The organism is Polaromonas sp. P5_D5 (assembly GCF_054049435.1).
Map to the genome: position 1 here is coordinate 57460 of NZ_JBFUMJ010000005.1, position 55232 is coordinate 112691.

60 protein-coding genes and 3 tRNA genes (2 of these 63 only partly in view) are annotated in these 55232 nt (G+C 58.1%); 38 read left to right on the plus strand and 25 right to left on the minus strand.

Translation table 11 applies throughout. The annotated features are described in order from the left end of the window. Positions 1–900 carry the 5' portion of a DedA family protein/thiosulfate sulfurtransferase GlpE gene (locus tag ACXJKE_RS18860; RefSeq protein ID WP_457282135.1) on the minus strand. It extends 39 nt beyond the left edge of the window, so only the first 900 of its 939 coding nucleotides appear in the window; its start codon is at positions 898–900; its stop codon lies off the left edge, out of view. 250 nt (positions 901–1150) lie between these two features. Between ACXJKE_RS18860 and ACXJKE_RS18865 the strand changes: the two genes are divergently transcribed. Next, positions 1151–3529 carry an ATP-dependent DNA helicase gene (locus ACXJKE_RS18865; RefSeq protein ID WP_457282136.1) on the plus strand — a complete coding sequence of 793 codons (2379 nt, stop codon included), beginning with the start codon at positions 1151–1153 and terminating at the stop codon, positions 3527–3529. A gap of 483 nt (positions 3530–4012) precedes the next feature. Here the strand turns inward: ACXJKE_RS18865 and ACXJKE_RS18870 are convergent, their stop codons facing one another. The 6 genes from ACXJKE_RS18870 to ACXJKE_RS18895 all read right to left on the minus strand — a co-directional run bounded on the left by ACXJKE_RS18870 (position 4013) and on the right by ACXJKE_RS18895 (position 7242). After that, positions 4013–4735 carry a hypothetical protein gene (locus tag ACXJKE_RS18870; protein ID WP_457282137.1) on the minus strand — a complete coding sequence of 241 codons (723 nt, stop codon included), beginning with the start codon at positions 4733–4735 and terminating at the stop codon, positions 4013–4015. Between the two features lie 354 nt (positions 4736–5089). Next, entirely contained in the window at positions 5090–5902 is an 813-nt protein-coding gene (locus ACXJKE_RS18875) for a hypothetical protein (RefSeq protein WP_457282138.1), read from the minus strand. Positions 5903–6018: 116 nt separating this feature from the next. Further along, complete coding sequence (locus ACXJKE_RS18880; RefSeq protein ID WP_457282139.1) at positions 6019–6258, minus strand: hypothetical protein; 240 nt, start codon at positions 6256–6258, stop codon at positions 6019–6021. 281 nt (positions 6259–6539) lie between these two features. Beyond that, positions 6540–6713 carry a hypothetical protein gene (locus tag ACXJKE_RS18885; protein WP_457282140.1) on the minus strand — a complete coding sequence of 58 codons (174 nt, stop codon included), beginning with the start codon at positions 6711–6713 and terminating at the stop codon, positions 6540–6542. Then, on the minus strand, positions 6710–7081 hold the full coding sequence (locus ACXJKE_RS18890) for a hypothetical protein (protein WP_457282141.1): 372 nt from the start codon (positions 7079–7081) through the stop codon (positions 6710–6712). Before ACXJKE_RS18890 ends, ACXJKE_RS18885 begins: the two co-directional genes overlap by 4 nt. Continuing rightward, positions 7078–7242 carry a hypothetical protein gene (locus ACXJKE_RS18895; RefSeq protein ID WP_457282142.1) on the minus strand — a complete coding sequence of 55 codons (165 nt, stop codon included), beginning with the start codon at positions 7240–7242 and terminating at the stop codon, positions 7078–7080. Before ACXJKE_RS18895 ends, ACXJKE_RS18890 begins: the two co-directional genes overlap by 4 nt. 269 nt (positions 7243–7511) lie before the next feature. Between ACXJKE_RS18895 and ACXJKE_RS18900 the strand changes: the two genes are divergently transcribed. Together ACXJKE_RS18900 and ACXJKE_RS18905 are read left to right on the plus strand one after the other, a co-directional pair. Further along, positions 7512–8129, plus strand: a complete 618-nt coding sequence (locus ACXJKE_RS18900; protein WP_457282143.1) for a DUF502 domain-containing protein — start codon at positions 7512–7514, stop codon at positions 8127–8129. A 120-nt stretch (positions 8130–8249) separates the two neighbouring features. Beyond that, positions 8250–9605, plus strand: coding sequence for a dicarboxylate/amino acid:cation symporter (locus ACXJKE_RS18905; RefSeq protein WP_457282144.1), 1356 nt, complete (start codon positions 8250–8252; stop codon positions 9603–9605). Positions 9606–9705: 100 nt separating this feature from the next. On the opposite strand, the gene infA is transcribed toward ACXJKE_RS18905, so the two are convergent. The 4 genes from infA to ACXJKE_RS18925 form a co-directional block, all read right to left on the minus strand. Further along, positions 9706–9963, minus strand: coding sequence for a translation initiation factor IF-1 (gene infA, locus ACXJKE_RS18910; protein ID WP_092132708.1), 258 nt, complete (start codon positions 9961–9963; stop codon positions 9706–9708). A 62-nt stretch (positions 9964–10025) separates the two neighbouring features. Beyond that, positions 10026–10262, minus strand: coding sequence for a hypothetical protein (locus ACXJKE_RS18915; RefSeq protein WP_457282145.1), 237 nt, complete (start codon positions 10260–10262; stop codon positions 10026–10028). Positions 10263–10731: 469 nt separating this feature from the next. After that, a complete protein-coding gene (locus tag ACXJKE_RS18920; RefSeq protein WP_457282146.1) occupies positions 10732–11763 on the minus strand; it encodes a response regulator in 1032 nt (343 codons plus the stop codon). Beyond that, positions 11747–15277 carry a hybrid sensor histidine kinase/response regulator gene (locus ACXJKE_RS18925; protein ID WP_457282272.1) on the minus strand — a complete coding sequence of 1177 codons (3531 nt, stop codon included), beginning with the start codon at positions 15275–15277 and terminating at the stop codon, positions 11747–11749. The genes ACXJKE_RS18920 and ACXJKE_RS18925 overlap by 17 nt, the downstream gene beginning before the upstream one ends. 166 nt (positions 15278–15443) lie before the next feature. On the opposite strand from ACXJKE_RS18925, the gene ACXJKE_RS18930 reads away from it, so the two are divergent. The 7 genes from ACXJKE_RS18930 to ureG are packed head-to-tail and all read left to right on the plus strand — an operon-like array spanning position 15444 to position 20458. Continuing rightward, complete coding sequence (locus ACXJKE_RS18930; protein WP_007874763.1) at positions 15444–15746, plus strand: urease subunit gamma; 303 nt, start codon at positions 15444–15446, stop codon at positions 15744–15746. Between the two features lie 21 nt (positions 15747–15767). Then, positions 15768–16385 carry a HupE/UreJ family protein gene (locus tag ACXJKE_RS18935; protein ID WP_457282147.1) on the plus strand — a complete coding sequence of 206 codons (618 nt, stop codon included), beginning with the start codon at positions 15768–15770 and terminating at the stop codon, positions 16383–16385. 8 nt (positions 16386–16393) lie between these two features. Beyond that, entirely contained in the window at positions 16394–16699 is a 306-nt protein-coding gene (locus ACXJKE_RS18940; RefSeq protein ID WP_457282148.1) for an urease subunit beta, read from the plus strand. Next, entirely contained in the window at positions 16699–18417 is a 1719-nt protein-coding gene (gene ureC, locus ACXJKE_RS18945; RefSeq protein ID WP_457282149.1) for an urease subunit alpha, read from the plus strand. Before ACXJKE_RS18940 ends, ureC begins: the two co-directional genes overlap by 1 nt. A 6-nt stretch (positions 18418–18423) precedes the next feature. Continuing rightward, the gene (ureE, locus tag ACXJKE_RS18950; RefSeq protein WP_457282150.1) at positions 18424–19044 is read left to right on the plus strand and encodes an urease accessory protein UreE; all 621 of its coding nucleotides are present in this window, start codon (positions 18424–18426) and stop codon (positions 19042–19044) included. A 13-nt stretch (positions 19045–19057) separates the two neighbouring features. After that, positions 19058–19759, plus strand: coding sequence for an urease accessory protein UreF (locus ACXJKE_RS18955; protein ID WP_457282273.1), 702 nt, complete (start codon positions 19058–19060; stop codon positions 19757–19759). Between the two features lie 30 nt (positions 19760–19789). Continuing rightward, positions 19790–20458: an urease accessory protein UreG gene (ureG, locus tag ACXJKE_RS18960; protein WP_457282151.1), complete on the plus strand. Its 669-nt coding sequence runs from the start codon at positions 19790–19792 to the stop codon at positions 20456–20458. A gap of 234 nt (positions 20459–20692) precedes the next feature. Here the strand turns inward: ureG and ACXJKE_RS18965 are convergent, their stop codons facing one another. Continuing rightward, a complete protein-coding gene (locus tag ACXJKE_RS18965) occupies positions 20693–21001 on the minus strand; it encodes a hypothetical protein (protein ID WP_457282152.1) in 309 nt (102 codons plus the stop codon). A gap of 353 nt (positions 21002–21354) precedes the next feature. Here ACXJKE_RS18965 and ACXJKE_RS18970 point away from each other — a divergent pair. Continuing rightward, positions 21355–21444 (plus strand) — tRNA-Ser (locus tag ACXJKE_RS18970). A gap of 322 nt (positions 21445–21766) precedes the next feature. On the opposite strand, the gene ACXJKE_RS18975 is transcribed toward ACXJKE_RS18970, so the two are convergent. Next, entirely contained in the window at positions 21767–22165 is a 399-nt protein-coding gene (locus ACXJKE_RS18975) for a hypothetical protein (protein ID WP_457282153.1), read from the minus strand. 25 nt (positions 22166–22190) lie between these two features. Further along, complete coding sequence (locus ACXJKE_RS18980; protein WP_457282154.1) at positions 22191–22460, minus strand: hypothetical protein; 270 nt, start codon at positions 22458–22460, stop codon at positions 22191–22193. A gap of 326 nt (positions 22461–22786) precedes the next feature. On the opposite strand from ACXJKE_RS18980, the gene ACXJKE_RS18985 reads away from it, so the two are divergent. The 21 genes from ACXJKE_RS18985 to ACXJKE_RS19085 all read left to right on the plus strand — a co-directional run bounded on the left by ACXJKE_RS18985 (position 22787) and on the right by ACXJKE_RS19085 (position 41274). After that, the gene (locus ACXJKE_RS18985; RefSeq protein WP_457282155.1) at positions 22787–23812 is read left to right on the plus strand and encodes a hypothetical protein; all 1026 of its coding nucleotides are present in this window, start codon (positions 22787–22789) and stop codon (positions 23810–23812) included. A 153-nt stretch (positions 23813–23965) separates the two neighbouring features. Beyond that, positions 23966–24670, plus strand: coding sequence for a hypothetical protein (locus ACXJKE_RS18990; protein WP_457282156.1), 705 nt, complete (start codon positions 23966–23968; stop codon positions 24668–24670). A gap of 132 nt (positions 24671–24802) precedes the next feature. Further along, entirely contained in the window at positions 24803–25186 is a 384-nt protein-coding gene (locus tag ACXJKE_RS18995) for an immunity protein Imm33 domain-containing protein (protein WP_457282274.1), read from the plus strand. Beyond that, positions 25183–25713 carry a hypothetical protein gene (locus tag ACXJKE_RS19000; protein ID WP_457282157.1) on the plus strand — a complete coding sequence of 177 codons (531 nt, stop codon included), beginning with the start codon at positions 25183–25185 and terminating at the stop codon, positions 25711–25713. Before ACXJKE_RS18995 ends, ACXJKE_RS19000 begins: the two co-directional genes overlap by 4 nt. Before the next feature lie 75 nt (positions 25714–25788). Further along, a complete protein-coding gene (locus ACXJKE_RS19005) occupies positions 25789–26094 on the plus strand; it encodes a hypothetical protein (RefSeq protein ID WP_457282158.1) in 306 nt (101 codons plus the stop codon). Positions 26095–28207: 2113 nt separating this feature from the next. Then, complete coding sequence (locus ACXJKE_RS19010) at positions 28208–28885, plus strand: hypothetical protein (RefSeq protein ID WP_457282159.1); 678 nt, start codon at positions 28208–28210, stop codon at positions 28883–28885. A gap of 211 nt (positions 28886–29096) precedes the next feature. Then, the gene (locus tag ACXJKE_RS19015; protein WP_457282160.1) at positions 29097–29315 is read left to right on the plus strand and encodes a hypothetical protein; all 219 of its coding nucleotides are present in this window, start codon (positions 29097–29099) and stop codon (positions 29313–29315) included. 620 nt (positions 29316–29935) lie between these two features. Next, positions 29936–30259, plus strand: a complete 324-nt coding sequence (locus ACXJKE_RS19020; RefSeq protein ID WP_457282161.1) for a hypothetical protein — start codon at positions 29936–29938, stop codon at positions 30257–30259. 364 nt (positions 30260–30623) lie between these two features. Then, positions 30624–30959: a hypothetical protein gene (locus ACXJKE_RS19025; RefSeq protein ID WP_457282162.1), complete on the plus strand. Its 336-nt coding sequence runs from the start codon at positions 30624–30626 to the stop codon at positions 30957–30959. A gap of 547 nt (positions 30960–31506) precedes the next feature. Then, positions 31507–31926 (plus strand): LIC_13387 family protein, encoded by a 420-nt coding sequence (locus ACXJKE_RS19030; protein ID WP_457282163.1) that lies wholly within the window; start codon positions 31507–31509, stop codon positions 31924–31926. 81 nt (positions 31927–32007) lie between these two features. Further along, positions 32008–32376 (plus strand): hypothetical protein, encoded by a 369-nt coding sequence (locus tag ACXJKE_RS19035; RefSeq protein ID WP_457282164.1) that lies wholly within the window; start codon positions 32008–32010, stop codon positions 32374–32376. A gap of 110 nt (positions 32377–32486) precedes the next feature. Beyond that, complete coding sequence (locus ACXJKE_RS19040; protein ID WP_457282165.1) at positions 32487–32837, plus strand: hypothetical protein; 351 nt, start codon at positions 32487–32489, stop codon at positions 32835–32837. Between the two features lie 97 nt (positions 32838–32934). Then, entirely contained in the window at positions 32935–33321 is a 387-nt protein-coding gene (locus ACXJKE_RS19045) for a hypothetical protein (protein ID WP_457282166.1), read from the plus strand. Between the two features lie 512 nt (positions 33322–33833). Then, complete coding sequence (locus ACXJKE_RS19050; RefSeq protein WP_457282167.1) at positions 33834–34208, plus strand: hypothetical protein; 375 nt, start codon at positions 33834–33836, stop codon at positions 34206–34208. 530 nt (positions 34209–34738) lie between these two features. Beyond that, the gene (locus tag ACXJKE_RS19055; RefSeq protein WP_457282168.1) at positions 34739–35026 is read left to right on the plus strand and encodes a hypothetical protein; all 288 of its coding nucleotides are present in this window, start codon (positions 34739–34741) and stop codon (positions 35024–35026) included. 1260 nt (positions 35027–36286) lie between these two features. Then, complete coding sequence (locus tag ACXJKE_RS19060) at positions 36287–36508, plus strand: AAA family ATPase (protein ID WP_457282169.1); 222 nt, start codon at positions 36287–36289, stop codon at positions 36506–36508. A 121-nt stretch (positions 36509–36629) separates the two neighbouring features. Then, entirely contained in the window at positions 36630–37478 is an 849-nt protein-coding gene (locus tag ACXJKE_RS19065; RefSeq protein ID WP_457282170.1) for an AAA family ATPase, read from the plus strand. Then, complete coding sequence (locus ACXJKE_RS19070) at positions 37475–38404, plus strand: hypothetical protein (RefSeq protein WP_457282171.1); 930 nt, start codon at positions 37475–37477, stop codon at positions 38402–38404. Before ACXJKE_RS19065 ends, ACXJKE_RS19070 begins: the two co-directional genes overlap by 4 nt. A 55-nt stretch (positions 38405–38459) precedes the next feature. Then, positions 38460–38768, plus strand: coding sequence for an I78 family peptidase inhibitor (locus tag ACXJKE_RS19075; RefSeq protein WP_457282172.1), 309 nt, complete (start codon positions 38460–38462; stop codon positions 38766–38768). Between the two features lie 269 nt (positions 38769–39037). Further along, positions 39038–40180: a DUF4034 domain-containing protein gene (locus tag ACXJKE_RS19080; protein ID WP_457282173.1), complete on the plus strand. Its 1143-nt coding sequence runs from the start codon at positions 39038–39040 to the stop codon at positions 40178–40180. Between the two features lie 11 nt (positions 40181–40191). Beyond that, complete coding sequence (locus ACXJKE_RS19085) at positions 40192–41274, plus strand: hypothetical protein (protein WP_457282174.1); 1083 nt, start codon at positions 40192–40194, stop codon at positions 41272–41274. Positions 41275–41343: 69 nt separating this feature from the next. Here ACXJKE_RS19085 and ACXJKE_RS19090 read toward each other — a convergent pair whose 3' ends face one another. From ACXJKE_RS19090 to ACXJKE_RS19115, 6 genes are all read right to left on the minus strand, one after another. Further along, a complete protein-coding gene (locus tag ACXJKE_RS19090; RefSeq protein WP_457282175.1) occupies positions 41344–41571 on the minus strand; it encodes a hypothetical protein in 228 nt (75 codons plus the stop codon). 55 nt (positions 41572–41626) lie between these two features. Next, positions 41627–42811, minus strand: a complete 1185-nt coding sequence (gene hemW, locus ACXJKE_RS19095) for a radical SAM family heme chaperone HemW (protein ID WP_457282176.1) — start codon at positions 42809–42811, stop codon at positions 41627–41629. 157 nt (positions 42812–42968) lie between these two features. Continuing rightward, on the minus strand, positions 42969–43580 hold the full coding sequence (gene rdgB / locus ACXJKE_RS19100) for an RdgB/HAM1 family non-canonical purine NTP pyrophosphatase (protein WP_457282177.1): 612 nt from the start codon (positions 43578–43580) through the stop codon (positions 42969–42971). Positions 43581–43625: 45 nt separating this feature from the next. Beyond that, the gene (rph, locus tag ACXJKE_RS19105; RefSeq protein WP_457282178.1) at positions 43626–44354 is read right to left on the minus strand and encodes a ribonuclease PH; all 729 of its coding nucleotides are present in this window, start codon (positions 44352–44354) and stop codon (positions 43626–43628) included. Between the two features lie 129 nt (positions 44355–44483). Further along, positions 44484–45386: a PP2C family protein-serine/threonine phosphatase gene (locus tag ACXJKE_RS19110; RefSeq protein WP_457282179.1), complete on the minus strand. Its 903-nt coding sequence runs from the start codon at positions 45384–45386 to the stop codon at positions 44484–44486. Continuing rightward, complete coding sequence (locus tag ACXJKE_RS19115; RefSeq protein ID WP_457282180.1) at positions 45383–46390, minus strand: serine/threonine protein kinase; 1008 nt, start codon at positions 46388–46390, stop codon at positions 45383–45385. Before ACXJKE_RS19115 ends, ACXJKE_RS19110 begins: the two co-directional genes overlap by 4 nt. 70 nt (positions 46391–46460) lie before the next feature. Between ACXJKE_RS19115 and ACXJKE_RS19120 the strand changes: the two genes are divergently transcribed. The 4 genes from ACXJKE_RS19120 (at position 46461) to ACXJKE_RS19135 (ending at position 50644) form a co-directional block, all read left to right on the plus strand. Then, positions 46461–47378: a YicC/YloC family endoribonuclease gene (locus tag ACXJKE_RS19120; RefSeq protein WP_457282181.1), complete on the plus strand. Its 918-nt coding sequence runs from the start codon at positions 46461–46463 to the stop codon at positions 47376–47378. A 43-nt stretch (positions 47379–47421) separates the two neighbouring features. Continuing rightward, the gene (gene gmk, locus ACXJKE_RS19125; RefSeq protein WP_457282182.1) at positions 47422–48042 is read left to right on the plus strand and encodes a guanylate kinase; all 621 of its coding nucleotides are present in this window, start codon (positions 47422–47424) and stop codon (positions 48040–48042) included. Positions 48043–48084: 42 nt separating this feature from the next. Continuing rightward, positions 48085–48288 (plus strand): DNA-directed RNA polymerase subunit omega, encoded by a 204-nt coding sequence (rpoZ, locus tag ACXJKE_RS19130; RefSeq protein ID WP_011482283.1) that lies wholly within the window; start codon positions 48085–48087, stop codon positions 48286–48288. A gap of 109 nt (positions 48289–48397) precedes the next feature. After that, positions 48398–50644: a RelA/SpoT family protein gene (locus tag ACXJKE_RS19135; protein ID WP_457282183.1), complete on the plus strand. Its 2247-nt coding sequence runs from the start codon at positions 48398–48400 to the stop codon at positions 50642–50644. Here the strand turns inward: ACXJKE_RS19135 and greB are convergent. From greB to hrcA, 5 genes are all read right to left on the minus strand, one after another. Then, a complete protein-coding gene (gene greB / locus ACXJKE_RS19140) occupies positions 50641–51207 on the minus strand; it encodes a transcription elongation factor GreB (protein ID WP_457282184.1) in 567 nt (188 codons plus the stop codon). The genes ACXJKE_RS19135 and greB overlap by 4 nt on opposite strands. Positions 51208–51251: 44 nt before the next feature. Beyond that, the gene (locus tag ACXJKE_RS19145; RefSeq protein ID WP_457282185.1) at positions 51252–51506 is read right to left on the minus strand and encodes a hypothetical protein; all 255 of its coding nucleotides are present in this window, start codon (positions 51504–51506) and stop codon (positions 51252–51254) included. Between the two features lie 192 nt (positions 51507–51698). Further along, positions 51699–51775: transfer RNA gene (locus ACXJKE_RS19150), tRNA-Arg, on the minus strand. A gap of 27 nt (positions 51776–51802) precedes the next feature. Continuing rightward, positions 51803–51879, minus strand: a tRNA-Ile gene (locus ACXJKE_RS19155). A gap of 24 nt (positions 51880–51903) precedes the next feature. Next, positions 51904–52923, minus strand: coding sequence for a heat-inducible transcriptional repressor HrcA (hrcA, locus tag ACXJKE_RS19160; protein ID WP_457282186.1), 1020 nt, complete (start codon positions 52921–52923; stop codon positions 51904–51906). Between the two features lie 49 nt (positions 52924–52972). Between hrcA and ACXJKE_RS19165 the strand changes: the two genes are divergently transcribed. Together ACXJKE_RS19165 and recN are read left to right on the plus strand one after the other, a co-directional pair. Next, positions 52973–53848 (plus strand): NAD kinase, encoded by an 876-nt coding sequence (locus ACXJKE_RS19165; protein ID WP_457282187.1) that lies wholly within the window; start codon positions 52973–52975, stop codon positions 53846–53848. 17 nt (positions 53849–53865) lie between these two features. After that, on the plus strand, positions 53866–55232 hold the 5' portion of the coding sequence (gene recN, locus ACXJKE_RS19170; RefSeq protein ID WP_457282188.1) for a DNA repair protein RecN. The gene runs 277 nt beyond the window's last position; only the first 1367 of its 1644 coding nucleotides appear in the window; the start codon lies at positions 53866–53868; the stop codon falls past the right edge of the window.

Consider the following 55232-nt stretch of genomic DNA (forward strand, 5'->3'; position numbering starts at 1 on the left):
CTGCCAGGCATCAATCCCGCCGTGCAACGGCCTGACATTGCTGAACCCGGCCGCCATCAGGCGCTTGGCCACCAGGGCTGCAGAAGCATCGTTGGGACAAGCGCAATAAACGACCACGGCGACATCGTGCGGGATGTCAAGCGATGCCCGGGTTCGGTCCAGGTCCGACCAGACCAGCGCGCCGGGAATGATGCCGCCGCCGGCGCGCGCCAGTTCCGTGCGCACGTCCAGGATGACGGCAGGCTTGTTCTGCTGTGTGAGCTGCAGCAGCTCCTGCGGTGAAATGCGGGCCATGCGCAGCTGCCGGTAAAAGCGCTGCCGCTGCCACCATTTGTGCGCCAGGAAGAGCGCAAACGCAGCCAGCAGCACCATCAGCCCGATGCGTCCCATCTGCTCGAAAATGGCCAGCACGTCGGCCACCGCGTCATGAAAAATCATGCCGATCCCCACACCGGCACCGGCGTAAAGCGTTGCACCCAGCGCATCAAAAACCAGAAAGCGGCCGAAGGGAATGCCGGTGCGTCCGGCCAGCGCTGTGGCGAGCGAAGCAAACCCGGGAATGAACTTTGCCAGGATGAGCGACTTGACACCCCAGCGCGTGAAGATGGATTCGGTTTGCCGCACGCAGGAGTCGGGCGACAGCGAAATGCGGCACAGCGTTTTCAGCACACGGCTGCCGTAGCGGTGGCCGGCCCAGTACCAGACGCTGTCCGCGGCCAGGCAAGCCAGCACGGCGGTGAAGATAAGGCCTGCTGCGGAGTATTGGCCGTTAAAGCTCAACGCGCCGGTGAGGATCAGCACCGGATAGGCCGGAATCGGCAAGCCGAGCTGTTCCAGCCCGACATTCAGGAAAACGGCGGCGAGCCCGTAGTGCTCGAGCCACACAATGATCTGTTCCATGGAGTCGCGTTACTTTCTGCGGGGGTCGTTGCGGGCTGCAAAGCCGTTCAGCTCCGCTTTTGTTGCCCATTGATGCAATGTAGACGGCTACAGCGCAGCAGTAAATGGTGGCCCGGTGAATGTTCTTTTTCCATGGGGAGAACAATTCGGGCAATTCGGGTTATTTGGGCTGATTTTGGGAGGCGGCGCCCGGCGCCTGCGCTACCATGAACCCTTCCCCTGTTCATGTGACTCAGAGAGCGACTACCGATTGAAATACCTTGTGGCTGTCCGGGCCCTGTGCGAGTTCACCGCCAAGCATGGCGACCTGGACCTGCGCTTTACGCCATCACCTTCCGCACAGGAAGGCATGGCCGGGCACGCCATGGTGGCGTCGCGCCGTGCAGAGTCTTCAGAGTCCTATCAGGCCGAAGTCAGCCTGGAGGGCGAGTACAAGACCCTGAAGGTGCGCGGCCGTGCCGATGGCTACGACCCTGAACGCAACCAGCTTGAAGAGGTCAAGACTTTCCGGGGCGACCTGCACGCCATGGCCGACAACCGCCGGCACCTGCACTGGGCACAGCTGAAGATTTACGGCTGGCTGCTTTGCGAAGCCAAAAAGCTGCAGGACGTCAACCTGACACTGGTGTACCTTGACGTGGCCAGCACGCAGGAAACACCGCTGACCGAACATTTTTCCGCCGCGTCGCTCAAGGAATACTTTGAAACGCAGTGCGAGCGCTTTCTGGCCTGGGCCAACCAGGAACTGGCACACCGCCAGGCGCGTGATGCTGCGCTGGCCACGCTGGCATTTCCGCACCCTGCATTCAGGCCGGGTCAGCGTGAACTGGCCGAAGCGGTTTACAAGACAGCCCAGGCCGGCACCTGCCTGATGGCACAGGCGCCCACGGGCATCGGCAAAACCATTGGCACGGTGTTTCCGCTGCTCAAGGCTGTGCCGAAAAAGCAACTCGACAAGCTGTTTTTCCTGGCGGCCAAAACGCCGGGCCGCAGGCTGGCGCTCGATGCGCTGGACCGCATCAAAGGCAGCACGGCGGCCCTGCCGCTACGCGTGCTGGAGCTGGTGGCGCGTGACAAGGCGTGTGAACACCCGGACAAGGCCTGCCACGGCGACGCCTGTCCGCTGGCCAAGGGCTTTTACGACCGGCTACCCCAGGCGCGCAGCGCTGCGGTGCAGCATGCCGCCGCACAAGGCCCGCTCGATAAAGCAGCACTGCGTGAACTGGCGCTGGCCCATCATGTGTGCCCTTACTACCTGAGCCAGGAACTGGTCACCTGGGCAGACGTGGTGGTGGGCGACTACAACTATTACTTCGACACCAGCGCGCTGCTGCACGGCCAGGCCGTGGGCAACCAGTGGCGCGTAGGCGTGCTGGTGGACGAAGCGCACAACCTGGTGGAGCGCGCGCGCAAGATGTACTCAGCCACGCTGAGTCAGGCGCAGCTGCAACAGGTGCACGCTACCGCGCCCCGCGCCGTTCGCGGCGCACTGGAGCGGCTCAACCGCAGCCTGCTGGAATTGCAGGAGGCGCAGCAGGCGCGGGGCGAGGCCTACCAGGTCCATCCCGAGCTACCCGTACCTTTTCTGAAAACCCTGGCGCAGGCGCTGACCCAGATCACCGACTTCCTGCTGGCCAACCCGACCCGCATGGACGGCGAACTGCAGGATTTTTATTTCGAGGCACTGCACTTTTCGCGTATGGCTGAAGACTTTGGCGAACACTCGCTGTTTGACGTGACGCTGCAGCAGGAAGCCGGCCGCGACGCGCTGGGCCAGGTACTCGGCCAGCAGCTCGCGGTGCTCAACATCCGCAACGTGGTGCCTGCGCCCTTCCTGGCGCCGCGTTTTGCCGCCGCGCAGTCGACGGCACTCTTCTCCGCCACGCTGAGCCCGCAAAACTACTACGCCGACACGCTGGGCCTGCCGGCCGGCACGGTCTGGACAGAGGTGGAGTCGCCCTTCCTGGCCGAGCAATTGCAGGTCTCGGTGGTAAGCGACGTCTCCACACGCTTTCAACACCGTGACGATTCGCTTTCGCCCATCGTCGACCTGATGGCTCGGCAGTATGAGGGCCGGCCCGGCAATTACCTGACGTTCCTTAGCAGCTATGACTACCTGCAAAAGCTGGTCACGCTGTTCCGGCGGCGCTACCCGCATATTCCCGTGTGGGAACAGACGCGCGGCATGGAAGAAGCCGCGCGCGACGCCTTTTTGGCACGCTTCACGCCAGCCTCGCAAGGCATCGGCTTTGCGGTGCTGGGCGGCTCGTTCGCCGAAGGCATAGACCTGCCGGGCGACCGGCTGATAGGCGCGTTCATCGCCACACTGGGTTTGCCGCAGGTCAATGCAGTGAACGAGCAGATCCGCGAACGCATGGGCATCAACTTCGGCGCGGCCCAGAGCTACGACTACACCTATCTCTATCCCGGCCTGCAGAAAGTCGTGCAGGCGGCCGGACGGGTCATACGCACCACCTCGGACCGCGGCGTGGTCTATCTCATGGACGACCGCTTCACCCGGCCCGAAGTACAAAGCCTGCTGCCGGGCTGGTGGAAGGTGGCGCGGCTACGCGCCAGGCGGCGGGAACCGGCCGCGGCGTTGTCGGAGCCCCACCCACTGAATCACTAAAGCAAAAGCCCGCGTCCGCGGGCTTTTGCCTGCACGGCCATGAAGGCCGCTCACCATGCGGGGCCTAAAACACGCCCAGCAGCATGAGGATAAGAACCACACTAAGGGGGACACCCAGTAACCAGGCAATGAGAGGCATTTGATTCTCCTGAAAGTTGTCAAATTGAAGACAACTTCAATGTAGATTGCGTCCGGGGGCGGCCATGCCAGCCTGAAGGCTTGCTGCAAGTAAGGAATCGCTGACGCGCGTGTAGTTGTGCGGCTCGGCCGCCTGAAGTCCAGCAGGGAAACACCCGGAACTCAAGGAAAATCGGCCTGCAGGTCAATCGGGACGGGCGCAAGAAGCTCCGAAAATGATAGCAACCCTACCACCTCAATCAGCAAGGAATACGGTCCGCCATTTTGGCGGTTGCCACAACTCACAGGCCAGGTGCCAGCAGCATCCACGCGCGCAGAGGCGTCAGCGAAGCTGTTTATAAGGATTTAGCGCTGGCTGAATTGCAGCGCGCCCAGCATGCGCTGCACGGGCTGGGTTTCAGGCAGGACATACACCACGCCATGGCTTTTTCCCAGCACGGGATTCACGACGGTTTCGTAGAAATTGACGGGCACTACGACACATCCCAGCGAAATGCGGTTGTCGTCAGGTGTTTCAGAAGCCAGCCGCTCGGCGCGGCGTTCTGCCGGAGCCGCAGGGCGAAGACGGTGGATTGCCAGCTTGGCCGTGTAGTCGATCCACACAATAGCCTCGCCGTGAAGGTTGTGGCCGGGTTCGGAAACAAACCGGCCTGCCGGCGTGGTGCGTTCGTCTGCGCGCAGGCTGGCAACGTTGCGCTGCTCCATGCCCGGCACCGTGTGGTCGCCGGCTGTCAGGCCGGTCAATGCCGGCGATGCACCGCGCAATTGCCCCGTGGCGTCAAACACAAAAATGCGCCCACCCTTTTTATCGACCACCACAAATGGCAGGCCCTGGTTATCGCGCGCGTTCATGATCCAGCGCAGGGCGTAGCGTGCATCGGCCGATGCCGCGACCAGTGTCATGTCGGCGGAACTGCCGGCGCCCGGCACCGCCATCACGGGTTCCGGGCCGCGTACCAAGGGCGGATCTACGGGAATGGCAGATGCCCACAGAGGGATCGCAGCGAGAAAGGCAAGGGCCGCCGTGCAGACGGTTTTTGCGCGCAGTGCCTTTCCTTTGAACAACATCCTGATCCTGGGTTGAATTCATTGCCATGTGCGGAGCACATGAAAAAGCCGGCCTCGAACCTTTGGGGTAGGAGCCCGGCTGTGGTTGCACCATGTTAGCGATGCAAGCAAATGTTCACAACGGAAAAACCCTGAAATCCTCTGGATTTTTGCTATGCTTTTAATAGCAATAAATCGTTTGCCGTATTGTCATTCATGCTTTTTTTGCATCCAGATTTAGCTACTCAGGAATTTGGTAACAGCGGCCACATGCGGGCATTTTTCGCATTGAAGATGCGAGCGCGCAACAGTACGCAGGGGGTTGTTACAACTCACTCTTCGCGAGAGGTGATCGAAGGAGCGAACAGGCGGGTGTCAGGCGGCGGGGCGAAGCCCCTGTTTTGCGGCAAGCGCATGGGCGGCAGGAAAAACCTCAGCCAGTGGTTTGATTTCCGGCAAAACGTAAATCACGCCATAGCTCGCATTGAACGCGGGCTTGAGTACATCTTCGAAAAATGCCACCGGCATGTTGATGCACCCGTAGGAAATACGGTTGTCCTCGGTACCGGGAGACGCAAGCCTTTCCAGCCGGCGCTCTTTGGGCTCCAGTGTTCGCACGCGGTGCATGGAAACAGCTGCTTCGTAATCCACCCAGACAACATCTTCGCCCAAGGTGTTGCGGCCAGGCTCCCCCATAAACCGGCCCGCCGGTGTGGTGCGTTCGTGGGGCTGCACCTGCGCAATGGGCCGCCCGCCGATACCGGTCACGGAATCATCGCCGACCGCCGCACCGATCAGCACGGGCGTGGCGCTGCGCAACTTGCCGGAGGGTTCGAAAACAAAAACCTTGGTATTTATCTTGTCGAGGATGACAAAGAAAAGCCTGCGGTTGTCCCCCGAGGCAACCACCCAATTGGCAACCTGCCGCGCCTCATCCGACGCAGGCTCTTCACCAAAATCGGCAAAGCGCAAAGACGGCGCCAGCTGCAAGGCGCTGGAAGGGATGGGGTTCAGGGCCGGAGAAGAAACCGGACGGGCATGAAAAAGCGGCAATGTCAGGACAAGCAGTGCCGAGCCCAGCAAGATGCCTTGCTTGATGCCGTCAAGAACGTCTGCGCGGCTGGTGCCGGGCCCATCGCCGGCCGAGGGCGTGGGCGACGCAAACATGTTCATGAAAATACGACGCATGGCCTGCGCTAAAACAATGACGATCCGGCAGCCATGTGAAAACGCTCCGGAAGCCGCGCCTTAAAAGACATGGCAAACCGGAGCGGTGTCACACCAAGGTGCATGACGGTCTGGGTTTAGTTGCGGTCAGCTTGTGCTGGGCGCTCGGTCTGGAAGCCAGCCGTGTTGCTTTCAGTCGTGGTGGCAGGTGCCGCACTGCTAGGGGTGGTGGTGTCCTGGTTTTGCATGGTCTGGCCGGACGACTCTGCAGGCGCAGCTGGTGCCGTTGGGGTTTCGGTCTGGGCGTATGCCAGGCCAATGGTGCTCACAACAGCGGCGGCGGCTACGGCAGAGGCCAGGGATTTGGAAAACTTCATGTCTTGCTCCTTAAGTCATGCCCATCACAGGCAATCAGGGTTGGTAAATGGCTGGCCGTATTGCCAGCTAATTCCAATTTACGAGGGGAGACTGGGACACGGCGTCGGTCCGGTACGGCCTGTCGTGTAGGACAAGCGAGGTCACAAAATGCTACGCACCGAACCAATATAAACACCTGGGCCTGATTCAGAATCGCCCATGCTCCCTGCGCGTTCTGCGCTGAGTGGGGCCGCACTTGCCATGCTGCGGTGCTGCCGTTCCTGCATATCTATCCGGCGGACTATTCGTTGGGATTGTTGCCCTTGAGGCCGTGTTCGGCCTTGATGGCCAGCTGAATTTTCTCAAGCTCATCGATGAGCTGATCCATGCGTGGAAAATCTTTTACCGGCGCCGCCTCCAGGGCCTCAAGCTGTGCGCGGAGCCCCACGTACTCCGCTTGCAGATCGGGTTTCACGCAGGTACCGCACCCGGTTTGATGCCGGTGTCTCTCGCCGCACGGATTTCCGGGCTGCCCGCCGCCGTATTTTTCTTCGCAGAACTGGCAGCACCGAAAAGATCGACCTGCTGAGGCTCATCGCTGCGCGGGCCGTATTGCAGGTCGGGACCGATCAGGCGCTGCAACTCGCCGTAACCGGTGGCCAATGCAGTGTCATATGCGGCAAAACTGATATCGGAGCAGGACACCGATTCAAACACCCGAGGATCCGCGTGGCTCTCCAGGATGCGCCAGCAAAATTCGCCTGGCGCGGGTTCTTCGACTGTCAGGGCAAGGGAACGCAAGGGGACATTGAGTTGCGCATTGACCAGCGTGGATTGGCTCATAAATATCCTAGAAAAAGGCCGTGATGGCCGGGCATGACGTTGTTGCGCAGTTGATAGCGCAGCCGAAAAATATCAAGGGAATGAAAGGTAACTTTCAGCATCGGCGCTTGCTCAGGTGCAAGCACGATGTGAGCGGGAAGAAGACCTGGGTCCGGGTTCATGTCAGCGCTGGGCTTGGGGCTGTGGGTTGATTGATTTTGTTATCGCGTCAAAGCAGCTGCGGGTAATTTGGCGAATGTTGGGCATTGGCTGCACTGCGACAGTTTAAGCAAGAGACTGTGACACCCGGCAGTGATTAGTACCGTGAAAATGTAGGAGAAAGCCGACACCCTCCCTGGCGAGGTGTGTCATGCGAAATGGTTATATTGCAGGCTAGCCAGAAAAATGCACCATGCGCAGCGCGCCTTAACGAAAAGCCAACGAAAAGCCCATGAAAAGCCTCTATAAATATTTCTTTCGTGGCCTCATCACCATCCTGCCGGTGGCACTGACGGTATACCTCCTCTATATCTTCCTGGCATGGATGGAAACTGCCGCCCTGTGGATCCTGCGCCCTCTTATCGGCAGTTTTTACCTGCCCGGCATGGGCTTGGCGTTCGGCATCCTGACCATCCTGGCGATTGGCTTCCTGGTATCCCAGCAAAGTGTGCGCAAAGTGCTGTCTTTTGCGGAATTGCCGTTTACCAATTTGCCGGTGGTCAAAAGCATCTACTCGTCGCTCAAGAGTTTTGCCGACTACTTTTCACCTTCGGGCAAGCAGGGCGAGCAAAGCGTGGTGATACTGCGCATGCCTGGGCACGCGATGGAAATCGTGGGCCTGATCACCCGCCGCAGCTTTGCCGACCTGCCCTCCGGATTCCTTCCGGGTGAGCGTGTCGCGGTTTATTTACCCATGGGCTACATGATCGGTGGCTACACGGTGTTTGTGCCGACGGAGTGGGTGCAGCCTATCGACATGTCGGTGGAAGAAGCCATGCGCTCGTCACTGATTGCGTGGATGGCCCGCCCGCCGGCCGCGGGTAGTGGCAGCGGCAGCCCGGCCGGCTGAGCTTGCGCCGGGGCGGCGTAAAGATTTGTTATCTGTGGTTTCCCACATGGACAAATCGCGTGGCGGGGCTATATTGAATCCGTCCCCCACAACCCGCGCATTCGCTGATGCGACCCGGCCATGACAAGCACAACGACAACGAAGACAAGCCGCAAGCCACCCCTTTACAAATCGCTCTACTTCCAGGTGATCTGCGCCGTGATCGCCGGTGTGCTGCTGGGGCATTTTTACCCTGAGGCCGGAAAGCTCATGAAGCCGCTGGGCGACGGCTTCATCAAGCTCATCAAGATGATGATCGCACCCATCATCTTCTGCACCGTCGTGATCGGCATCGCCGGCATGGAGGACATGAAGAAGGTCGGCAAGACCGGCGGCCTGGCGCTGCTGTACTTTGAAGTCGTCAGCACCTTCGCGCTGATCATCGGGCTGGTCCTGGTCAACGTGTTCAAGCCGGGCGAAGGCATGAATGTCGACGTGTCCACGCTGGACACCAAGGCCATCGCGGCCTATACCGGCCCCGGGAAAATGGTCGGCACGACCGACTTCATCATGAACATCATTCCGTCCACCGTGGTGGATGCCTTCGCCAAGGGTGAAATTCTGCAGGTGCTGCTGATCGCGGTGATGTTCGGCTTCGCGTTGCACCGTTTCGGCGGGCGCGGTACGCTGGTGTTCGACTTCGTCGAAAAAGCCTCGCATGTGCTGTTCACCATTGTCGGCTTCATCATGAAGGTGGCGCCCATAGGCGCTTTCGGCGCAATGGCCTTCACCATAGGCGCTTATGGCGTGGACAGCCTGGTGTCGCTCGGCAAGCTGATGGCCGCTTTTTATGCGACCTGCCTGATCTTCATCTTCGTAGTGTTGGGCACCATTGCGCGCCTGCACGGGTTCAGTATCTGGAAGTTCATCAAATACATCAAGGAAGAGCTGCTGATCGTGCTGGGCACCTCGTCCTCCGAGTCCGTGCTGCCGCGCATGATGGAAAAGATGGAGAACCTGGGCGCAAAGAAAACCACCGTCGGCCTGGTGATCCCGACCGGTTATTCGTTCAACCTGGACGGCACCTCGATCTATCTCACGATGGCGGCGGTGTTCATCGCGCAGGCCACCAATACGCCCATGACCCTCACGCAGGAACTCACGCTGCTGGCGGTGCTGTTGCTGACTTCGAAAGGCGCGGCAGGCATCACCGGCAGCGGATTCATTGTGCTGGCCGCCACGTTGTCGGCGGTGGGTACCGTGCCTGTGGCCGGGCTGGCGCTGATTCTGGGGATTGACCGCTTTATGTCGGAAGCGCGGGCGCTGACCAACCTGATCGGCAATGGCGTGGCCACGATAGTGGTCGCCAAATGGACGAATGATCTGGACACTGAGCGGCTCCAGGCCGGGCTCAACCATGAAACCTGGGTCGAGGCCCAGGAGCCCGAAGTGCTGATCAACAAGAAGACCGAGCACATGGCGACCGGCCGGCGCTAGGGCCTGTTCACAGTTCAGGGGAAAACAACAAAGCCCGGCAAACGGAGGATTCTCCGCCTGCCGGGCTTTGTGCTTTTTTGGGGCGCGACGAGCCGCCGGTTTAGCGAGCCTGGCGCGGCGCCGGGCCTGGGCCACGGCCAGCGATATGGCGGAAGGTGATGCGGCCCTTGCTCAAGTCATAGGGCGAGAGTTCCAGCGACACCTGGTCGCCGGCAAGGATACGAATATGGTTTTTCCGCATCTTGCCGGAGGTATAGGCCACGAGCTTGTGGCCGTTGTCGAGCGTGACGCGAAAGCGCGAATCAGGCAACACTTCGTCTACCAGCCCATGCATTTCAATCAGTTCTTCTTTGGCCATGATGTAACTCCTAGGGAATTGGAAAAATTGTCAGTGATGTCTGTTGTAAGGGCTGGCAAGGCTTATGCGCAGGCCGGCGCCGAACGCTCGTGGATCCAGCCGAGGGCATGTTCCGTCGCGTAATGCACGGCCGCGGCCGCACTGTCGAAAAGGCCGCTGAAGCGCATCACGCGGTCGTGCGTGGCGCTGCCGCTGCCTGAGCGGATGGAGACCGATGCAGCGTAGCGTTCGCCTTGCTGCTTGGCCAGTGGTGAGACAAGGTACTTGCCCACCGCGATTTTGGTGTGATCTACGTTCATAAAAAGTCCGTGCCGGGTATGTGTCCCGGCTTGATAAATAAGGAGTAATCGGCTTGCGAGCAAGCCGGCGGGTGTTCGGTGTCCACCCACCTGGCCCTTGTCAGGGGCTGGGCTGGTTGAGCCATGCGTGGCACTGTCGGGAATAGTGCTCGCCGGAAAAACGGAACAGTGTTGAGAGGGTTCAGGGCTGTATGGGCACTGAAAACACTGTGGATTCGGGCTCTGGGAAGCGCCGCAATTGAGAAGGAAGCCTGTTGGGAAAAGGCCTCGATGAAAAAAGCTGATGCTTTACCGAAGCTCTTATTGTAACCGCCCAGCGGAAATCACGCTTTTTACCTGATACGGCCATCGCAAACCGCTCATTCTTAGCAACCAGGGGCCGCGGAGCCGGCTTTGCCGGGCCGCAGGCGCAGCGGCCCCCTCGGGGGGCAACGCAGTACGCGAAGCGACAAGCGTGGGGGCTCTATCTCTAGCCCTCAAACTGGGGATGCAGCTGCCGTATGCGGTTCATGGCCATACCTGCGGCAGCGGTGCGGGTTTCCACACCCAGCTTGGCATACACCCGTTCCAGATGCTTTTTGACCGTGGCTGGGCTAGAGCCCAGGATGTCTCCAATGTCGCGATTGGTCTTGCCCTTGACCACCCAATACAGCACTTCAGCTTCTCGGGCGGTGAGCTTGAAGCTCAGGCTCATGGCTTCCACCACTGCGTCGTCGGAAATTTCGCGCATGACGATCAACCAGTCACCGCCGCCGTCGCCGTCGCCGGTCTGCTGGTGCAGCCGGAAGGTCAGGCGCCGCGGACCAAGCTCCACCGCCAGGCGCGGCGGCTCAACCTGGCGCTCGGCCTCCGCCATGTGGCGGCGCAGCCAGTTGAGTACAGGTTCGGGTGTTTGCGGCGCGGACGTACCGTAATAGCGCATGAGCAGGTCGCGCGCCAGCGGCGTTTGCCAGATCAATTTCCCGTCTGCCTCACCGCCCATGCGCACCGTGATGCTGGCGTAGCCGAAAGCGTCCAGCGCATTGCGTGCTTGCCCTGCCTGCCGCGCTTCCTGCCTGGCACGGCGGGCGCCTTGCAAATGCACGCCCATGCGTGCCATCACTTCCTTGGGCTTGATCGGTTTGGTAACGTAGTCCACTCCACCGGCTTCCAGGGCCGCCACGAGGTACTCGGTTTCCGTGAGACCGGTCATGAAAATAATGGGAATGTGCGCCGTTTCAGCCATGGCCTTCAGGCGCTTGGCAACTTCGAAGCCGTCCATCCCGGGCATCATGGCGTCTAACAAAACGATGTCGGGCAAAGCCTGCAGCGCACGCTGCAGCGCTGCCTCGCCACTGGTGGCCACAAGGACGGTATAGCCCGATTCATCGAGCGCATCGTGCAGGACCGACAGGTTGTCGGGCACGTCGTCCACAATCAGCACGATATCGCTGTTGGCCCGGTCCAGTGTGCGGTCCAGCTTTCGATCCAGCGTTGGTCCGTCGTCAAGCACGCTGCTCATGGCCCGTCTCCTTGTTGGCTAGCTGGCGGCCCATGGCTTCAAACTGAAATTGCCGCGCCAGCACGCGCATTTCGTCCACAAAGGCCGCGGCCTCCGGCCGCTGCCGTTCAATTTCTGCCAGGTTGTTCATGATGCCCCGGTAAAACCCGAGATTGACGACCTCGAGCAGGGCCGCGAGTTGAGACGCATCGGGCAGTACACGCGGTGGCACGGCCTGGACCACAGGGTCGCCGTCATCCGCAGCAAGGTCATAGCGCCACTTGAGGGCCAGCCGCCGTTCAAGCCAGTCGATCAGTTCGGTATGGCGCACCGGTTTGAGGATGAAATCCTCGGGAAGGATGCCGGCATCGTTCTCGGCGCCCTTGTCGAATGCGTTGGCGGAAACAATGGCGAGATGAATGTCCTCGTGCCCTGACGCACGCACACGGCGCAGGGTTTCCCAGCCATCGATCCCCGGCATGGCCAGGTCCATGAAGATCACGTCGGGCCGGTACCCGCTGGCCAGCAGATCCATGCAATCGTGACCGCTGGCGGCGGTACGCAATTCAAATCCCATGGGCTCAAGCAGTTGCACCAGCAGTTCACGGTCGGGCTCTTCGTTGTCGACCACCAGCAGCTTGCGGCGAACCCCTTCATAGCCGCGCGGCTGGCGCCTGGCTGGTTTGGTGGCGGCATCCTTGACGGCTCCTGCGGCCATGTGCACTTCGGGCAAAAACAGCCGGATACGGAAAATCGAGCCTTCGCCCGGGGTGCTGACCACCGTCATCTCGCCACCCATCAGGTCGGTCAGCATCTTGGCAATCGTCAAGCCCAAACCGGCGCCCGGTGTGCCTTCCGCGCTTTGGCCGGCTGTAGCCCCTCGCGCAAAAGGCTCAAAAATCCGGGACAGCTCCGCCTCACCCATGCCCGGGCCGGTATCTTCAATGTCGATGTAGGCCATCTCGCGCGCATGGCGCAACCTGAAAATCACCTGGCCCTGCGCCGTGAACTTGATGGCGTTGCCCAGCAAATTGATGAGAATCTGCCGAACGCGTTTCTCATCGGCTCGCACCAGCTCCGGCAGATGACCGCTGGTCTCAAAGCGGAACCCGAGACCCTTGGCGGCGGCCTGCAGCTCGAACATGCCGGCCATCTCGTGCACACAGTCGGCGAAATGCATGGGCTTGACATTCAACGTGAGCTTGCCCGCCTCGATGCGGGCAATATCGAGCGTTCCCTCGATCAGCGAAAGCAGGTGTTCGCCCCCGCGCTTGATGACGCTGACAGCCTGTTTGCGGTGCGGCGGTATGGCGTTGTCTTCACCCATCAGCTGCGCGTAACCCAGGATGCTGTTGAGCGGCGTGCGCAATTCGTGGCTGATGGCGCTGATATAGCGGCTTTTCGCCTGGTTGGCCTGGTCGGCATGGCGGCGGGCCTCTTCTGCCACCAGCTTGGCCTGTTGCAGCGCCTCGTCTGTTTGCCGGTGCGACTCGATCTCGCGCATCAACAAATGGGTCTGGCGGTTCGATTCTTCCTGGGCCACCTGGCGGCTTTTATGCGCCAGCACCAGCCACCAGGCCACAAGGCCGGCAATGACCAGCAAGGCCATGTACGCCTTCATGAAACCTGAACGCAAAGCCGGCTCGGAAGGCTCGATGTCCGCCAGCGCGCTGATTTCCTGGTGGTACAGCAGGCCGAACACGCTGGCCAGCAGCGGCACGATGATGAGCATGAGCAGCAGGAAATGGCCCAGGCCCGTATCAAGGTAAGGCCAGGTGCGGCGCGGCAGCAGCCAGCGCAGCGCACCCGACCACTGCGCCGACAGGCTGGCGTGCGGCTTGCACAGGTCGCCGCAGCGCGCGTCCAGCGTGCAGCACAGCGAGCAGATGGGCCCCTGGTAGGCGGGACAGTGCGCCATGTCCGGGCCTTCGTAGGCGCGTTCGCAAATGACACACTGCTGCGTCGCATAGCGCTTGTAAGAACCGTCGGAAGCAGTCGCTCCGGAGCTGCGCGCAATGTAGTAACGGCCCTGGGTCGCCCACGCGATCAGGGGCGCGGTCACAAATGCGGTGCCCATGGCGATCACCGCGGAAAAAGCCCGCGCCGTTTCGCCGTAAAGCCCCAGATGCGCTGTGACCGACAAGAGCGAAGCCAGCGCCATGGCGCCCACGCCGACCGGGTTGATGTCGTACAGGTGGGCCCGTTTGAATTCAATGCCTTTGGGAGAAAGGCCCAGCGGTTTGTTGACGACCAGGTCGGCGACGACAGCCATCACCCATGCGATGGCGATGTTCGAATACAGCCCCAACACGTCGCCCAGCGCCTGGAACACATTCATCTCCATCAGCATGAAGGCAATGAGCGTGTTGAACACCACCCACACCACCCGCCCGGGGTGGCTGTGCGTGATGCGCGAGAAAAAATTCGACCACGCGAGGGAACCGGCGTACGCGTTGGTCACATTGATCTTCAGTTGCGACACCACCACGAACAGCGCCGTGGCCGCCACCGCCATGCCGTAATTCGGAAAGACATACTCGTAGGCCGCAAGATACATCTGGTTGGGGTCTACCGCCCGGTCCAGCGGCACCATGTTGGAGATGGCCAGATAGGCCAGGAAAGCGCCGCCCAGCATCTTCACCACGCCGAGTAGCACCCAGCCGGGCCCGCCCGCCAGCACACCGGCCCACCACCGCCAGCGGTTGGCGTCAGTCTGCACCGGCATGAAGCGCAAATAGTCGGCCTGCTCACCCATCTGGGTGATCAGCGCGATTCCGACTGTTAAAGCGGCACCAAACAGGTGCAAATTAAATTCACCGTTCGTTCCAGTCTCCCCTCCGTAGTGCAAAACGCCCGAAAACGCACCGGGATCGCGCAGGAAGACATAAACAAAAGGCACCACCAGCATGACCAGCCATAAAGGCTGTGTCCAGACCTGCAGGCGGGAGATCGCGGAGACGCCATGGGTTACCAGCGGAATGACCACCAGCGCGCAGATCAGGTAACCCCAGCTGGGCGGGATACCCAGGGCGAGGTCCAGGGCGTAAGCCATGACCGCCGCTTCCAGCGCGAAAAAGATAAAGGTAAACGAGGCGTAGATGAGCGAGGTCAGCGTGGAGCCGATATAGCCAAAACCGGCGCCGCGCGTCAGCAAGTCCATGTCGACGCCATAACGCGCTGCGTAAATGCTGATGGGCAGGCCCGCCATGAAAATGATGAGCCCGGTGGCCATGATCGCCCAGAAGGCGTTGGTAAACCCGTACTTCACCAGCAGCGTGGCACCCACAGCTTCCAGAATCAGGAAAGAAGCCGCGCCGAACGCGGTGTTGGCCACCCGCCATTCAGACCACTTGCGAAAGCGCTGCGGCGTGAAACGCAGCGCATAGTCTTCCATGGTTTCGCTTGCCACCCAGCTGTTGTAGTCGCGCCTGACCTTGATGATGCGCTGCAGCGGCGGCGCTTCGGCCGCCAAAGGCGCGGCCCCGGCCGCTTCGGGCGGCAGTGGCGGCAGCTGGGGCGTGAGCGGGGCGTCCATGGAGTGGGCAGATGCGCCGGGCGCGGAGTGATTGACCGTCTTCAGGTGCATGTTCTGTGCCATGCGTTCTACCCCGGGGCGGCCTTGGTGGCTCACGTTTCTTATGGCACCATTCTTGCACCCCGGCAAGCATCCCCAAGCCGGCAGCCTGCCCTGAGAGAGCCCCATGGAATTGACGCCCAGAGAAAAAGACAAGCTCCTTATTTTTACCGCTGCCCTGCTCGCCGAAAGGCGCCGCGCCCGCGGCCTCAAGCTCAACTACCCCGAGTCCGTCGCCCTCATCAGCGCCGCCGTCATGGAAGGTGCGCGCGACGGCAAATCCGTCGCCCAGCTGATGAGCGAGGGCCGCACGGTGCTGACCCGCGCCGACGTGATGGACGGCATCCCCGAGCTGATCCCCGACATCCAGGTCGAAGCGACTTTTCCCGACGGTACCAAGCTGGTCACCGTGCACCAGCCGATTGTTTAAGCATTACCCGAGATCGCCACCATGCAAATCAAAACCAAAAACGCTCTCTTTTTGATAGCTGCTTGCGCAGTATCGACGGGTGCTAGCGCCCATATTGACCATCAATCCGGCGCTGCGGTGCACGACCACGCCAGCGCCTTCCTCAGCGGCTTTTTCCACCCGCTGACGGGTATGGACCACCTGGCGGCCATGGTGGCCGTGGGCCTGTGGAGCGCGCTGGCCGCGCGGCGCGCCGGGCCTGAACTGTTGTGGGGCCCGCTGGGCTTTGCCGGCATGCTGCTGGCAGGCGCCCTGCTGGGCCTGCAGGGTCTGCAGATTCCCGCCGTCGAGCCCATGATCGCGGCTTCGCTGCTGGTCACCGGCCTGCTGGTCGTGACGCGCTGGCATGTACCCGGCATTGCGGCGGCGCTCATCGTTGGTGTGTTCGCCGTTTTCCATGGCCTGGCCCACGGCTATGAACTGGCCGGAGCGCCCGGCGCCTGGGCCACCCTGTCGGGCATGCTGGCCGCTACGCTGCTGCTGCACCTGGCGGGCCTGGGTGCGGGTTGGGCGCTGCGCAGCGCCAGCGTCTGGCTGCCTCGCGTAGCTGGCGCCGCCGTCGCCCTCTTCGGCGTGATCCTGCTCGCCCAACTGGCCTGAGGCGCACCATGATTCCCGGCGAACTCATCACCGACGGCCCCGACCACGTACTCAACGCAGGCCGCCGCACGCTGACCGTCGTTGTGCAGAACACGGCCGACCGGCCCATACAGGTCGGCTCGCACTACCACTTCACCGAAACCAACGGCGCGCTTGGCTTTGACCGCGACGCTGCGCGCGGGATGCGCCTGAACATCGCGTCGGGCACGGCCGTGCGCTTCGAGCCGGGGCAGCAGCGCACGGTGGAATTGGTGGAATTTTCCGGCGACCGAAAAGTGTTCGGCTTTCGCGGACTCGTGCAGGGAGCACTTTGATGGCAACAATTGGACGCCGCGCCTATGCGGAAATGTTCGGCCCCACCGTCGGTGACCGGCTGCGGCTGGCCGATACGGATTTGGTGGTCGAAGTCGAAGCCGATTACACCCTGCGCGCCGGCAGCTACGGTGAGGAAGTCAAATTCGGCGGCGGCAAGACCATACGCGACGGCATGGCCCAGTCGCAAAAAACCCGGGCCGAAGGCGCGATGGATTGCGTGATGACGAATGCGCTCATCATCGACCACTGGGGTATCGTGAAGGCCGACATCGGCCTGAAGGGCGGGCGCATCGCCGCCATCGGCAAGGCCGGCAACCCCGACACCCAGCCCGGCGTCGACATGATCATCGGCCCCGGCACCGAGATCATCAGCTGCGAAGGCATGATCGTCACGGCCGGCGGCATCGACTCGCACATCCACTTCATCTGCCCGCAGCAGATCGAGGAAGCGCTGACGGCCGGTATCACCACCATGCTGGGCGGCGGCACCGGCCCGGCCACAGGCACCTTTGCCACCACCTGCACGCCCGGCCCCTGGAACATTGAGCGCATGCTGCAGGCAGCCGACGCCTTCCCCATGAACCTCGGCTTCCTCGGCAAGGGCAATGCCAGCCTGCCCGCCGCGCTGCACGAGCAGATCAACGCCGGTGTCATCGGCCTGAAGCTGCACGAAGACTGGGGTACCACGCCCGCGGCCATCAGCAATTGCCTGGATGTGGCGGAAGAAACCGACACACAGGTCGCCATCCACAGCGACACACTCAACGAATCCGGTTTTGTCGAGAACACGATTGCCGCCACCAAAGGCCGCAGCCTCTGCGCCTTCCACACCGAAGGCGCTGGCGGCGGCCATGCACCCGACATCCTGCGTGTGGTGGGCGAGGAGAACTTCCTGCCTTCCTCCACCAACCCGACCATGCCCTACACCGTCAACACGCTTGACGAGCACGTCGACATGCTGATGGTGTGCCACCACCTGGACGCCGGCATCGCCGAAGACCTGGCCTTCGCCGAAAGCCGCATCCGCAAGGAAACCATCGCAGCCGAAGACGTGCTGCACGACCTGGGCGCCATCAGCATGATGAGCAGTGACAGCCAGGCCATGGGCCGCGTCGGCGAAGTGATCATCCGCACCTGGCAGACCGCGCACAAGATGAAACAGCAGCGCGGCAAGCTGCCCGGCGACACGGACCGCCATGACAACTTCCGCGCCAAGCGCTACATCAGCAAATACACCATCAACCCGGCGATTGCCCATGGCATCTCGCACGAAGTCGGCTCAGTCGAGTTAGGCAAATGGGCCGACCTCGTGGTGTGGAAGCCGGCCTTCTTCGGCATCAAACCCTCGGTGATCCTCAAGGGTGGATTTATCGCCATGGCGGCCATGGGCGACCCGAACGCCTCCATCCCCACGCCGCAGCCAGTGCACTACCGCCCCATGTTCGGTGGCTTCGGCGGCGCGATTGCCAAAGGTTCGCTGACCTTTGTCTCGCAGGCCGGGCTGAACGCCGGCGTCAAGGAGCGCTTTGGCCTGGCCAAAAACCTGAGTGCGGTGAAGAACGTGCGCGGCGTGCGCAAGCAGCATATGGTCCACAATGCCTATCTGCCCAGGATGGAGGTTGACGCCCAGACCTACCTGGTGCGCGCAGACGGCCAGCTGCTGACCTGCGAGCCAGCCACCAGCCTGCCGATGACGCAACGCTATTTCCTGTTTTAAGGTTCCATGCTCCAGGTTTCCAAAGTCATTTCGCAGGGCGCCGGCCTTGCGCCTGTTCTCGTCAAGCGCGCCTCCAGCATCGAGCTTGACTGGGATGTTCGCCAGAAAAGCCGGTTTGACGGTACCGATTCGCTGGGCCGGCAGCTCGGTATTTTTTTGCCGCGCGGCACGCTGGTGCGTGGCGGCGACGTGCTGGTGGCGGAAGACGGCTCCATGGTCAAAGTGATCGCCGCCCCGCAGGCCGTGCTCCGCATCACCGCGTGCCCGTCGCACGGCTCCCCTTTCGACCTGACGCGCGCCGCCTACCACCTGGGCAACCGGCATGTGCCGATTGAACTCAAGCCCGACCACCTGAAAATTGAACCCGACCATGTGCTGGCCGACATGCTGCGTGCCATGCACCTGATCGTGAACGAAGTTGAAGAAGCTTTCGAGCCCGAAGGCGGGGCCTACAGCGCTGGCGGACACAGCCATGGGCATGACCATTCCTCTGACCATTCTCATGGCCATGCGCAGCCCGCCCCCGCGCCACACGTGCATGGCCCGGACTGCAACCATGGGCATGACGACCACACCCACGAAGCCCAGCCGGTCGCCATCCAGATCCACAGGCACAAGCCGCACTAGGGCGTTGATGGACATGTCCGCCGCGCCTGCAGGGCAGCTACCGGCCGCCAGCCTGCTCCAGCTCATCTGGCTGGCCTCCCCGGCCTTGCCTGTAGGCGGATTTTCATACTCGGAAGGGCTTGAAACAGCCATGGAACGGGCGCAACCGGCTACAGAAATGATAGCAAGCAACTGGTTGACCGACCAGCTTCAGCTGAGCCTGGCGCGCGGTGACCTGGCGGTGATTGCCCAGGCTATTCCCGCCTGGCGCTCGGGCGACCTGCAGCGCGTGCAGCAACTCAATGCCTGGGTGCTGCAAACCCGGGAAACCAGCGAGCTGCGCGCCCAGGCCGAGCAAATGGGCAGATCCCTGCTGGACTGGCTGCGCAACCATGACGATGCCAACGCAGTGCACATTGAGGCCTGTGCGCAGATGCAGCCGACCTTCCCCGTTGCCTTTGCGTTGGCCGTTTCACAAACCGAGGCGGGCGTGCGCGACTGCCTGCTGGCCTATGCTTTCGGCTGGGCCGAAAACATGACACAAGCCGCCATCAAATCCGTGCCTTTGGGGCAAAGCGCCGGCCAGCGCATGCTGGCGCGCCTTGCCGGCGGCATACCTGCAGCGGTCGAGGCCGCCATGCAGTTGCCGGATGAGGAACGCCAGGCCTTTTCCCCCATGCTGGCCATTCTTTCGTCACAGCATGAAACCCAGTATTCGCGGCTGTTCCGCTCCTGACTTCTCACCGCAAATTCAACAAAGCCCCCCATGAGCCTGCATCACATCGCCAACCGTACCAAAAAACTTCCCCCCTTGCGCGTCGGCATTGGGGGCCCCGTCGGTTCCGGCAAAACCACATTGCTTGAAATGCTGTGCAAAGGCATGAAGGCCAAATACGACCTGGTCGCCATCACCAACGACATTTACACCAAGGAAGACCAGCGCATCCTGACCGTCAGCGGCGCGCTGGACGCCGAACGCATCATGGGCGTGGAAACCGGCGGCTGCCCGCACACCGCCATACGCGAAGACGCCTCGATCAACCTCGAAGCCATAGACCGCATGCTGGTGGATTTCCCCAATGCCGACATCGTGTTCGTCGAATCTGGTGGCGACAACCTGGCCGCCACTTTCAGCCCCGAGCTGAGCGACCTCACCATCTACGTGATCGACGTGGCTGCCGGCGAGAAGATTCCGCGCAAAGGCGGGCCCGGCATCACCAAAAGCGATCTGTTCGTCATCAACAAAACCGACCTGGCTCCCCACGTCGGCGCCGACCTGGGCGTGATGAAGGCGGACACCATACGCATGCGCACCACGGCCAAGGGCCTGAAGCCTTTTGTCATGACCAATCTCAAGACCAATGCCGGCCTTGCGGAAGTCATTGCGTTTATCGAGACAAAAGGAATGCTGCTGGCCCAACCTGAAGCCGCATAGCGGCGAGCAGGCAAAAAAAAGCCCGGAAGACCGGGCAGTAAAACTGGCTTCGCCAGTGGAGGGAGGTGCGACCCGGGACGGGCCGCAAGGAAAGTTTAGCCAGCGGCTGGCTGGCGGTGTGTAGGACAAGGTCGTGAATGCCGCCTGCGGACAGCGTTCCGGCGACAAGCCCTGGCCACGACGGGCTGCTGACTCATATATATAGCAGGCACATAGCAGACCACTCTGACGCCCTTACAGCTCAAACTCGCTGGGGTGAACAGTTTCGAACATCCTTCCGTCCCGGAAGAAAACAACCATCCAGTTACCAAACCGTTGCGTAGGGTGCGCCGGAATGACCTGGTTCAAGGCATGTGCAATGGATTTCTTGACGGGTAACTCAATTTCCCGGATTTCCGGGGAAAGTGAGTCCACGCTGATCAACATGAAGGTTCCGCGGTCCTGGACTTCGACCCGCGGAAACGACCAGCGGGCGCCGGTGGCATGCACAAATGCCGTAGTAACCTTTTCTGCCGCCTCGGGGGGGAATGCTGGAGCAGTCATATTTGTGTCCTCTAAAAGTGCTGTAACTGAATGTTTCAATCATGGCTGCGCCAGCGCCTTTAGTCACCGTTCCAAAAAACGTTTGGGAAGCGGAGAGGAAATAGTTCCAGGAAATAAGTCCGTTTTTTTGGCTCTATTTGCTTGACAGTCACAAAGTGACCAATGACGAACCAAAAGAGGGGGACTTCAGCCCTCTATTTTTGGCAGTGCCCTGCCCTCGTGAGTAATTCAACATATGGAAGGCAGCCGATGCGCCCGGCGCGCCTGTTGTCCAGGCTGCGAGACCGCATTTATCGACAGCGACCCGCCAACGCGCCAGATGACCGCCGACTAGCGGTTAAACTATGCGGCTCGGAAGCGTGGCAGAGCGGTTGAATGCAGCAGTCTTGAAAACTGCCGAGGATGCAAGTCCTCCGTGAGTTCGAATCTCACCGCTTCCGCCACTTGTTGGCACTGGCTTTTAGCTGCTCCAAAAGCCGTACGATCCGACTCTGCCTCAAGAGTCGCAGCTGACCTGTGACAGTCCGCAGATCACGATGGCGCTACAGAAAACGGCCGCTGCACCGTGAAACTGAACTGATAGCGATCAGCCTTGACGTGTGAAAGACCACGCAGCTCTTGCAAGACACCGATTCCGGCACAAAAAGGGTTTGGGAAGTTTCAATCCAGCGATTCTCGCAGGTGATTGCTGTCTTCAAGCCCATACATTTCCTCGCGCTGACCTGCAAGTTCGGGAGGAAAGATAGTCCTTTCATTGAGGTAAATTTAACTGCGCGTGGCTTGGTACGGCGGAAGAAACCTGCGAATCACCAAGCAGACCAACGTTACCGCCCCCTGCAGCACGCTAGCTTGAACAAGTGGCCAAAAACCATTGGCGTCATAACGCACGCCTCTGTTCACAAAATCTGCGTCGAAATAAATTGCAGCCGCACCAAGTAAAGTAGCGAAGCCCATCATCCACAAGAACTCAATCGACGTTTTCACAAATTCGTCTTTTGTCGATTCGAATACTGAAAATACAAGATGGGCTGCGGTCAAGAGAACCGGCAAGCTCAAGGCCAAATACAGTGACAGGGGATATGAATCTTCTCGGTACATGCGAAACATAACGAGGCAGAGTCCCCAGCTAATCCACCTAATGTTAAAAAGATTACTGATATTCATCTAATCCCCTAGGCCAGAGCTGCCATTAAAACTGCTCGATCAGTTCGCTCATCGCGACCATGCTGACGGTTAAGGCGCCAAAAGCGAATAGCCTGAGTGCCGCGATGAAGCCGTCTTTGCGCCAGGCGGAGATCGGCCAGTACATTTGCAAAATGCAGAGCACGAGCGCGACGATGAGCAGGTATAGCTTTGTCATCGCGGCATCGTAGCAATAAAAAGCCCCCTCAGGACCTCTCCTTGTTTCGCTTGCGAGGCGGCCCTCTGCTCGGAGCCTTAAAGGCTCAAAGGTCTGCATGTGGTTGGGCGGATGACGATGCAGGCAGAACCGTGTATGTGATCACGGTGAGTCAGACCAGGATGCCGGTGAAGACTGTCGCCAGTCTGGAGCTGTAGGAGGTTGGCTATAAGTGAAAAGCTCTCAAGGATTGCGCGGCGTCAGTGCAATGGAAAGAGAAAGTTAGAGCGCTGACGTGTGACAGCCTGCAGATCACGATGGCATTGCAGAACACTGCAACGTCGAACCAGCCGCGAGCACTGTAAAAAGTATCCCCTGGGGTTTGTTTTCGTTTCGCATGCGAAACCAATGACCTTAAACTCCATCCAACAAAACGGGAGGAATTTATGAGAACCTGGATTCGAACTCTTGGTGTGATTCTGTTGGCAATTTTCACGAACACATACACCAATGCGGAAAATTTTTACGGGCCCAACGAGTTAAACGAAATCGTTACCAAGGCTTATAAGGCAGATGATTTTGTTGCGCTTGATAAGTTGGCTACCAAGCTTCGTACAGAAAGAAGTCGAACCCCCAGTGGAGTTTGGAATCTCACCGTTTTCTATGGCAACCTAGGCTACGCTATTGTTGGGGAAAAGGAAAAGAACTCGGAGGCGCAATGGGCGGCCATAGAAAGCAAACTGAATCGTTGGGTCGCAGCTTTTCCTCAATCGGCTATGGCGCCAATAGCACTGGCTACCGCACAGAAGCAGCATGCCTGGGCTCTTCGCGGTTCTGGCTATGCAAGTACCGTCACCCCTGAAGGCTGGAAAGGCTTCGCGAGCTACATGGCGATTGCTCGCAACACCCTCGATGTGAACAAAAAAATCAGCAGTGATGATCCGCAGTGGTATATCGTGATGCTGGATGTGGCGCTTGCGCAGAACTGGACAAGAGACCAACATTGGGCGTTGTACGAAGAAGCAGTGTCTAAAGAGCCTCTTCATTACCAGACATATTTTGTGGCGGCAGAGCGTTTTCTCCCAATGTGGGGAGGGAGCATGCGGCAAATCCAGGATTTTGCTGCGGATGCCGTGAGACGAACGACCTCAACAGAAGGCCAGGGAATGTATGCACGTATCTATTGGGTCGCAGCAGGGCGCATGGGAGGGGAAGCTTTCTTTGCAGAGTCGCATCGGAGCGCAGTTTGGTCGCAGATGAAAGCCGGCTTTGAAGACGTGCTCAAAAAATACCCAGCCGATTGGAATAGGAATGCGTACGCGAAATTCGCATGCCAAGCCGGTGATGTGGATACGTTTATAGCCATGACCCGCAGCTTTAATGGCACGCCCATGAAAGACGCATGGCCCGGCGACTACTTCCAGAAATGCAAAGAATACGCTGGAAAGCTGCGACCAAATAGCCTACTTTGAGTCTTTCCCAGCGTTTCCGGCACATTAAGTCGCATCAGCCAGCATGTATCTCGACAGAGTACTCGCCCCCAGCTTCCAATGACTACTTCATCTCTTCGCCAATTCTTTATGTCTTTGCTCTTGCTCGCACTTGTGGGGTGCAATCAAGCGGACATGATTCAAAAATTTGCTTCGCCTGCCGATCAGACGCTGGCCAAAAGTTACATTGATCTTCTGCGACAGCAGCGCTTTGAGGATATTGAGAAGGCGGCTGACCCAAGCATAGCTGGGCCGGCACTTCATGACGCGCTTGTTCAAATGGCGGCATTGATCCCCGCTGGAGAGCCCTCAACAATTATGCTGGTTGGCGCTCATCGGATGAACAGGGATGACTCTTCGACCGTCAATCTCACGTTTGAATATGGCTTTTCAGGCAAATGGATTTTGACGAGCGTCGCCGTAAGGAATCATGGTGGTAAGGCCACCATAGTTGGCCTGAGTGTCGCTCCCCAGCCAGCTTCACTTGAACAACAGAATCGGTTCACGTTAGCAAAAAAAACGCCAATTCAATACCTTGTTTTTGCGTTGGCCATAGTCTTTCCGTTGCTTACCCTCTGGGCGCTTGTTGTTTGCGGCAGGTCTAAACTCAAAGGCCGAAAGTGGCCGTGGGTACTGTTCGTTATGCTTGGGTTTGGAAAGTTTGCAGTGAACTGGACAACTGGCGAATGGAGTTTCGCGCCCTTGTCCTTACAGCTATTTAGTGCGGGAGCGTTTGCCCCCTTGTACGGGCAATGGACCGTTGCGATTGCTCTTCCGATCGGCGCAATTACTTTTTTGATACTCAGGAAAAAGCTAAGTGTTGCAGCAATTAAAAGCTAACTGGTCGGCCCACTCGGACACACAGCAGCAGATTCCTGCTGCGCGGCGCTTGCTACGTGCCGGTGGTCTCAAACGATAGACCCCGAGGAAACACAATGCGAGTGCTCCGTGAGAAGTCCGCTTTGTGAATGGGTGGGCGCATCGCCGTTGCCACCTGTAGCCGGTTCAAAAGTAGGCATCGCGTTGTCGACGATCGGAACTGAACCAATCCACGGCCTTCGCCACAAGCCCACGACAAGTACTAACGGTTGGTACTTCTGGTCCGGAGGTGAACCGTCAGAAGCCAGCGACTTCTTTGCCCTCCTGCATGTGGAGAATCTGGCAGAGACCCTACCATGGGTTGTCGAGTATCTTGAGTTGCCGCCAGGGTATCGCTTGCTGATAGATGGCTCCAACCATGAAGATGTGTGGTTCGATAAACGCTGCTTGTGGCCCAACCCCTCAGTCAATGAGACGTCTTGCGCATCGCACAAGCCGCCCCTTACCTCCACCGTTAGACCTCTTTTGACACCATGAACGTCCTCTTGTATCCCTTCATGCTGCTATCGGCAGTTGGTCTGCTTCTCAGCGTAGGAAGTCACCTGGCAGCCCTGATTGGCCTGCCAATTCCAGGTGGACATCTGGTTTGGGGTTTGCACGCCGGCATCTTCGTAGTGTGGCTTCCGACGGTCTTGGTCGCCAATCGTATGTCGCGCCACGGAAGACGCGCTGATTTTTGGAAGCTGGCCCTATCGGGCTGCCCAACTTGGGCACGCTATGCGATCTACGGGCTCTTCGGATACGCGATGCTCAATTTCATTCTGGGTATGAGCGACGTACCCAGCCATAGAGACGGGAGCAATGCTGCCAATTCCGGCGCCGAAGTGCGTCTCTTCTCTGGGCATTGGATGGTTTTCTACGGCGCGGCGTTTGCAACGCTCTACTCCGCGATCAACAACTCCAGGTTGCTGAAAGGCCGAAAATGCATTCGAGGCCATGAGGTCGCACCACTCGATAAGTTCTGTCCCGAATGTGGGGCAGCTATAGAGCATGGGCACATCTAACCTGTCTCTCCAGCGGACTAATTCTGAGGGGCTTCGGCTCCCGCCGCGATCCGCTGAGCTCAAACGTTGGGCGTCATGACCAATCCGCGTTTATGGAAGACCTGGGGTATTGCTGAAGCAAACCTGAAAGATGCTCGTCGCTACCTTGTCGAGGCGGCCACCGATGCGGACTCAGAGAAGTATTCATTGGTTCAGTTCGATGAATACCTTGCCCATAATGAACTTGGCTTGGCACTGCAAGAGATTGCCAGCATTGCGGAAGATTTCACATGCAAGGCGGCATTCTGGAAGCGGCTCGAAGCGGCCGCAGAGGTCATGGAATTGCCAGAGTCTGCCTCGGCGTATAGGGATAAGTTCTTTGCGGAAACTCGTCGTCACTAAGACGCCCAACCCTTCATCGCAGCCGACCCTGGCCAGCTGCGCTGGCCGGTCGGCTGAATTCAAACGCAGGTTGCTCCGTGGCCAACAAAAAACCAGGTTTCAGTCGCACCCTTGCTCTAGCGTGCTGAACTCCGTCGAAATCTGATCTAGTTATGGAGTGAACCCCTCGGGCTGGACCAGGGGATTCACTCCAACACCGGGATGGGGTCTTGTGGGGGGATTCAGCGGCGACCGGGGCAGCGCGGTTTTTTCACCGGTTTATGGGCGAGGATGATCAAACACAACGGAATCGGCTGTTTAGGCTTAGCTCGTCCATATTGAGGAGGCGGTAGCCACACTGCCCGCCTAGAATCGGTTTGCGGGGTTTGGTGTTCTTTTTATCGATCTGAACGAAACTCAAAATGAGCAATAAGTCTTTTAATAACAAGCACTTGGCTGATTTTTTGGTGGCCAGGTTATACCGCAAGCGCGATGTTATACCGCGGACCTTGCGGTATACATTGCGTTAAGAACTCCAAATGCGTGTTCGCCTAGTACTACTGCTAGTCGCAGCTCTTCCTCTATGCAATGCATTTGGGCAGGAACGAGAAGGCCTACGAATTCATGCCCCACCCGCTTGGGCGGGATGGAAGAAGGCAGCGGAAGAAAAGAAAGACGGACTCGAATTTACGGCGTGGGTCCCTCTGGACCAGCAGGGGTCTGCATGGAAAGAATCAATCACTCTAGCCATTCTGGAGCCATCTCCCCCGGAAGATGCTGTAACGAACGCCATCCGCCTCACTCTTGGTGTGACGGCCAAGGCCTGTCCCAACTCCAATGTTGTGCCACCTAAGCCGCGTAGTGAAGGCATCTTTACTGTTGCTTATGCACAGTTCTACTGCTCTAGATTCCAGGACAAGAACGTGGGGGAACTTACCTTCGTCAAAGCCATTTCTTCTGCTCAGCGCACATATGTCATATCAATGATCAAGAGGGTAAGGCCCTTTGACATCCGTGCACCCGGGGCGTTTGTGTTCTCTGCAGAGGAAGAGGACCCGGTTAGCTGGCTTTCAGCGGCAGCAAATTACCTAGGTACCGTGAAAGTCTGTGTCAGTCGGCAAGAAAAGGAAGACGTATGTTCGCCCTAGAGTTCCTAACACGGCAGTCCACACTGACGCCGTGCGGCAAAGCCGCGCAGCGCCGGTGACTTCTACGTTAGATACCATGGAAACACTGCTCGTTCTGGTGCTCGCGCTTTTTGCGGTTGGCTTCGCGGTTGGTGCATTCTTGAATCATCCAGACGAACTCCCGCCGCACCGACTTCGTAGGTTTCTGTGGTCCGGGTGGATTGGATGGACCATCCTCTGCGGTGCACTGCTGCACCTTGCGAACGAAAAGCTTTGTCCCCCCGGCAGTTGCATCGGAGTGGCCTTAGGGCTTGCGTGGTTCGGACTGACGCTAGCGTGGTTAGTTGGCGGGCTGTGCGCGACGGCTGGTATCTATACTGCCCGGAACTATCTGAGGAACCACTAGTGGCAATGGCATCAAACAAGCCGTTCGACACTGACGCCCGAGTGCTTCAATGCGCTCCGTGCACACGCCTCCCGCTCGCCGATCAACTCCAACGTTAGGCCGCACCATGCGAGTCATTGCAATTGTTTCGCTTCTCGTTCTGCCTGGTCCGATATTCCTGGCCTACTCACAATTCATTGGCAACACGGGCTTTGAGTGGAAACACCTTCTAGCGAACTACGCTTGGTGTTCTGCAGTCTTGTATTGCTCCGCGTTGATTTTGATGGGAGCCCGCGCGAGCGTTACGCTATGGCTTGCTACTCTCGCCGCGGGGAATGCAGCTCTTATTGCATTCTGTTTTTGGATGGCCAGTCTCTTGGCGAGAGGCTACAGGGACACCGAAATCGCATGGGTGCTTCTTTTTCCAGCTCAGGCACTGGTCATTGCGCTCGCGGTGTTGGCCTATTGGATTGCGCACCGGAACAAGGAACGGCCTGGCCATGTTGCCTAACAGGCCGATCGAAACCGGCACACAACGCCGCGGCTCCGCGAAGCGCATGATTTTCGGCGCGACTGATAGCGCCAAGCCTCTATGTGCGGCTCACTTTCAACGTTGAGTATCTTGACCATGCGTCTTTTTTATATCTCAATTGCCATTGCACTATTTCAGGTCACATCCAGTCATGCCGCGTGCTCTGACAAAGAAAGTTGGATGGCGGCAAAGTCATTGCGCCTAATCTCATCCAATGGACAAAACCCGAAAGAATCTTTTGAGGTAGAGGTACGCCACTTGGGTAACGCGCAAATGTTTTCGCGCGTCATCCAGGGTGTTGCGGTCGCCGAGTCTTACCGGCTTTCTGGCGGGCGACACCTGTTTCACGGCCTTGATGAAAAAACGTTCAATCACCCTGTTGGCTTTGACCCCAGGCAGTCATTTTTTCTGCCAACCATGATTTTGGAAAAATTTGGGTTTGCCGGATTGTGTGGGATTTCCGGCGAGCAACACTTTCATGGTTCCATCGACCTGGGCGATTACTCGCCTCCTGGTATGCGTAGGCTGATGGTTGAGGGAACGGTGGCCCGTACCTCTGCTTCCGTTGTGACATTTTCACTTCGCCTGCTTGGTGACGCTGCTACGACCATCGACGGGTCGTTCGATTTTGTTCCCCCACCATTTCCAGCCGAGGCCCCGGTTCTCAATTGGTATTACCTCCTTCCCGGCGATCGTATGCTTTCCGCTAAACGTACGAATACCACTATGCCCACGCTGAGTGCTTTCGTTCAAGGTACGGAACAATAACTGTGCGCACAAAAAAGGGGCCTAATTCTGACGGCCGTAGCCCTGACCGAGAACAACAAGCATGTACCCACCGCCAGACGCATCATCGGCACCGTCAGGTTTGAGGGTCGATAGAAATTCTTAACCCCTCAATCAACACAGACTCACAACAGCAAAAAGGCCGCTCCACCGCTACTATCGTGGTTCGGTCATCTCTAACATTAGGCGTCTCATGGCACTACTTTTAAAAATCATCACCGTACTGTTTGGCCTCGCATCGATCGCAGCGGGCGTAAAGAGTGTTCTGCGACGAGAAGCCAAATTCACATGGAATGGAGATAGCGATGAGAAGCGTGTCGTTGAAGGGATTCCGGCAATCCTCATCGGCCTGGGCGAGATCGCTATAGGCCTTTACATCATCTTCGCTCTACGCTTTCCTTTTGCGAACTGAGATATTTACATCGGAGCGAGTCACCATCGCCAATGTTGCCCGCTGCTTGTTGGCTAGAACTGGTTGCCCGGAGAGAATGCCGCCTAACCTTTCCACCGAGGGGACGTTTCAATGGCCGCTTCGCGCCTATTGGCCCGCCCCTCATGTCCAACGTTAGACCGCTTCGCAATATCATGGACCGACCTCCTAAAAACCTAAATGGCTGTCGTGTGCTGGCGTACGTCCGAACCGATGATGCCGTGTTTACCGGGCTCCTGCGGTTGAACGTCGGCGGCGACTGGTTGGGTCGTGTGCCGTGCCTTGCCATCTGTGCCTTTGGCGAAGCGTCGGAGCTGGTAGTCCTCCATTGCGACGAGTCCTGGAATGTGCTTGGGATCCAGGGATGGAATATGGTGGGTACGGATGCACCGTCCTCCCCTTCGGAGGTTGCGTCGATCGTTGCGAAGTACTATCAGGGTCTGGAGGCCCGCTGGACGCACGTTCCGTGAGGCTACGCAAGGCGTTCCGATCTCCTGGAGTATTCAGATGATGCCTGTAACGGGACAGCGGCCTAACTTGTCGATTAACACGAACGCCCAAGGGCGTCAGCGCGCTTCCCGCGCATCTTTACGTTAGCCGTCATGAAGGTCGTAGTCACGCGGAACCCCGGCTGGTATGGCAAGTTTGTATCGATGGACCTCCTTTGCAACGGCCGGCGCCTCGCGTACATTCGAGAGAAAGAAACCGTGCACGTTCAACTTGAGCAAGCTGACATACCAGCGAAGTTGGAACTACGAATGCAGCAAATGGTTGGCAGCCCAACAATCGAGATATCTCGTCTGTCTTCCGATTTACACCTTGAATGCGGCGCGAACAACTGGACTCTATTGGATTTTTTTGACCTCTCCCTCCTGTCAGGTCTCAAGAACGAGGTCTTCTACTTCAGGAAGGTGGTGCCCGAGTGAACGCGTGCCACCGTCAATGAGACTTACCTTGCGGCGAGTCGTCATTTCTCAGGCGTCACATCGGGACATTCACACGATGACGGCCAGCCCTTCCTTCAAGCGGACGTGCCTATGGCACGCCGCCAAAGTCACAACCGAGGTGCTCGTCCATATTGGGGAGGCGGTACCCACACTGCCCGCCTAGAAATGGTTTGCGGGGTTTGGTCCCTTTTTTATCGACCTGAGTGAAACTCAAAATGGGCAATAAGTCTTTGAATAACAAGCACTTGGCCGGGTTTTCAGTGGCCAGGATATACGGCAGGGGCGATGTTATACCGCAGACCTTGCGGTATACATTACGTTAGACAGCATCTCAATGGCCCGTATGGAACTCCTGCCCTTCGTTGCATCTGCTGCCGCCATTGCGGGTTTCGCTTTGGTGGGATGGCTTGTCTACCGCTATTTAGCTGAGCTCATGCTAATGCGTCGCGGCACAATTACCCGAGGCAGGGTGGTTAGTGCCGTGGAGTTGGGCAACAGTCACGGCGGCAAGATGTTCGTCGTGTCGTATGAATTTTCGGCCACGAGCTCCGGCGGAAATGCCTTGATGTACCGCGGTAGGCAATTGATGAGTTACGGTTTTCGGCCCAAAGACATAGTGGTTGTTCGCTTTTTGTCAAAGTGGCCTCGGATCAACCTTATCGCAGACCGCACCGTTTGACGGGGCGACAAAACAAGAATGCCAAGTATGCTGTCTAACATTTCGCTCGGCGCGGACACGCGGCAACAGAATGCCGCTGCGCGGCGCTTGCTGCCTGCCGGGCAGCTTTGACGTTAGGCATCACCAATGCTGCTCATCCCAGTTGAGATATTTCGCTTCGTCAACCCGGATTTCCCCGGCTTCGTTGAGTGCGAGTTGGTCGATGCTGAGGGGACACGGCATCTATTCATGGAGAAGGTGCCTGTTGTGACCTTGGAGCACTTGACCGAGCACAGTGTGTACCCGGCAGCGGGCGTGATCGCTTGCGAGGTTGAGGCATCTTGGATGGAGCCGAATGGGAGAGCCCTGGTACGTGTGACCACGGAACGCCCATGGGGTGTCGAATCGGTTGGAGGACGGTCTTTATTCGTGCTCGATCCAGCGACTCTGTCGCATGAAGATGCTGCCTAACATGTTGCTCGACACGGACCCACAACTGCAGAAGGCGGCTTCGCCGCAAGTGTTATGGGCCGGTTACCTTCAACGTTAGGCCCAGAAGGAACAACGTATGCCAAGTATCGCTTCCCTGCTTCTCGCCGCGAGCGCGTTTGTGATCCTCGGCCTCGGTTGTGCTCATCTTCTATTCACCTTTCGCGGGAACAAGTTTTATCCTCGCGACCCCGCGCTAATGGCTCGAATGCAGGAAGTCTCGCCTGTCATCTCGGGCAAGATGTCAATGTGGAAGGCCTGGGTCGGATTCAATGCGAGTCATAGCTTCGGCGCAATGCTGTTCGGCCTTGTCTATGGCTATCTTGCTCTGGCGCAGCCTTCAGTCCTGTTTTCATCGTGGTTCCTGCTAGCTGTCGGCCTTGCCTTACTCGCTGGCTGCGTCTTTCTTGGCTGGCGCTACTGGTTCAGCACCCCGTTTCGAGGCATCGTCTTGTCCACGGCGCTCTATGTCTCTGGTGTACTCGCACACTGGGCCTAACCCTTCCATCGAGGGGGCAGCCAGCAGCCGGCTTCGCCGTCCGTCGGCCGCCCCTCATCTCAAACGTTAGGCCCCGCCACTATGGAGCTAGCCTTCTCGATCGCATATGCCGCGGCAATCTTTGTTGCCTCAAATGTCGTCTCATTCCCCCTGGGCTTTATTAATGGCTTCCTGGAGGTCAGGAAGCAACCGCTAAGTCGGCGGTCTCGGCTCGTCCTCGAGTTCTCAGAAGGAGCCGTCGAAGTTCTTGTCTGGATCGTCATCACAGTTCATCTGTTCCGTCAGCAGTTCGAGACGCCTTATTTGGTTGCCGCTGGAGCATACGGGCTGGCAGGAGTGGTTGGATATCTCATTGATGTTCGAGTCTTCAAGAAGTCACAAATCACCTTTCTCATCCGCATCCTCTTCACCTCTGCGTTCTGCGTTGTCGTGGGCGCATATGTTGCATAGACCTGTGCGCGCGAGGCCTAACCCGTCCCTCAACCAGACATGCCTCGGCAAACCAAGTCATGCCGCTTATCTCAACCGTTAGACATCACAAATCAGCACTGGAGGAGTACATGGGAACAGGAGGAAAGGATCAGCCCAAGAAGGCGCCGATAACGGACAACATTCGAAGCATGAGTGTTCATCGTGGTCTCTGTGTTTTTTATGGGCTCTTTGGTGTGGCCCTGTTCGTGCTGCTCTGGGACGGCGTAGACGGCGAGTCAATTATTGGCCCGGGCTTATTGGTCCTGGCCTTTGGCACCGTTCACGGTGTGATCGCATTTGGAGCTGCGCGATCCAGACCTTGGGCGCGCACGTCCTCCATCGTGGTTGCCTGCTTGTTGCTGCTTGGTGTCCCCATTGGCACCCTGATCGGTGTCTATCTTCTCGCGAACTTAAAATGGCCCAAAGCTGGTGATGTCTAACTTGGCGGTCGACACGGAAACCCAACTCCGTACGTGCGCTTCGCGCTCCTGTCGGTCGCCGGTCACCTCTACCTTAGGCGCCTCAAGAAAGGTCTTCATGCAACAAGAATCTGAGGAAGAAGTTCGTCGAATTCTGCAAGCAGCTTTCGGCACACTGGCTCTCCACGGAGAGCTTCCCCCAAGCGAGCACTACGCAACACTGGATGTCCTCTACCATCCCGAGGCATGGGTACAGATCTATGGCGACTACATGGACTTTTCCTACGCTGAGCAGGCCCCGCCGGAAACGCTCTTGGCCGAAGTTCTTGCGTCGCTGCAATCCGCTCAGATTATCGATTGGTGCCCTGGAAGACTGGCGACTGTTCAATACAAGGCGGCAGATGCTGTCACGCTGTCAAAAACCATTGATGCGTTGCTAAAAAAGCTCTACGGATTCACGGACTACAAGCTGGTCGGGACCCTAAAAACCTGGCAGCGCGCATAAAGAAGGCTTTGCTGTGAGAAAGGAAGGCTGGTCTGCATGGAAGCGCCTAACCTTTCAATCGAGAGGACGTGTCCGGGCAAGCCGGGTCACGCCTCTCATCTCAAACGTTAGAGCGCATATGATGACTGATCACAACTCCACCAAGCTAACCTCTTTATCCGTGCTGCTCCGAGTCGTGATTGCAGCAATCGGAGTTTTTATTGGTCTACTTTTGCTTGTAATCATTGGGCTTACAGGCAGCAGCATCTACGCGCCGCGCCTTGCCATCGAAATATCCAAAGTGGCCATTTTGGTCGCGACAGCTTCCATCGTTGTTTGCTGCATGACACCCCCCAGGATTCTTCGCGGGAGATCTACCCAAGCGAGAGTCTTTAAGTACTTGCTGGTGTTTCTTGCTGCTCAGCCACTAATAGTCATACCAATTGCATACAAGTTCTTTCGACATGCACTCTAACAATTCATTCAAGTCGACGCCGCTTCGCGGGCGGCCTTAACTCAGGCGTTAGGCACCCATGCTTTCGAGCCGCGTTGGCACCTGCACCTGGACTGAAGTGGAGCGCTTCTATGAGCGTCTCGTGAGCGACAGTGCGTGGCCGTTTGTGCCAATGCTTGAACTCGTGCGCTTCATTGCGTCTTCGACTTACGCGAACGGCTTGTTCCCTGCCACGTCGCATGAAGTGTTGCTAATTGGTCGGGTCGCCAACTTTGTGCGCCACGACAATGAACTCCAAGTCGCGTTCAACGCCGCGGCCCAAACATTTTCGTTCACCTACTCACAGCGCCCCGATGAAACCGACCCATGGTCACGCTCGTGCGGCGTAGCAGAAGGCCGTGCCACATTCGAGCGCCTGCTACACAAGCGCTTAAGGTGGTTCCATGAGGGCTGAGGCGCCAACCCTTCCAACGAGCGGACACCTTCCAGCGCTTCGCACGCTTCCAGTCACCGCTCATGTCAAACGTCAGCCCCTCAGATGTTGTTCGAACTTTTCAAGACAGCCGCCCCTCGACGTATAGGGAGAACTTCTTTACGAAAATTCGTCGTCACTAAGACGCCCACCCTTCATTGCAGCCGACCCTAGCCAGCTGCGCTGGCCGGTCGGCTGAATTCAAACGAATATTGCTCCATGGCTAACGAAAAACCAGGCTTCGGGAGCATCCTTGCTCTAGCCTTTTGAATTCCGTCGAAATCTGTTTCCGTTAGCGCGGAATTCAATAGCGTCACCAGTTCGTGCCCGACACGGTATGCTGCAACTCTCGCGGCGTCGTTTTCATTTTTTTTGTCTAGACATATATGAAACCCTGGATCTGCGGGCTGATCTTCGCGGCCCTTATCGTTGTCGGTGCTATCGTGACGCTGGCCATAACGCTTTGGTAGGTTACTTCGTTATCGGCTAAAAACGGACATGGAATCAGCATCGTGAAGCGTTGGTGGCACAGCCCTTATTTTTCCCTGATTGGCAACGTTGCCGGTCTTTGCCTCGGGCTTATTCTGGGATGGGTTTGCCTCAATGCGATGCTCGCGGGCGAAATCAAGTTCAGCAAAGCTAATCGATGGATTCGGTTGGAAAGCGAGCCAACTGTGTTTTGGCTGGCCTTCTGGTTTCAATTTGCCCTGGCGGTTTTCGTTGTTGCGGTGACTCCCAGATCAATACGCAAAGACATTCGTGCCATCCGGGAAAATCGAGCGCAATCCAAGAATTCTTGATGACAGTTTTGGACTCATTGCAGTCTTCTGTAGCCTGTAATGGGCCAACATTTATGAATCGCGTTCTTCACGCTTGATCCGCTGTTTGGACGCCAGCCTGCGCATTTCCCAGCACCAGCCGCGTACTGATGCCGGTAACGACGGCGGGCTAAAAGTGGACAGCACTGCCGGACTACGCGGCTTCCATCCAGTGGAAAGAAAGAGCGCAGAGCCCTGACATGTGACACCCCACAGATCACGATGCGTTGCAATAAACCGCCGTGACCGGAAGCCGACCGCTTCGAATTGTCATCCCGACCAGGATATCGCGTGCGATACCATGCCCTAAGTTATGGGGATGAGCGTTATGCAAATTGTCGGAATCGTGTTGGCGATTGGTATTGGAATCGTGAGTTGGCCGGCAGCGTTAGCACTGGGTGGATGGGGTTCTCCCCTGCGCGCTCTTGATTCACTTTTACTCTGGACTCCCATAGTTGGCACGGCAGCACCAATCGCTTTCCTCCTATTCGTGAAAGGGGCAAAGGTATCCGGGGCATGGGTGGTGGCGTTGGCTCCGCTCCTCGGTGTGCTGAACGTACTTTGGAGTGTCGATTTCTATACGGCTTACCTTGGACCCAGTCTTCCTTCGTCTGACCCAATCCCATGGGCATTCGTGGTTTTTTCTGCAATGTGGCTGCTGCCTTGGTTGTATGTAATCAATGCATTGAGGAAAAGAAGTCCCTGCTGATGGTGAAGAGGTCAGATCGGGTAGTTCTTCATTTCTCCTGCGCCGGTTTCGCATGCGAAACGCCTGCATCCATAGCAATAGCGACGGTCTCGATAGCAGCCGCACTCATGTGAACCTCCAAAAGGAAGTGATGAACGAGGGAGGTTAAAACATCCTCTCGCTCGGGCTTCCTCGCTCCTCAGAGTAGGCGGTGGGGGGTGCTAGTCGATCAACAAGAAAAAAACGGGACGACCCGGTTGCTGCCGTATTGCTCCCCAACTAGTGCCCACTCACACCGGGACGGGTCTTGCGGGGATTCACCGGCAACCGGGCAGTACGGCCTTTTCACGGTCGGGCCCGGCGCCCGCAGCCGACGTGACACCAAGCGCAGCGACTGGCACCCAAGGGTGCAGCTAGGCCGGATTATCGATAACGGAGGAGTGAGAACTAGGTGGAAGTACCCATCCATTTAGAGGATGCGCCCATTGTGGGCACATCTAGAATCAAACTGGCTCTTAAACGAAGTAAACCATCTTCAAACCACATGGCACCAAATGGCGCACATAACTGAAATAAAAATAGACGGGCTGTTGGGCCGTAAAGAGCCGATCCAGCTGAAGCTGAACAATCAAGTGAATGTGTTCTTCGGCGAAAACGGTTGTGGCAAAACGACCCTGCTAAAAATACTTGACGCCGCGCTGTCCAGAGATGCTGAAGCTATGAACTTGCTTCCTGTGGAGCGCGCCGAAGTTCATATTTTTTTCCGTAACTCATGAAAAGGTTTTCAAGCACGTATGGGAAAGAGCGGAGAAAGTCATCGACGACGGAATCCGACAGCAGCTACTGGCGCTTGAACGCGACCCGTCGGAACATGATGATCTGATCTACAGATATGCGATGAGAGCTGGCTCCTCCAATGAGTGGAAATTAACACCTAGCCTCAAACAGCACCCAACCACTCCAAAACGCTGGGCGCATACATTTTTGCCTACGACTCGTCTGTATCTCGGCGATACGCGTGTTAGAGCGATGGTTGAGAATAAATCATCCAACGTCGCAGAACGACAGCTAGACCAAGCGTTTGCAGAATCAGTTAACCGTGCATGGTTGCAGTTTTATTCAAAAACGCTGCTAGAGGTTCGTCAGATTCAAGAGGAAGGCCTACGCACGGTCTTAAGACACGTGTTAAATCCAGATAAAAAGGCTCTTCAAAATACGAACCTAGACGCCGTCGCCGTTCATCAACGAGTAGCCAAATTCTTAAGTAGGCAATCGCACTCCGATTCTCTTTCTCTGGGGTCCATAACAACCTTTAAAAAGAGGTATGACAAGGACGAGAACTTGAGACGAATAGTTGACAACTTGGACAATGTTGAACGTCGAATCGAGAATGCGATGGCACCGATCGATCGGTTTACTTCAACAATTAAAGGACTATTTTCACGCGGCAAATCAATCGCGCTAGCCAATAACGAATTGCAGGTTTTACTGGAGGATGGCAAGAGTATTTCTCTCGCCAATCTCTCGTCTGGTGAAAAGCATCTCATTAAGATCCTGTTGTCTGCAATGACTGCAAGCCAAAATGCGATCCTAATCGACGAACCCGAGTTATCGATGCACATAGACTGGCAGCGAACATTTGTAAAAACCGTTCAATCACTTAACCCTGCATGCCAGCTTCTCGTGGCATCTCATTCCCCGGAGATCATGGCAGACGTAGCTGATGAATGTATTTTTCGGCTATGAAACGGTTGACTCACTCGGACAAAGGCTTTCTTCGAAGCCTGCAAATATCGCGAAACCAGATGTTTGTATTTGTCGAAGGTGGGCTCGACCGCCCTTTTGCTGATCGGATGGTTTACACGGCCTTTCCTGGCAAGACTTGGGGTCACCAAGTGATTGCCATGAAAGAGTTTCCGAGCGACACGGGTGGAAAATCTACGCTGTTGACATTGTTCCGGTTTATGCGAAGGCGGCGTCAACTGAACTATGTTGCGTTTGGAAAGAAAATGCTTTGTCTATTCTTTGCAGACAAAGATATTGATGATCTGACGCGTCGCTGCGTCAGATCGCCGCACTTCCGGTACACCAGCACCTATGACCTAGAAGGTCATCTATTTCAACAGGGTGGGCTGATTGACGCAGTTGCTGACGCATGTTCGATTACCAATCACCAGGCTGCGGCATTAATAGGTAATCCATCTACTTGGATCAAAAAGTCCGCAGCCAATTGGAAGGAATGGATCGTGCTCTGTGTTATTTCACATAAGCACAATATAAACACGGGCAGCACCTATCTGCGGCCATCCAATATCAATCAAAATTATCTGCGCCCAACGGACCGTCCTGCTTTGCAAGCTCATATGGTCGCGCTGCAAACTGCACTAGGTATGACTTCCGCGCAGTTCAACAGAATATTTTCGTCTGTAGCTTCAATTGTTGACCGTAGTCTCCAGTCTTCCAATCCACTTCAGTACTTCAAAGGAAAGTGGCTTCAATTAGTCTTGGAGAAGCACTTGGAGAACGGTCCCAAAGTGCCCGATTCCAACTTCAATGGTGCGGGTGAGCGGGTGCTTTGCACATTAGTGGCTCAGGTTGGCAGTAGAACTCCATGCCGCATGTGTAGCCCGTTCATGGCCGGAATTCAACAACTTGGAGCAGCACTTCCGTAAGTAAGGGAGCGAACAGCGGTAAGCTCCAAAAAATCCTCCATGAAAGGACCTAGCCATGCGCACGCATTTGCCCAACGCTCTCGCACTTGCCCTACCGATAGCCCTCTCCGCCTGCGCTGGAGGCCCTGCTGCATCAACGCCAGCATCTGCGCCGTCAAGCGGACCTTGCAACGCCGCACCAGCCCAATTTGCCGTGGGCCGCAACACGAACGCGGCACTTGAAGAAGAAGCCCGCACACGCGCCGGCACCAAAACCGTCCGGGTTCTCAAGCCTGGGCAGGTCGTGACGATGGAGTTCAATGCTGATCGGCTGAGCCTGACGGTGGATGCTGCCGGGCGCGTGACGCACGTCAGCTGTGGTTAAAAAATAGGCCGGCACGGAAGCCGGCTAGCGTTTGTGGTTTTTGACTTCTTTTGTTTTCAAGTTGCTGCGGCTGCTTGCGCCCGGCCTTGCTGAGCAGACTACGTTCGATGGATTGCCAGGTTTGGCAGGCCGACATATCAACCTGAATGTTGTTGTTGCCTCCCCACGCAAGCCCTTAATTTGAAGGACGCAAAGCGACCCGTTGCTGATATTCTTCCTTCGTTCGGCAGCCTCTGCTGGCCATCTGCTCCACTTATCAAAGGCTGCGAATGTCTATCAACAACTGGAACGCCTTCCTGAAGAAAGTTTGCGCGTTCGTCTTGCTATTTGGCGGGTTTCTGACCGTTGCAGTAGCTGCTTCTGAAACGGCACCAGCCGCTGCATTGGCTGCTTCTGAAGCGGTATCAGCCAGTGGCCCCAGGCCACGGGAATTCAAGAAACTGGGCATGTACCCGTGGAGTTGCTGGGGCTTCCAGGGTGACGTCTGCAAAGGTGAAGATTGGCCAGACCTTGCAACCACCAAAGATCGCCTGAAGCTGCTCTATTACTTGAACCATCAGCTGAAAAATTTCGCCATGCTTGAGCGGGCGCTCAAAGAGCTATCAGGCTCTGACAAAAACTTTCCTACGGGTGAGCCGTTATCAAGTGCGCCCGGTTTTGCGTTTCGCCAAATTTTTTTGACGCCAGGGGCGGGGGAACCTGAGCGTCTGCAACTGGCGCACTGGAAAACCGCGTTTCCGAATTCGCATTTTGTCGTCCTCGCTGAGGCGGCCTACCAGCATGCGGATGCGTGGAATGCACGAGGCGGCGGCTATGCCAACACCGTTTCACCCGAATCCTGGAAGCTGTTCGAGAGCAGACTTCGGGCTGCGCAGAAACTTCTCGACAGCGCGCCAGCAGAAGCAAAAAAGACGCCCCTTTGGCATAGCGTGGCCTTTGATGTTGCGCTTGACTCAAGGTCGAACAAAAAAAAGATAGCTCCTGTGTTCAAGGCGGCAGTGACGCAGTGGCCGCGGCAATTCGATTTTTACTCAACTGCAGCCTCGCGATTGACCCCAAAGTGGGGTGGCAGCTGGGAGGTCGTTGAGGCCTTTATCGATCACTGGAGCAAGCAACAACAGGCTACCGAAGGATTGTCGATGTATGCCCGCCTGTATATTGACTTGAGAGAATACGCACTTCCGAGCGACACAAAGATGAGTTGGCAGAGGATGCGTGCGAGTCTTGAGGATCTGGTTGCGCGCTATCCCGATCCCCAGTTTAAAAACTTTTATGCCGCGTATACCTGTTTCGCCAGGGACAAGCCGGCATATGCCAAGGCCATTAGCCAGCTGCCCAAAGAGCAGCTTCGTGTCAATTTATGGCTGCCGGGCAACTCCTACGATGTCTGTACGTTATGGGCTTCAAAATAGGGCACCACCGCATGCTGAAACTCATCGATTTGAAAATGACCCCGGTTTTCCAAAACTGGCGCAGCCATCTGAAGAAGGGATGCATTCTTGCCGTGCTGGGGGTTGGCTTGGCTGCTACGGCATCTGCTGCATCCGACGATGAAATTCCCTGGCGTTGCCATAGCCCACCTGGAAGCCCGCCATGCAACAACGACTATTGGCCCAATTTTCAGACTGCCGCGTCAAACCTCAAGCTGCTGTACACGCTGGAGAGCTTTAAAGCACTGGAACGGTCGCTTAAGGAGTTGATTGCATCGGGCAAGAATTTCCCCGCAGGTGAGCCCATGGCTACCGCGCCGTATATGGGGTTCCGTTTGGCAATGCCCGCACCTGGAACGTTGCCACTGGAAGAAGACCGAATCAAACGCTGGAAGTCTGCTGTTCCGAATTCTTACTTTGCAGTTTTTGCTGAAGCCCGCTACCAATACGCCAATGCGTGGAACGCGCGCGGCTCGGGAGGACCGAACTCGATATCTCCCGAGGCTTGGGAGCTCTATGACAGCAGGCTTGCTGCCGCACAAAAAATACTTGATGACGCGCCCACCGAGTTGAAAGCTACGCCGATGTGGGACATGCTGACGCTCGCCATTGCTCTTGACTCAAGATCTGCCAATGCCAATATCGCAGCGACCTTAAAGAATGCCGTCAAGCGTTGGCCGAGGGATTTTTATCTTTATAGAAATACGCTGGACAGCATGGCTCAAGCGGAGGACGGGAACTGGGAAGCCATTGATGCTTTTATCAATTACTGGAGTGAGCAGCAACGGGCTACCGAAGGAAGCTCAATGTATGCACGACTTTATATTCACCGGACTCGAGCTTTGCTGCCCGGATCAAAAATGAACTGGCCGCGAATGAAAGCAAGTTTTGAAGACCTGATTGCGCGCTACCCAGATCCGTATTTTAAAAACCTCTATCCGAGCTATGCATGCGCCAAACAAGACAAGCCCACGTTTCTGAAAGCCATGAAGCAATTGCCGAAGGAAGAATTGAACAGCAGCTATTGGCTGGCCGGAAAATCGTATGAAGCTTGCGCGAAATGGGTGGCCAGATAAGCCGAACACTTATACGACCCTGGATCTTCTGACGCAATCGCGCCGGAAGATACGGCTTGCGCACCCGGCTTAACGGCTATCACGACCCTTGCTGAGCTTGCTCTGTTGCTGAAGCTGCCGCTTGCGCTTGGCCTTGTTGAGGGACTCGGGTTCTGGGGGGCGGTTGCGCAATGCTTCGGCTTCGCGCGCCTGCAGTTTTTCTTTGCGCTTTTTGTCGCGGAAGTGCACAAACAGCCGGCCCAGCGCGAAGCTGATGGCGCAGCTGATAACCAGAAAAATGATGGCCGGTGTTTCCATAGATTTTGTAGACGGGATGTTGCGTTGACGTTGGCGTTGGGCGTTGACGTGGGTGCTAGTCGGCCAAAAACAATGTCTGCAGGTCGTTCAAAAAATCAAAGCCGCGCTCGGTGGGCTTGACGCGTATGAAGTCTCGCTCGATCAGGCCCTTGCGCTCGGCTTCTTCAAGGCCGTGCTGGATGGCGGTGATGGGCAGGCCGGTTTTTTCGGTGAAGTCTTGCAGCTTGAAGCCGTCGCGCAGGCGCAGGGCGTTGAGCATGAATTCGAACGGCAGGTCAACGCGGCTGACTTCTGTTTCTTGCGTGACGGCTTCACCGGCCAGGGCCTTTTCCATATATAGCTTGGGCTCACGGTAACGCACCTGGCGGACGACACGGTGCGCAAAGCTGAGCTTGCTGTGGGCGCCGGCGCCTATGCCGAGGTAGTCGCCAAACTGCCAGTAGTTGAGGTTGTGAAAGCAGCGGTGGCCGGGCTTGGCGTAGGCGGACACCTCATAGCGCTGCAACCCGGCGGCCTGCGTGATCTCGGTGATTTTGTCGAGCATGGCGTAGGCGGTGTCTTCCTCAGGCACCACGGGCGGAAATTTGGCGAAGTAGGTGTTGGGCTCGATGGTGAGGTGGTAAATCGAGATGTGGGGCGGCTGCAACGCCAGCGCCTGCCGCATGTCTTGCTCCAGGTTTTGCATGGTCTGGCCTGGCAGCGCGTACATGATGTCGAGGTTGAAGGTGTCGAAGGCCTGTGCGGCTTCTTCTACCGCGGCGATGGCCTGGGCGCGGTCGTGCACGCGGCCGAGGGCTTTGAGGTGCTTGTCGTCAAAGCTCTGCACGCCGACGGACAGGCGCGTGACGCCGGCGCTGCGAAAGGCCTTGAAGCGGTCTTTCTCAAAGGTGCCGGGGTTGGCTTCGAGCGTGATTTCGCAGTCGGCTTCCAGCCTGAGGCGTGCGCGGATGTCGGCGAGCAGGCGGTCTATGGCCTGGGGTGAAAACAGGCTGGGTGTGCCGCCGCCAATGAAGATGCTGTGCACCATGCGGCCCCAGATCAGGGGCAGCGCGGCCTCCAGGTCGGCCACCACGGCGTCGATGTAGCGCTGCTCTGGCATTTCACCGGCGACCTCGTGCGAATTGAAGTCGCAATAGGGGCATTTCTTGAGGCACCAGGGCAGGTGCACGTACAGCGACAGCGGCGGCAACGCGGCCAGCTGCAGCGTGCCGCTGCGCATGTAGTGCTGGATGTCTTTCATGATGGGTTCTGATCGCTGAACGAATATGGCAGGGACGAAGCCTCACATCCGTTGAAGCTCAGGCCAGTGGACACCGCGGGACCGGCTTCGCCGGACCGCAGGTGCCGCCCCTTGAGGGGGAGGCCGCGACACGAAGTGCGCGAAGCCACGGGGTGTTTCATATTCTCCAGCGCTCGCGCAGGAGTTCGATCATTTGCTGTGCGGCTTTGCCTCGGTGGCTGTTGGCGTTTTTGACTTCAACGGGCAACTGTGCAAAGGTTTTGCCGAACTCGGGGATGTACATCACGGGGTCAAAGCCGAAGCCGTTGCTGCCGACGGGCGCGGGTGCGATTTCTCCGGCCACGCGGCCTGAGGCAATCAGTGGCTCCGGGTCTTCTGCAGACCGGACCGCCACCAGGGTGCTGACCAGCGCGGCGCGGCGCTGGGCGGGCTGGGTCAGGCCGGCCATCTGCTCGAGCAAGGCCTTGACGTTGTTGTCGTCGCCCTTGGCGTAACCAAACTGCGTGGCGTAAAACGCGGTGTCCACGCCGGGCAGGCCGCCGAAAGCGTCCACGCACAAACCGGCGTCGTCGGCCAGCGCGGGCAGGCCACTGAGGCGCGACGCCTGGCGGGCTTTGGCAAGTGCGTTTTCCACAAAGGTGCGAAAGGGCTCGTCAGCCTCCGGCAGGCCCAGCTCAGCCTGGCTGACCAGCGTCAGGCCCAGGGGAAGAAGCATGGCCTTGAGCTCGGCGAGTTTGCCCTGGTTGTTCGACGCAAGTACGATCTTCATAACGAAAAAAGGCTCCAGGCCAATAGGGGTCTGCGCGAGCAGCTATTAATTTGATAGCGACTGTTTCTGCATGCCGACCAGTTCGACGATGCCTTTTTCGGCCAGAACCAGCAGCGCGTCCATTTCCTTGCGCGAGAACGCCGCACCTTCGGCAGTGCCCTGCACTTCCACATAATTGCCGGCGCCGGTCATGACGACGTTCATGTCGGTGTCGCAGGCGGAGTCTTCGGTGTATTCCAGGTCCAGCAGGGGCGTACCTTGCACGATGCCGACCGAGATCGCGGCGACGTGGTCGATGATGGGGGTTTGCTGGAGCTTGCCGCTGGCCAGCAGGGTATTGACGGCGTCCTGCGCAGCCACAAAAGCGCCGGTGATGCTGGCGGTGCGGGTGCCGCCGTCAGCCTGAATCACGTCGCAATCAAGATGGATGGTGCGCTCGCCGAGTTTCTTCAAGTCAAACACCGACCGCATTGACCGGCCGATGAGGCGCTGGATCTCTTGCGTGCGGCCGCTTTGCTTGCCTCGGGCGGCTTCGCGGTCTCCGCGGGTGTGCGTGGCGCGGGGCAGCATGCCGTATTCAGCCGTGACCCAGCCTTCGCCGCTTCCCTTTTTGTGGCCGGGCACTTTTTCTTCAACGGAGGCGGTGCACAGCACCTTGGTGCCGCCGAACTCGATCAGCACCGAGCCTTCGGCGTAGGCCGTGTAGTGGCGGGTGATGCGCACGGGGCGCAGGGCGTCGGCCGCACGCGCGCCGCTTCGTTCAAACTGACTCATGGTGGATGGCTTTCTGGCAAGGCGCCGGATTGAATGGCGGAATTGAGGGGGATGGAACTGGAATGGAGCGGGAACGGGAGAGGCAAGCGGCGCCGAAGGCGCAGCCACCGAAACGGCTAAGCCGGGGTATCAGGCTTTTCTTGCGGCTGAGCGGCGAATGGCTTCGTTGATTTCAGCGATGGAGCGTTCAATGGTCGCTTCGTCAAGGTCGTCCACCACGGTATCCAGCACGCCGGCCTGGATGGTCGAGGCGAAAACGCCGTCCATGATGCTGTCGGTAGACACCCCCCGGGTGGATTCGAAGGCGTCGGGCGTTTCCCACTCCATGGCCAGCACGGTGACGTTGTCGCTGTGTTCGCCGCCGGTACGCAAGGCATTTTCGACCAGGTCGGGGACGGCATCCGAAACCCCTTTGCCGGCCAGCTGGCGGACAATTTCCTCGTCGCTCAGGCTGCCCCAGAGACCGTCGGAGCAGAGCAGCAGTTTGTCGCCCTGCTGCAGGGTCACGGGCCCGGCAACGTCAAAAACAGGTTTTGTCGGAGAACCGAGGCAGGTGAACAGGATGTTGCGGTTGATGCGTTCGAGCTTGATGACGCCGGCGCTCTGCTGCTCCAGGTAGGAGTGGTCGCGGGTGCGTGTCAGCAGTTCGCCGTCTCGCACCACATACAGGCGTGAATCGCCGCAATGGACCCAAGTGGCTCCGGTGCCCTGCAAAATCGCCGCGACCAGCGTGGTGCGGGGCGTGTCGAGCATGCCTTTTTCGCTGGCGTAGCGAATGATCTGGTGGTGCGCCGCCATCAGCGCGGTTGAAAGAAATTCGGTGGTGTCTTCAATGACAGGGCGCGCTTCTTTCTGGTACAGCGCGGAAATGGTCTGCAGCGCAAGCTGCGCCGCCACTTCGCCTTCAGGATGGCCGCCCATGCCGTCTGCCAGCACAAACAGGCCCGACTCTCGCGTGTAGCAATAGCCCATGCGGTCTTCGTTCTTCTCGCGCCCGCCTTTTCGGCTTACCTGAAAGACTGAGAATTTCATTTGAATTTAGTCGCGTAGCCAGTGGCTTTGCGCGCTGTTTTTTTCGTGTCAGACACCATGTTGTCAAACTGAAGGCGAACCTTTTCGCTGACGGTGAGTTTGGTGTAACGACGCTCACCTTCCCTGCTCAATTCTTTTTGTAATGCAAATACCGACTGCGGCCGTGACAAGGGGTCAAGGGACATGCACCACTCTACGACCTCAATCAGGTTGTCGGAATACACGCCACGCAAACGGGACAGGGCTAGCGACAAACGGTCTTTTTCAAGGCGCTGCGGCGCATCATTGGGGGGATAGCCCTGCATGGTGGCGTAAATGCAGGCGCCGATCGCATAGATATCGGTCCACGGACCCATGGAGGAGTCCCTGCGGTACATCTCGGGGGCAGCAAAGCCCGGGGTGTACATGGGGCGGATGAAGTTGCCTTCCTTGCTCAGCACCTCTCGGGCTGCGCCGAAGTCGATCATGACGGCGCGGTTGTCGTCGGTAATGAAGATGTTGGCGGGCTTGATGTCCAGGTGGAGCATCTTGTGCTGGTGCACGATGCGCAATCCCCGAAGGATTTCGTCGAAAAGCGAACGGATGGTCGACTCGCGGAAGACCTTCTGCTTTTTCAGCTCACGGGCAGTGATGATGAAATCCTGCAGGGTTCCGCCCTCCAGGTAGTTCATGACCATGTAAACGGTCTCGTTTTCACGGAAGAAATTCAGCACACTGACCACGGAGCCGTGTGAAATCTGGGCCAGTGAACGGCCTTCTTCGAAGAAACTTTTGAGTCCCAGGCGGTACAGCGAGAGTTTTTCAGCCTGGACCTGCGGAAGCAATTCCCCCGGGGCCCGGCCAGCCAGGGACGACGGCAGGTACTCCTTGATGGCGACCTGCTGGCCCTCGTTGTCGACGGCCAAGTAAACTACGCCAAAGCCACCGGCTGAAAGCTTTCGCACAACACGATAGCCACCAATCACGGTGTCGGGCGGCAATGGTGCGGGCTTGACCTTTGACATAATTTGGGATGAGCCAGAATGACTTGGTCAGTCTGGGTCTTGTTCTCTCTCTAGTAAAGCGTATTTTTAAATGTCAGTTTACAGCATGACGGGTTATGCAGCCGTGCAATCGAGCATGGCGCAATCCGCCCCGGAAACTGAATCGGGCGCGGATGCCAGCTCCCGTCTGGGCGTCGAAATACGCTCTGTCAACAGCCGGTTTCTTGATTTGGCGTTTCGCCTGCCCGACGAATTGAGGCAGGCCGAGCCCGCATTGCGCGAATTGCTCACCGGCAAGCTCAAGCGCGGCAAGGTGGAAGTGCGGGTTTCGCTGGAAAGTACCTCGGCCAGCACCCTGCGCGCGCCATCTTCGGCAACCTTGCAACGGCTCGGGTCGCTGGAAGACAGTATCAAATCCTGGCTGCCGCAGGCACCCGCACTCAGCGTGGCAGATATTCTGCGGATCGCCACCAATGAGGACAAAAAACCACACGACTACAGCGATGAGCTGCTCAAGCTGGCCAAAAAAGCCTTGAAAGAGCTGATGGCGGCCCGCGAACGCGAAGGCGCCCGGCTGGCCGACATGCTGCTTGACCGCACGGGACAGCTGCGTGCGCTGGCAGCGCTGGCGGTGCCCATGGTGCCCAAACTGGTTGAGCAGCAGAAAACCCGCTTCCTGGAACGCTGGAAAGAAGCCATGGCGCTGTCGGACGGCGCCACGCTGCCGGAAGTTGCACAGGACCGGGCGCTGACAGAGGCCACAGCCTTTGCCATCCGCATTGACGTCGCGGAAGAAATCACCCGCCTCTCCTCGCACCTGGATGAAATTGACCGCCTTCTGGCAAACGGCGGGGAACTGGGCAAGCGCCTGGATTTCCTGATCCAGGAGCTGCACCGCGAAGCCAATACACTGGGCTCCAAATCGGCATCCCTCGAACTGACACGCATTTCCGTCGACATGAAAGTGCTGATAGAGCAGATCCGTGAGCAGGTCCAGAACGTCGAATAGCCCCGCCCCTAGCCTAAAACACCGAAATCACCGCCCAGAACGCATGGACTACCCCGGAAACCTCTTTGTTGTAGCCGCCCCCAGCGGGGCCGGCAAATCCAGCCTGGTCAAGGCCCTTCTGGAACTGGATTCACGCATCCAGCCCGCGGTGTCGCACACCACGCGCCCTCCACGCGGCCAGGAAAAGCATGGCAGGGAGTACTTTTTTCTCTCGCCCGAGGACTTTGACGGCATGGTGCTGCGCGACTCCTTCCTGGAATGGGCACATGTGCACGGCCATCGCTACGGCACCTCGCGGCAGACCATTGAAGAGCGAATAGCCACCGGCGCCGACGTGATTCTGGAAATAGACTTTCAGGGGGCGATCAACATCAAACGGATTTTTTCCAATGCGGTGCTGATTTTCATACTCCCGCCAAGCTGGGAAGAGCTGCGCTCGCGCCTGCAGCGGCGTGGCGAAGACAGTGCCGAAGTCATCGAATTGCGGCTCAAAAACGCGGCCACCGAGATGGCCCAGGCCCGGGAATTCGACTTCGTTATAATTAACGAGTTATTTGAGCGGGCAGTTTTCGACCTGAAAACCATTGTGCATGCCCAAAGGCTCAAGTTTTCGGCCCAGCGGCGAGCCCGCGCCGAAACCTTCCAGGCCCTTCAAATTCCCTGATTTCACCCGCTTTCCCCGTTATCGATCACACCGGAGATCACCATGGCCCGCATTACCGTTGAAGACTGCCTCGAAAAAATCCCGAACCGCTTCCAGCTGGTGTTGGCTGCCACCTATCGTGCACGCATGCTCAGCCAGGGGCACGCCGCCAAGATTGAAAGCAAGAACAAGCCTGGCGTTACCGCTCTGCGCGAGATCGCAGAAGGCAAGATTGGCCTCGAAATGCTGAAAAAAGTGCCATCCTGAGTCAAATCTGGCACCGCAAAAAAGCACCGCAATGCGGTGCTTTTTTCATTTATGGCCTCATAAAGTCCATTTTTTTCATGATTTATTCATGCCGCGATACATTTAAGGCATGAGCGCCATGCTTTCGCCTGTTGTTTCCAGCAAGTCGACCCCCGCCGCCGCCAACGCAGCAGCGGCAAGCTTTGCTGCGCTCACGGCGAAACTCGACTACATGAGCGCTGCCGACATTGACAATGTCCGCCGCGCCTATCGCTTTGCAGATGAGGCCCACTTGGGCCAGCTGCGCAACAGCGGCGAACCCTATATCACCCACCCTATCGCCGTCGCGCAACAATGCGCCGAGTGGAAGCTGGATGCACAGGCGCTCATGGCCGCCCTGCTGCATGACGCCATTGAAGACTGCGGCGTCACCAAGCCCGAGCTGATCGAGCGTTTCGGCGCGCCGGTGGCTGAACTGGTGGACGGGCTGACCAAACTCGAAAAGCTGGAATTCAACACCCGGGAAGAAAACCAGGCGGAGTCTTTCCGCAAGATGCTGCTGGCCATGGCACGCGACGTGCGGGTCATCCTGATCAAGCTGGCTGACCGGACGCATAACATGCGCACGCTGGGCGATGTCCCGCGCGCCAAATGGACCCGGATCTCGCGCGAAACCCTGGACATTTACGCGCCCATCGCCCACCGCCTGGGCCTGAACACGACCTACCGGGAATTGCAGGACCTTTCCTTCCAGCACCTGCACCCCTGGCGCTACGCCACCTTGACCAAGGCGTTGCAGAAGGCCCGCGGCCGCCGACGCGACGTGATCAAGCGGGTGCAGGGAGAGGTCGAATCGGCCTTTACCGGCGCCCATGTGCCGGTGGTGATCTCGGGACGAGAAAAGACGCTGTACTCCATCTACCGCAAGATGGATGAAAAGCACCTTTCGTTTGCCCAGGTGACCGATCTCTATGGGTTTCGGGTGATCGTGAAAGACCTGACGGCCTGCTACACGGCCATGGGGGTGTTGCACCAGCTCTACAAACCCCTGCCCGGAAAGTTCAAGGACTACATCGCAATCCCGAAGATCAACGGTTACCAGTCACTGCACACCACACTGGTTGGCCCCTTCGGTACCAACATCGAGTTCCAGATGCGCACCGAAGCCATGCATGTGGTGGCGGAATCCGGGGTCGCAGCGCACTGGCTTTACAAGGCCACCGACCCGGATGGCGACGCTTCGCAGCGGCTGGGGACACAGTGGCTGCAATCGCTGCTCGACATCCAGCAGGAAACACGCGATGCTGCCGAGTTCTGGGACCACGTCAAGATTGACCTGTTTCCTGAGGCGGTCTATGTGTTCACGCCGAAAAGCCAGATCATGGCCATGCCGCGTGGCGCGACCATCGTGGACTTTGCTTACGCCATTCACAGTGACGTGGGGCACCGCGCCGTGGCGGCCAAAGTCAACGGCGAGCAGGTGCCGCTTCGGTCCGAGTTGCATAACGGCGACGTGATCGAAATCATCACGGCTTCGGTCTCCAGCCCCAACCCCGGCTGGCTGGGATTCGTACGCACGGGGAAAGCCCGCTCCAAAATACGCCACCATCTGAAAACCATGGCGCTTTCCGAGTCGCAGGACCTGGGCGAGAAAATGCTCGCACAGGCGTTGCGTGCAGAGGGTATCGAACGCGAACGTCTCCCCGACGACGATGAGGCCCACCACGCCACCTGGGAAAAGATCCTGCGTTTTACCGGCAACCGGTCACGTGCCGATCTGCTAACCGACATCGGGCTGGGCAAACGGATCGCCAGCATGGTGGCCAAGCGCATCGTCACCCTGCTTGCCGAAACCGGTGAAAAACCCAATGCCCTGCTCATGAGCCGTGAGCGCTACACCGCCCATGAGTCTGTGTCGCAAGGCGCGCTGGTGATCGATGGGAGTGAAGGCGCCTCCGTACAGTTTGCCCCCTGTTGCCGCCCGATTCCTGGCGACGGCATCGTGGGCTACCTGGGCCGCGGTGAAGGTCTGGTGATACATACTGATGACTGCGCTGTCGCCAAGCGACTGCAGCACCGTGACAGCGAGCGTTTTATCGCCGTGGACTGGTCCGACGAGCCTGTGCGGACGTTTGAAACAAACCTCCTGGTCACCGTCTCCAATGGGAAAGGGGTCCTGGCGCGAGTGGCGGCTGCATTGGCCAGTGCCGAGGCGGACATTACCCATGTCGACATGGGCCAAGAGCCTTCGCATGACGCCACGGACCTGCGCTTCGGCGTGGCCGTGCGCGACCGCATCCACCTGGCTTCCGCCTTGCGCAGCGTGAAACGCACACCTTCCGTACTGCGGGTGCAACGCGCCAAATCGTCCGGCTAATCAGCTGTCGATTTGTCCGGTGCGGGATAGTCCACTTTCAGTACCTCGAGCGTCTGTACACCCTGCGGAGTCACGAGACTTACTTCATCGCCAACACGCGATTTGAGCAGCGCTCGGGCAACAGGTGATATCCAGCTGATCTGTCCTTGGGCGCTGTTGGCTTCGTCAATGCCGAGAATGGTCACGACTCGCTCGACTCCTTCGCCATCGGCATAGGCAACTGTCGCGCCGAAAAAAACCTGGTCGCTACCGCGGTGCACCGACGGGTTGCTGATTTCCGCAATTTCCAGTCTTTGCGTCAAAAACCGGATTCGCCGGTCGATTTCCCGCAGCCGCTTTTTACCGTAGTGGTAGTCGCCATTTTCGGAGCGGTCCCCATTGCTGGCAGCCCAATGAACGATTTCCACCATTTTGGGACGTTCGCTGTCGATCAGGTCCAGAAGTTCGCTGCGCAGATGCTCATAGCCCTGCGGCGTGATGTAGTTTTTGCCACCTGCAGGCAGGGGTGCGAGCGTCGGCTCGTCATCCTCCGGCTCGGTTTCTTTGGTAAAGGCTTTGTTCATGCTCCGGCCACCATAGCATTCATGGCTGCCGGCCGTGAATGTCTCTAGAAATCTTCCATTTTCAGCACGAGGGGATTTTCAGGCGTGTAGCTCACGCCCGCCACAACCAGATCAGCGGCCCGGGCGTGAATCATTTCAGCATCCTGTTCATACGCTTTTTTCAGGGAATCCGGCCCAGGCACGGCGCCGAAGAACTCCTCCATCGCCTCGCGCGAAATCCTGACGGGAATGGTGCTGCCCGCGTACGACAAGCCAAAACTGAGCCACTCGCCGTGGTCCTCGACATTCAGTGATCCCATGTTTCTCCTCCGGAATTAGGCTTCCAGAATAGCGGAGCTCTTGTTGGACGTACAGCCCGTCCGGCGCCGCCCAGTCCCAGGAAAACCACTATCGCGCTGGCAACGGTATGAAAAAGGACCCTAAAGCGGCCCCCGGAAAGAAAAATAGCCTAGAGGGATGAGCCTCTAAGCTATTGAAATCACTTAAGAAAGTGGTGCGGCTGGCAGGAATTGAACCCACGACCCCTTGGTTCGTAGCCAAGTACTCTATCCAACTGAGCTACAGCCGCTAAGCCTCAAATTATAGCTTATTTAAATGGTAGGGCGTGAGTGACTTGAACACTCGACCAAAGGATTATGAGTCCTCTGCTCTAACCAACTGAGCTAACGCCCCACTCAAGGGATCGATTGTAAGGGCCTACTTGCTATGGCTGAGCGCGGTGCTCACCAGCTTGGAGGTGATGTCGACAATCTGGATCATTTTTTCGTAGGGCATACGCATGGGCCCTATCACGCCCAGGGTTCCCACTACCTGTCCGTCGACTTCATAAGGGGCCGTCACCACAGACAGCTCCTGATACGGAATGACCTGGCTTTCGCCGCCGATGTAAATCCGGACTCCCTCGGCGCGGCTCGAAACATCAAGGAGCCGCATCAGCTGCGCCTTTTGCTCGAAGAGATCAAAGAGCTTGCGCAGGTTACCCATATCGCTGGAGAAGTCGCTGACGGCCAGCAAATTGCGTTCGCCGGAAATAACCACCTCGTCGCGCGATTCGATGGCCTCCGAGCTGACCTTCACCGCCGCCTGCATCAACGTAGCGATTTCACCGCGAAGGGCTTCCACCTCGTTCTTCAGGCGCTCCCGCACCTCTTCGATCGCCATGCCGGCGTAATGTGAATTGAGGAAATTGGCCGCTTCAACCAATTGGGACTGCGTGTAGTCCGCCTCGGTGAAGATAACCCGGTTTTGCACATCGCCGTCGGGCGAGACGATGATCACAAGAAAGCGTTTTTCGGACAGGCGCAGAAACTCGATATGGCGAAATACCGACGTCCGGCGTGGCGCCATGACGACACCCACGAATTGCGACAGGCTTGACAGCATGTGCGCCGCATTACTGAGCACTTTTTGGGGTTGATCAGGTGCCAGCCGCGGCGCACCGATATGGCCCGACGACGACAAGGAGTCGCGCTGGGTAGTCAACATCGTGTCGACAAAGAGCCGGTAACCCCGCGCTGTGGGAATACGCCCTGCCGAGGTGTGCGGGCTGACAATCAGGCCAAGCTCCTCCAGGTCGCTCATCACATTGCGTATGGTGGCCGGAGACAGTTCAAGGCCGGAAGCTTTGGAGAGCGTACGCGAACCTACCGGCTGTCCATCGGCAATGTAGCGTTCAACGAGTGCTTTCAGCAGCAATCGGGCACGATCATCAAGCATGGTGCCATTCTACGAAGCTTCGGTTGCCATGTTGTGATGTAATTTGCCGATGAAGTCGCAATTTCGCCATGTCGCATTGATCGGCAAGTACCACGCACAAGGTTCCCGGTCAGCACTGGAGGAGATCGCACACTTCCTGGGCACCCAGGGTTGCGATGTGGCGATCGAGCAGGACACCGCCAGCAACACCGGACTGACCCAGTTCCCGACCCTTGACGCAGCTGGCATAGGTGCCCAGTGCGACCTCGCCCTCGTCGTGGGAGGCGACGGCACCATGCTGGGCATAGGCCGGCTGCTGGCCCAATTCGGCATCCCCCTGGTGGGTATTAACCAGGGCAGGCTGGGGTTCATCACCGATATCGCCTTTGAGGACTACCAGAACACACTCATCCCCATGTTGCGTGGCGAGTATGAAGAAGATCGACGCTGGATGATGCAGGCCGAGGTCGTGCGTGACGGCAGGTGCGTCTTCAGTGCCACCGCCATGAACGACGTCGTCGTGAACCGCGGAGCGACCGCCGGTATGGTGGAACTCCGCGTGGAAGTGGATGGCCGCTTTGTGGCGAACCAGCGCGCAGACGGCCTGATCATCGCCTCACCGACCGGCTCCACGGCCTATGCCCTTTCAGCGGGAGGGCCCTTGCTGCACCCATCGATTGCCGGCTGGGTGTTGGCGCCGATTGCACCGCATACCTTGTCCAACAGGCCCATTGTGCTGTCGGACTCGGGCGAAATTACCATTGAAATCGTCTCTGGCCGCGACGCCAGCGCCAACTTCGACATGCAGTCGCTGGCCAGTCTGTTGCATGGCGACCGCATCACTGTCAGGCGCTCCGAACACCAAATGCGTTTCCTGCATCCCAAAGGCTGGAGCTATTTCGACACACTCCGGAGAAAGCTGCACTGGAACGAAGGCGTGGCCTGACCGGCCAGGATTCAAGTATGAGCCTCAAAACCATATCGCTTCGCGACTTTGTCATCGTCCACAAGCTTGAGCTGGATTTGTCCAGCGGCTTCTCGGTGCTCACCGGTGAAACCGGTGCGGGCAAATCGATCCTGATTGACGCACTGCAGCTGGCGCTGGGCGCCCGAGCCGATGCTGGTGTGGTTCGCGAAGGCGCCGCACGCTGCGAAATCAGCGCAGAGTTTGACAGCCCCGCCGGCCTGGCCCCCTGGCTGGAACAAGCCGGCTTCGACAGCAGCGAAACCCTGCTGCTCAGGCGCACGATAGACGCGCAAGGTAAAAGCCGCGCCTGGATCAATGGCAGCGCGGCAACAGCCACCCAGCTCAAGGACATCGCCGACCAGCTGGTGGACATCCACGGCCAGCATGCGTGGCAAAGTCTGACCCGCCCCGACGCAGTACGCGGCTTGCTCGACTCCTATGCAGAAGTCTCTACCGGCGAGTTGTCACGCCTGTGGCAACAATGGCGGCTCGCCCAGAAAACATTGAATGACGCACGCGAAGCGCAAGACAGCCTGCAGCGCGAACGCGAGCGGCTGGCGTGGCAAATCGGCGAACTCGACAAGCTGGCACCCGGGACCGCCGAATGGGACGAGCTGAATGCCCAGCATGGGCGATTGTCCAACGCGCAAGCTCTGCGCGATGCCGTACAGGCCGCCGTCGACGCATTGCAGGAGTCCGACGAGAACGCCACCGCACTGCTGGGGCGAGCCATTGCATCGTTGCAAGGCCAGGAACACATCGAACCCGAGTTCAAGGGCATCCTCGAGGTGTTAAATGGCGCTCTGGCCCAGATGGAAGATGCGGTGCATTCACTCAACGGCTATGCACGGCATGCCGAGCTGGAACCCCAACGGCTGGCCGAACTCGACGAACGTCTTTCGCTGTGGGTCAGCCTGGCACGGCGCTACAAGCGCACCCCGGCCGAACTGCCCGAACTGCTGGCCTCCTGGCGGGCTGAGCTGCACAAACTCGACGAAGCCGCCGATCTGGTTCAACTGGAAAAAAACGAAAGCCAGGCAAAGTCAGCCTACCTGGACGAAGCCGGGCAGGTGTCGAAGGCGCGCAACAAAGCTGCACCCAAACTCGCCAAAGCCATTACCCAGGCCATGCAGGGCCTCGGCATGCAGGGCGGAAAATTCGACGTGGCACTCAACAAACTTGAGCAACCAGCCCAGCACGGGCTGGAGCAAGCCGAGTTCCTGGTAGCGGGCCATGCCGGCAGCACACCTCGCCCCGTGGGCAAGGTCGCCTCCGGCGGCGAGTTGTCGCGCATCGCGCTGGCCATCGCCGTCACTACCAGCCAGTTGGGGCAGGCGCAAACGCTCATATTTGATGAGGTTGA

Coding starts and splice junctions, on each gene's coding strand:
- ACXJKE_RS18870 (WP_457282137.1), bottom strand. CDS start 4,735: ATGTTGTTCAAAGGAAAGGCACTGCGCGCAAAAACCGTCTGCACGGCG.
- ACXJKE_RS18875 (WP_457282138.1), bottom strand. CDS start 5,902: ATGCGTCGTATTTTCATGAACATGTTTGCGTCGCCCACGCCCTCGGCC.
- ACXJKE_RS18880 (WP_457282139.1), bottom strand. CDS start 6,258: ATGAAGTTTTCCAAATCCCTGGCCTCTGCCGTAGCCGCCGCCGCTGTT.
- ACXJKE_RS18890 (WP_457282141.1), bottom strand. CDS start 7,081: ATGAGCCAATCCACGCTGGTCAATGCGCAACTCAATGTCCCCTTGCGT.
- ACXJKE_RS18895 (WP_457282142.1), bottom strand. CDS start 7,242: ATGAACCCGGACCCAGGTCTTCTTCCCGCTCACATCGTGCTTGCACCT.
- ACXJKE_RS18900 (WP_457282143.1), top strand. CDS start 7,512: ATGAAAAGCCTCTATAAATATTTCTTTCGTGGCCTCATCACCATCCTG.
- ACXJKE_RS18905 (WP_457282144.1), top strand. CDS start 8,250: ATGACAAGCACAACGACAACGAAGACAAGCCGCAAGCCACCCCTTTAC.
- infA (WP_092132708.1), bottom strand. CDS start 9,963: ATGGCCAAAGAAGAACTGATTGAAATGCATGGGCTGGTAGACGAAGTG.
- ACXJKE_RS18915 (WP_457282145.1), bottom strand. CDS start 10,262: ATGAACGTAGATCACACCAAAATCGCGGTGGGCAAGTACCTTGTCTCA.
- ACXJKE_RS18920 (WP_457282146.1), bottom strand. CDS start 11,763: ATGAGCAGCGTGCTTGACGACGGACCAACGCTGGATCGAAAGCTGGAC.
- ACXJKE_RS18925 (WP_457282272.1), bottom strand. CDS start 15,277: ATGGACGCCCCGCTCACGCCCCAGCTGCCGCCACTGCCGCCCGAAGCG.
- ACXJKE_RS18930 (WP_007874763.1), top strand. CDS start 15,444: ATGGAATTGACGCCCAGAGAAAAAGACAAGCTCCTTATTTTTACCGCT.
- ACXJKE_RS18935 (WP_457282147.1), top strand. CDS start 15,768: ATGCAAATCAAAACCAAAAACGCTCTCTTTTTGATAGCTGCTTGCGCA.
- ACXJKE_RS18940 (WP_457282148.1), top strand. CDS start 16,394: ATGATTCCCGGCGAACTCATCACCGACGGCCCCGACCACGTACTCAAC.
- ureC (WP_457282149.1), top strand. CDS start 16,699: ATGGCAACAATTGGACGCCGCGCCTATGCGGAAATGTTCGGCCCCACC.
- ureE (WP_457282150.1), top strand. CDS start 18,424: ATGCTCCAGGTTTCCAAAGTCATTTCGCAGGGCGCCGGCCTTGCGCCT.
- ACXJKE_RS18955 (WP_457282273.1), top strand. CDS start 19,058: ATGTCCGCCGCGCCTGCAGGGCAGCTACCGGCCGCCAGCCTGCTCCAG.
- ureG (WP_457282151.1), top strand. CDS start 19,790: ATGAGCCTGCATCACATCGCCAACCGTACCAAAAAACTTCCCCCCTTG.
- ACXJKE_RS18965 (WP_457282152.1), bottom strand. CDS start 21,001: ATGACTGCTCCAGCATTCCCCCCCGAGGCGGCAGAAAAGGTTACTACG.
- ACXJKE_RS18975 (WP_457282153.1), bottom strand. CDS start 22,165: ATGAATATCAGTAATCTTTTTAACATTAGGTGGATTAGCTGGGGACTC.
- ACXJKE_RS18980 (WP_457282154.1), bottom strand. CDS start 22,460: ATGCAGACCTTTGAGCCTTTAAGGCTCCGAGCAGAGGGCCGCCTCGCA.
- ACXJKE_RS18985 (WP_457282155.1), top strand. CDS start 22,787: ATGAGAACCTGGATTCGAACTCTTGGTGTGATTCTGTTGGCAATTTTC.
- ACXJKE_RS18990 (WP_457282156.1), top strand. CDS start 23,966: ATGATTCAAAAATTTGCTTCGCCTGCCGATCAGACGCTGGCCAAAAGT.
- ACXJKE_RS19000 (WP_457282157.1), top strand. CDS start 25,183: ATGAACGTCCTCTTGTATCCCTTCATGCTGCTATCGGCAGTTGGTCTG.
- ACXJKE_RS19005 (WP_457282158.1), top strand. CDS start 25,789: ATGACCAATCCGCGTTTATGGAAGACCTGGGGTATTGCTGAAGCAAAC.
- ACXJKE_RS19015 (WP_457282160.1), top strand. CDS start 29,097: ATGGCACTACTTTTAAAAATCATCACCGTACTGTTTGGCCTCGCATCG.
- ACXJKE_RS19020 (WP_457282161.1), top strand. CDS start 29,936: ATGAAGGTCGTAGTCACGCGGAACCCCGGCTGGTATGGCAAGTTTGTA.
- ACXJKE_RS19025 (WP_457282162.1), top strand. CDS start 30,624: ATGGAACTCCTGCCCTTCGTTGCATCTGCTGCCGCCATTGCGGGTTTC.
- ACXJKE_RS19030 (WP_457282163.1), top strand. CDS start 31,507: ATGCCAAGTATCGCTTCCCTGCTTCTCGCCGCGAGCGCGTTTGTGATC.
- ACXJKE_RS19035 (WP_457282164.1), top strand. CDS start 32,008: ATGGAGCTAGCCTTCTCGATCGCATATGCCGCGGCAATCTTTGTTGCC.
- ACXJKE_RS19040 (WP_457282165.1), top strand. CDS start 32,487: ATGGGAACAGGAGGAAAGGATCAGCCCAAGAAGGCGCCGATAACGGAC.
- ACXJKE_RS19045 (WP_457282166.1), top strand. CDS start 32,935: ATGCAACAAGAATCTGAGGAAGAAGTTCGTCGAATTCTGCAAGCAGCT.
- ACXJKE_RS19050 (WP_457282167.1), top strand. CDS start 33,834: ATGCTTTCGAGCCGCGTTGGCACCTGCACCTGGACTGAAGTGGAGCGC.
- ACXJKE_RS19060 (WP_457282169.1), top strand. CDS start 36,287: ATGGCGCACATAACTGAAATAAAAATAGACGGGCTGTTGGGCCGTAAA.
- ACXJKE_RS19065 (WP_457282170.1), top strand. CDS start 36,630: ATGAGAGCTGGCTCCTCCAATGAGTGGAAATTAACACCTAGCCTCAAA.
- ACXJKE_RS19070 (WP_457282171.1), top strand. CDS start 37,475: ATGAAACGGTTGACTCACTCGGACAAAGGCTTTCTTCGAAGCCTGCAA.
- ACXJKE_RS19075 (WP_457282172.1), top strand. CDS start 38,460: ATGCGCACGCATTTGCCCAACGCTCTCGCACTTGCCCTACCGATAGCC.
- ACXJKE_RS19080 (WP_457282173.1), top strand. CDS start 39,038: ATGTCTATCAACAACTGGAACGCCTTCCTGAAGAAAGTTTGCGCGTTC.
- ACXJKE_RS19085 (WP_457282174.1), top strand. CDS start 40,192: ATGCTGAAACTCATCGATTTGAAAATGACCCCGGTTTTCCAAAACTGG.
- ACXJKE_RS19090 (WP_457282175.1), bottom strand. CDS start 41,571: ATGGAAACACCGGCCATCATTTTTCTGGTTATCAGCTGCGCCATCAGC.
- hemW (WP_457282176.1), bottom strand. CDS start 42,811: ATGAAAGACATCCAGCACTACATGCGCAGCGGCACGCTGCAGCTGGCC.
- rdgB (WP_457282177.1), bottom strand. CDS start 43,580: ATGAAGATCGTACTTGCGTCGAACAACCAGGGCAAACTCGCCGAGCTC.
- rph (WP_457282178.1), bottom strand. CDS start 44,354: ATGAGTCAGTTTGAACGAAGCGGCGCGCGTGCGGCCGACGCCCTGCGC.
- ACXJKE_RS19110 (WP_457282179.1), bottom strand. CDS start 45,386: ATGAAATTCTCAGTCTTTCAGGTAAGCCGAAAAGGCGGGCGCGAGAAG.
- ACXJKE_RS19115 (WP_457282180.1), bottom strand. CDS start 46,390: ATGTCAAAGGTCAAGCCCGCACCATTGCCGCCCGACACCGTGATTGGT.
- ACXJKE_RS19120 (WP_457282181.1), top strand. CDS start 46,461: ATGTCAGTTTACAGCATGACGGGTTATGCAGCCGTGCAATCGAGCATG.
- gmk (WP_457282182.1), top strand. CDS start 47,422: ATGGACTACCCCGGAAACCTCTTTGTTGTAGCCGCCCCCAGCGGGGCC.
- rpoZ (WP_011482283.1), top strand. CDS start 48,085: ATGGCCCGCATTACCGTTGAAGACTGCCTCGAAAAAATCCCGAACCGC.
- ACXJKE_RS19135 (WP_457282183.1), top strand. CDS start 48,398: ATGAGCGCCATGCTTTCGCCTGTTGTTTCCAGCAAGTCGACCCCCGCC.
- greB (WP_457282184.1), bottom strand. CDS start 51,207: ATGAACAAAGCCTTTACCAAAGAAACCGAGCCGGAGGATGACGAGCCG.
- ACXJKE_RS19145 (WP_457282185.1), bottom strand. CDS start 51,506: ATGGGATCACTGAATGTCGAGGACCACGGCGAGTGGCTCAGTTTTGGC.
- hrcA (WP_457282186.1), bottom strand. CDS start 52,923: ATGCTTGATGATCGTGCCCGATTGCTGCTGAAAGCACTCGTTGAACGC.
- ACXJKE_RS19165 (WP_457282187.1), top strand. CDS start 52,973: ATGAAGTCGCAATTTCGCCATGTCGCATTGATCGGCAAGTACCACGCA.